The organism is Microbacterium sp. AG157, assembly GCF_003385695.1.
In the GTDB taxonomy this organism is placed as follows: Bacteria; Actinomycetota; Actinomycetes; order Actinomycetales; family Microbacteriaceae; genus Microbacterium; species Microbacterium testaceum.
In genome coordinates, this window is sequence record NZ_QRDK01000004.1 from 283597 (window position 1) to 339719 (window position 56123).

General features: G+C 69.2%; 57 protein-coding genes and 2 tRNA genes (2 of these 59 only partly in view). 25 read left to right on the plus strand and 34 right to left on the minus strand.

Annotated elements, in window-relative coordinates; translation table 11 throughout:
- From DEU35_RS14115 to DEU35_RS14135, 5 genes are all read left to right on the plus strand, one after another.
- Positions 1-200 carry the 3' portion of an alternate-type signal peptide domain-containing protein gene (locus DEU35_RS14115; protein ID WP_103209079.1) on the plus strand. The gene continues 394 nt to the left of window position 1, outside the view, so the window shows 200 of its 594 coding nt (coding positions 395-594); its start codon lies off the left edge, out of view; its stop codon occupies positions 198-200.
- A gap of 10 nt (positions 201-210) precedes the next feature.
- Positions 211-732 carry a hypothetical protein gene (locus tag DEU35_RS14120; RefSeq protein ID WP_103209077.1) on the plus strand — a complete coding sequence of 174 codons (522 nt, stop codon included), beginning with the start codon at positions 211-213 and terminating at the stop codon, positions 730-732.
- Positions 729-1220 carry a hypothetical protein gene (locus tag DEU35_RS14125; protein ID WP_116239876.1) on the plus strand — a complete coding sequence of 164 codons (492 nt, stop codon included), beginning with the start codon at positions 729-731 and terminating at the stop codon, positions 1218-1220. The genes DEU35_RS14120 and DEU35_RS14125 overlap by 4 nt, the downstream gene beginning before the upstream one ends.
- Positions 1208-2428, plus strand: coding sequence for a signal peptidase I (locus tag DEU35_RS14130; protein ID WP_116239877.1), 1221 nt, complete (start codon positions 1208-1210; stop codon positions 2426-2428). The genes DEU35_RS14125 and DEU35_RS14130 overlap by 13 nt, the downstream gene beginning before the upstream one ends.
- 110 nt (positions 2429-2538) lie before the next feature.
- Positions 2539-3024 (plus strand): Dps family protein, encoded by a 486-nt coding sequence (locus DEU35_RS14135; protein WP_056231037.1) that lies wholly within the window; start codon positions 2539-2541, stop codon positions 3022-3024.
- Positions 3025-3224: 200 nt separating this feature from the next.
- On the opposite strand, the gene DEU35_RS14140 is transcribed toward DEU35_RS14135, so the two are convergent.
- From DEU35_RS14140 to DEU35_RS14160, 5 genes are all read right to left on the minus strand, one after another.
- Positions 3225-4718, minus strand: a complete 1494-nt coding sequence (locus DEU35_RS14140; RefSeq protein WP_116239878.1) for an amidohydrolase — start codon at positions 4716-4718, stop codon at positions 3225-3227.
- Positions 4715-5341 carry an FMN-binding negative transcriptional regulator gene (locus DEU35_RS14145; protein ID WP_180993456.1) on the minus strand — a complete coding sequence of 209 codons (627 nt, stop codon included), beginning with the start codon at positions 5339-5341 and terminating at the stop codon, positions 4715-4717. The genes DEU35_RS14140 and DEU35_RS14145 overlap by 4 nt, the downstream gene beginning before the upstream one ends.
- Before the next feature lie 143 nt (positions 5342-5484).
- Complete coding sequence (locus DEU35_RS14150; RefSeq protein ID WP_116239879.1) at positions 5485-6477, minus strand: Fpg/Nei family DNA glycosylase; 993 nt, start codon at positions 6475-6477, stop codon at positions 5485-5487.
- Positions 6477-7019 carry a ribose-5-phosphate isomerase gene (locus DEU35_RS14155; RefSeq protein WP_103209067.1) on the minus strand — a complete coding sequence of 181 codons (543 nt, stop codon included), beginning with the start codon at positions 7017-7019 and terminating at the stop codon, positions 6477-6479. The genes DEU35_RS14150 and DEU35_RS14155 overlap by 1 nt, the downstream gene beginning before the upstream one ends.
- A gap of 89 nt (positions 7020-7108) precedes the next feature.
- Entirely contained in the window at positions 7109-8296 is a 1188-nt protein-coding gene (locus tag DEU35_RS14160) for a ferrochelatase (protein WP_116239880.1), read from the minus strand.
- A 127-nt stretch (positions 8297-8423) separates the two neighbouring features.
- Here DEU35_RS14160 and pepN point away from each other — a divergent pair, with 127 nt between their 5' ends.
- From pepN to DEU35_RS14185, 5 genes are all read left to right on the plus strand, one after another.
- Complete coding sequence (pepN, locus tag DEU35_RS14165; protein WP_116239881.1) at positions 8424-10973, plus strand: aminopeptidase N; 2550 nt, start codon at positions 8424-8426, stop codon at positions 10971-10973.
- 132 nt (positions 10974-11105) lie between these two features.
- Entirely contained in the window at positions 11106-12017 is a 912-nt protein-coding gene (locus DEU35_RS14170) for an ABC transporter ATP-binding protein (RefSeq protein WP_103209060.1), read from the plus strand.
- On the plus strand, positions 12014-12814 hold the full coding sequence (locus DEU35_RS14175) for an ABC transporter permease subunit (protein WP_116239882.1): 801 nt from the start codon (positions 12014-12016) through the stop codon (positions 12812-12814). The genes DEU35_RS14170 and DEU35_RS14175 overlap by 4 nt, the downstream gene beginning before the upstream one ends.
- Positions 12815-12881: 67 nt before the next feature.
- A complete protein-coding gene (locus tag DEU35_RS14180; protein WP_116239883.1) occupies positions 12882-14120 on the plus strand; it encodes a mechanosensitive ion channel family protein in 1239 nt (412 codons plus the stop codon).
- On the plus strand, positions 14117-14566 hold the full coding sequence (locus tag DEU35_RS14185) for a globin (RefSeq protein ID WP_103209051.1): 450 nt from the start codon (positions 14117-14119) through the stop codon (positions 14564-14566). The genes DEU35_RS14180 and DEU35_RS14185 overlap by 4 nt, the downstream gene beginning before the upstream one ends.
- On the opposite strand, the gene DEU35_RS14190 is transcribed toward DEU35_RS14185, so the two are convergent.
- Both DEU35_RS14190 and DEU35_RS14195 read right to left on the minus strand, forming a co-directional pair.
- Positions 14567-15400: a cation-transporting ATPase gene (locus DEU35_RS14190; RefSeq protein WP_116239884.1), complete on the minus strand. Its 834-nt coding sequence runs from the start codon at positions 15398-15400 to the stop codon at positions 14567-14569.
- Positions 15401-15570: 170 nt separating this feature from the next.
- The gene (locus DEU35_RS14195; RefSeq protein ID WP_116239885.1) at positions 15571-16239 is read right to left on the minus strand and encodes a hypothetical protein; all 669 of its coding nucleotides are present in this window, start codon (positions 16237-16239) and stop codon (positions 15571-15573) included.
- Positions 16240-16292: 53 nt separating this feature from the next.
- Between DEU35_RS14195 and DEU35_RS14200 the strand changes: the two genes are divergently transcribed.
- Positions 16293-17162 carry an acyl-CoA thioesterase II gene (locus DEU35_RS14200; RefSeq protein WP_180993455.1) on the plus strand — a complete coding sequence of 290 codons (870 nt, stop codon included), beginning with the start codon at positions 16293-16295 and terminating at the stop codon, positions 17160-17162.
- A gap of 130 nt (positions 17163-17292) precedes the next feature.
- Here DEU35_RS14200 and DEU35_RS14205 read toward each other — a convergent pair whose 3' ends face one another.
- From DEU35_RS14205 to DEU35_RS14220, 4 genes are all read right to left on the minus strand, one after another.
- Positions 17293-17838 carry a thioesterase family protein gene (locus tag DEU35_RS14205; RefSeq protein ID WP_116239886.1) on the minus strand — a complete coding sequence of 182 codons (546 nt, stop codon included), beginning with the start codon at positions 17836-17838 and terminating at the stop codon, positions 17293-17295.
- Positions 17831-19510, minus strand: coding sequence for an energy-dependent translational throttle protein EttA (ettA, locus tag DEU35_RS14210; RefSeq protein ID WP_103209039.1), 1680 nt, complete (start codon positions 19508-19510; stop codon positions 17831-17833). The genes DEU35_RS14205 and ettA overlap by 8 nt, the downstream gene beginning before the upstream one ends.
- A gap of 56 nt (positions 19511-19566) precedes the next feature.
- Positions 19567-20064 carry a DUF6993 domain-containing protein gene (locus DEU35_RS17240; protein ID WP_181904658.1) on the minus strand — a complete coding sequence of 166 codons (498 nt, stop codon included), beginning with the start codon at positions 20062-20064 and terminating at the stop codon, positions 19567-19569.
- A 108-nt stretch (positions 20065-20172) separates the two neighbouring features.
- Positions 20173-20706, minus strand: a complete 534-nt coding sequence (locus tag DEU35_RS14220; RefSeq protein WP_141377750.1) for a single-stranded DNA-binding protein — start codon at positions 20704-20706, stop codon at positions 20173-20175.
- Positions 20707-20912: 206 nt separating this feature from the next.
- Here DEU35_RS14220 and DEU35_RS14225 point away from each other — a divergent pair, with 206 nt between their 5' ends.
- Positions 20913-21170 (plus strand): hypothetical protein, encoded by a 258-nt coding sequence (locus tag DEU35_RS14225; RefSeq protein ID WP_103209032.1) that lies wholly within the window; start codon positions 20913-20915, stop codon positions 21168-21170.
- Between the two features lie 52 nt (positions 21171-21222).
- Here the strand turns inward: DEU35_RS14225 and DEU35_RS14230 are convergent, their stop codons facing one another.
- On the minus strand, positions 21223-22641 hold the full coding sequence (locus DEU35_RS14230; protein WP_116239888.1) for a PLP-dependent aminotransferase family protein: 1419 nt from the start codon (positions 22639-22641) through the stop codon (positions 21223-21225).
- 61 nt (positions 22642-22702) lie between these two features.
- Here DEU35_RS14230 and DEU35_RS14235 point away from each other — a divergent pair, with 61 nt between their 5' ends.
- Complete coding sequence (locus tag DEU35_RS14235; protein WP_116239889.1) at positions 22703-23311, plus strand: YitT family protein; 609 nt, start codon at positions 22703-22705, stop codon at positions 23309-23311.
- A gap of 20 nt (positions 23312-23331) precedes the next feature.
- Here DEU35_RS14235 and DEU35_RS14240 read toward each other — a convergent pair whose 3' ends face one another.
- Positions 23332-23541: a methyltransferase gene (locus DEU35_RS14240; protein WP_103209024.1), complete on the minus strand. Its 210-nt coding sequence runs from the start codon at positions 23539-23541 to the stop codon at positions 23332-23334.
- A gap of 101 nt (positions 23542-23642) precedes the next feature.
- On the opposite strand from DEU35_RS14240, the gene DEU35_RS14245 reads away from it, so the two are divergent.
- The 6 genes from DEU35_RS14245 (at position 23643) to DEU35_RS14270 (ending at position 25792) form a co-directional block, all read left to right on the plus strand.
- A tRNA-Arg gene (locus DEU35_RS14245) sits at positions 23643-23718 on the plus strand.
- 35 nt (positions 23719-23753) lie between these two features.
- Entirely contained in the window at positions 23754-24380 is a 627-nt protein-coding gene (gene orn, locus DEU35_RS14250) for an oligoribonuclease (protein ID WP_116239890.1), read from the plus strand.
- 36 nt (positions 24381-24416) lie between these two features.
- Positions 24417-24492 (plus strand) — tRNA-His (locus DEU35_RS14255).
- Positions 24493-24672: 180 nt separating this feature from the next.
- Positions 24673-25014, plus strand: coding sequence for a metallopeptidase family protein (locus DEU35_RS14260; protein WP_103209934.1), 342 nt, complete (start codon positions 24673-24675; stop codon positions 25012-25014).
- Positions 25014-25313 (plus strand): ATP-dependent Clp protease adapter ClpS, encoded by a 300-nt coding sequence (gene clpS, locus DEU35_RS14265; RefSeq protein ID WP_371861623.1) that lies wholly within the window; start codon positions 25014-25016, stop codon positions 25311-25313. Before DEU35_RS14260 ends, clpS begins: the two co-directional genes overlap by 1 nt.
- Positions 25310-25792 carry a DUF2017 family protein gene (locus DEU35_RS14270; RefSeq protein WP_246078289.1) on the plus strand — a complete coding sequence of 161 codons (483 nt, stop codon included), beginning with the start codon at positions 25310-25312 and terminating at the stop codon, positions 25790-25792. The genes clpS and DEU35_RS14270 overlap by 4 nt, the downstream gene beginning before the upstream one ends.
- 493 nt (positions 25793-26285) lie before the next feature.
- Here DEU35_RS14270 and DEU35_RS14280 read toward each other — a convergent pair whose 3' ends face one another.
- The 6 genes from DEU35_RS14280 to gatC all read right to left on the minus strand — a co-directional run bounded on the left by DEU35_RS14280 (position 26286) and on the right by gatC (position 31977).
- Positions 26286-26879, minus strand: a complete 594-nt coding sequence (locus DEU35_RS14280; RefSeq protein WP_246078287.1) for a hypothetical protein — start codon at positions 26877-26879, stop codon at positions 26286-26288.
- Positions 26854-27174 (minus strand): hypothetical protein, encoded by a 321-nt coding sequence (locus DEU35_RS17480; protein WP_246078284.1) that lies wholly within the window; start codon positions 27172-27174, stop codon positions 26854-26856. The genes DEU35_RS14280 and DEU35_RS17480 overlap by 26 nt, the downstream gene beginning before the upstream one ends.
- Positions 27175-27271: 97 nt before the next feature.
- Entirely contained in the window at positions 27272-28528 is a 1257-nt protein-coding gene (locus DEU35_RS14285) for a DNA polymerase IV (RefSeq protein ID WP_116240070.1), read from the minus strand.
- Positions 28529-28646: 118 nt separating this feature from the next.
- Positions 28647-30161, minus strand: a complete 1515-nt coding sequence (gene gatB / locus DEU35_RS14290; protein ID WP_116239894.1) for an Asp-tRNA(Asn)/Glu-tRNA(Gln) amidotransferase subunit GatB — start codon at positions 30159-30161, stop codon at positions 28647-28649.
- Positions 30161-31681, minus strand: a complete 1521-nt coding sequence (gatA, locus tag DEU35_RS14295) for an Asp-tRNA(Asn)/Glu-tRNA(Gln) amidotransferase subunit GatA (RefSeq protein ID WP_116239895.1) — start codon at positions 31679-31681, stop codon at positions 30161-30163. Before gatA ends, gatB begins: the two co-directional genes overlap by 1 nt.
- On the minus strand, positions 31678-31977 hold the full coding sequence (gene gatC / locus DEU35_RS14300; protein WP_116239896.1) for an Asp-tRNA(Asn)/Glu-tRNA(Gln) amidotransferase subunit GatC: 300 nt from the start codon (positions 31975-31977) through the stop codon (positions 31678-31680). Before gatC ends, gatA begins: the two co-directional genes overlap by 4 nt.
- Positions 31978-32049: 72 nt before the next feature.
- On the opposite strand from gatC, the gene DEU35_RS14305 reads away from it, so the two are divergent.
- Both DEU35_RS14305 and DEU35_RS14310 read left to right on the plus strand, forming a co-directional pair.
- On the plus strand, positions 32050-33729 hold the full coding sequence (locus tag DEU35_RS14305; protein ID WP_116239897.1) for a long-chain-fatty-acid--CoA ligase: 1680 nt from the start codon (positions 32050-32052) through the stop codon (positions 33727-33729).
- A 130-nt stretch (positions 33730-33859) separates the two neighbouring features.
- Positions 33860-34357 (plus strand): hypothetical protein, encoded by a 498-nt coding sequence (locus tag DEU35_RS14310; protein ID WP_103209001.1) that lies wholly within the window; start codon positions 33860-33862, stop codon positions 34355-34357.
- A 59-nt stretch (positions 34358-34416) separates the two neighbouring features.
- Here DEU35_RS14310 and ligA read toward each other — a convergent pair whose 3' ends face one another.
- The 5 genes from ligA to DEU35_RS14335 form a co-directional block, all read right to left on the minus strand.
- A complete protein-coding gene (ligA, locus tag DEU35_RS14315; RefSeq protein ID WP_116239898.1) occupies positions 34417-36861 on the minus strand; it encodes an NAD-dependent DNA ligase LigA in 2445 nt (814 codons plus the stop codon).
- Positions 36858-37775, minus strand: a complete 918-nt coding sequence (locus DEU35_RS14320; RefSeq protein WP_258873569.1) for a sigma-70 family RNA polymerase sigma factor — start codon at positions 37773-37775, stop codon at positions 36858-36860. The genes ligA and DEU35_RS14320 overlap by 4 nt, the downstream gene beginning before the upstream one ends.
- Before the next feature lie 32 nt (positions 37776-37807).
- Complete coding sequence (locus DEU35_RS14325) at positions 37808-38266, minus strand: carboxymuconolactone decarboxylase family protein (RefSeq protein ID WP_103208994.1); 459 nt, start codon at positions 38264-38266, stop codon at positions 37808-37810.
- A 79-nt stretch (positions 38267-38345) separates the two neighbouring features.
- Positions 38346-39443: a tRNA 2-thiouridine(34) synthase MnmA gene (mnmA, locus tag DEU35_RS14330; protein WP_116239900.1), complete on the minus strand. Its 1098-nt coding sequence runs from the start codon at positions 39441-39443 to the stop codon at positions 38346-38348.
- Positions 39444-39452: 9 nt separating this feature from the next.
- A complete protein-coding gene (locus tag DEU35_RS14335) occupies positions 39453-40637 on the minus strand; it encodes a cysteine desulfurase family protein (protein WP_116239901.1) in 1185 nt (394 codons plus the stop codon).
- 46 nt (positions 40638-40683) lie between these two features.
- Between DEU35_RS14335 and glgX the strand changes: the two genes are divergently transcribed.
- From glgX to glgB, 3 genes are all read left to right on the plus strand, one after another.
- Positions 40684-42762, plus strand: a complete 2079-nt coding sequence (gene glgX, locus DEU35_RS14340) for a glycogen debranching protein GlgX (protein WP_116239902.1) — start codon at positions 40684-40686, stop codon at positions 42760-42762.
- A gap of 68 nt (positions 42763-42830) precedes the next feature.
- On the plus strand, positions 42831-44915 hold the full coding sequence (locus DEU35_RS14345; RefSeq protein ID WP_174799689.1) for a maltotransferase domain-containing protein: 2085 nt from the start codon (positions 42831-42833) through the stop codon (positions 44913-44915).
- A complete protein-coding gene (gene glgB / locus DEU35_RS14350) occupies positions 44912-47050 on the plus strand; it encodes a 1,4-alpha-glucan branching protein GlgB (RefSeq protein ID WP_116239903.1) in 2139 nt (712 codons plus the stop codon). The genes DEU35_RS14345 and glgB overlap by 4 nt, the downstream gene beginning before the upstream one ends.
- 133 nt (positions 47051-47183) lie before the next feature.
- On the opposite strand, the gene DEU35_RS14355 is transcribed toward glgB, so the two are convergent.
- Positions 47184-48134 (minus strand): tetratricopeptide repeat protein, encoded by a 951-nt coding sequence (locus DEU35_RS14355; protein WP_103208984.1) that lies wholly within the window; start codon positions 48132-48134, stop codon positions 47184-47186.
- On the minus strand, positions 48131-49942 hold the full coding sequence (locus tag DEU35_RS14360; protein ID WP_116239904.1) for a glycosyl transferase: 1812 nt from the start codon (positions 49940-49942) through the stop codon (positions 48131-48133). The genes DEU35_RS14355 and DEU35_RS14360 overlap by 4 nt, the downstream gene beginning before the upstream one ends.
- Positions 49943-50112: 170 nt before the next feature.
- On the opposite strand from DEU35_RS14360, the gene DEU35_RS14365 reads away from it, so the two are divergent.
- A complete protein-coding gene (locus tag DEU35_RS14365; RefSeq protein ID WP_103209927.1) occupies positions 50113-51189 on the plus strand; it encodes an AI-2E family transporter in 1077 nt (358 codons plus the stop codon).
- Positions 51190-51192: 3 nt separating this feature from the next.
- On the opposite strand, the gene DEU35_RS14370 is transcribed toward DEU35_RS14365, so the two are convergent.
- The 8 genes from DEU35_RS14370 to tsf form a co-directional block, all read right to left on the minus strand.
- A complete protein-coding gene (locus DEU35_RS14370; RefSeq protein WP_116239905.1) occupies positions 51193-51915 on the minus strand; it encodes an alpha/beta hydrolase in 723 nt (240 codons plus the stop codon).
- On the minus strand, positions 51915-52202 hold the full coding sequence (locus DEU35_RS17485) for a hypothetical protein (protein ID WP_103208976.1): 288 nt from the start codon (positions 52200-52202) through the stop codon (positions 51915-51917). The genes DEU35_RS14370 and DEU35_RS17485 overlap by 1 nt, the downstream gene beginning before the upstream one ends.
- A gap of 9 nt (positions 52203-52211) precedes the next feature.
- The gene (locus tag DEU35_RS14380) at positions 52212-52799 is read right to left on the minus strand and encodes a transglycosylase SLT domain-containing protein (protein ID WP_309545570.1); all 588 of its coding nucleotides are present in this window, start codon (positions 52797-52799) and stop codon (positions 52212-52214) included.
- Between the two features lie 175 nt (positions 52800-52974).
- On the minus strand, positions 52975-53550 hold the full coding sequence (locus DEU35_RS14385; protein WP_103208974.1) for a DivIVA domain-containing protein: 576 nt from the start codon (positions 53548-53550) through the stop codon (positions 52975-52977).
- Positions 53547-54599 carry a phosphatidate cytidylyltransferase gene (locus DEU35_RS14390; RefSeq protein ID WP_103208972.1) on the minus strand — a complete coding sequence of 351 codons (1053 nt, stop codon included), beginning with the start codon at positions 54597-54599 and terminating at the stop codon, positions 53547-53549. The genes DEU35_RS14385 and DEU35_RS14390 overlap by 4 nt, the downstream gene beginning before the upstream one ends.
- Before the next feature lie 6 nt (positions 54600-54605).
- Positions 54606-55160: a ribosome recycling factor gene (gene frr, locus DEU35_RS14395; protein WP_094736471.1), complete on the minus strand. Its 555-nt coding sequence runs from the start codon at positions 55158-55160 to the stop codon at positions 54606-54608.
- A 75-nt stretch (positions 55161-55235) separates the two neighbouring features.
- Positions 55236-55955 (minus strand): UMP kinase, encoded by a 720-nt coding sequence (gene pyrH, locus DEU35_RS14400; RefSeq protein WP_116239906.1) that lies wholly within the window; start codon positions 55953-55955, stop codon positions 55236-55238.
- Between the two features lie 144 nt (positions 55956-56099).
- Positions 56100-56123, minus strand: the end of a protein-coding gene (gene tsf, locus DEU35_RS14405) for a translation elongation factor Ts (RefSeq protein WP_103208967.1). The gene runs 804 nt beyond the window's last position; 24 of the gene's 828 nt are visible here — the last part of the coding sequence; its start codon lies beyond the right edge, outside the window; the stop codon is at positions 56100-56102.

Sequence of the window (56123 nt, forward strand, 5' to 3'; positions counted from 1 at the left end):
ACGTGAAGGTCGCTGTGAACATCACCGGCCTGGGCGCGCAGACGGGGACGAACACCTATCGCGTGACTCCCGCCACGGCCGGAACCCTGACGGCCACCGTCACGGTCACCTTCGATTCGACGACCCCCAACCTCGTGGGCGTGAACACCCCCGTGGACCTCAACCAGCTCGCGTTCTCGCTGACCCAGGCCTCCAGCTGAGGGACGACCCATGCACCGTCGCGACGATCGCGTTCCACGGCGCGTCCGGTGGACCGCGGTCCTCGTCGCGGCGCTCGTGCTGGGCCCCGGTACCGTGGCGGCACACGCCGTCTGGTCGGACCGCCGCCCGCTCACTGCCGGGGTGAGCTCGACGGGCTCGCTCGGAGCGACCGCGAGCTGGACGGGAAGCTGGAGTGCGTGGCAACCGCTCGTGCCGGGGCGCTCCAGCGACACCGCAGCCCTGCGCGTGAGTGCGACCGGCTCGGGCGACACGTTGCGCTGGCGAGTGAACGCCACGGCGTCCGTGTCGACCTCGCTCGCGCCGTACGTCTCGACGCAGGTGTTCGTCGGCGCCTGCGGGACCGGCACCCCCCTCCCCGCGGGTGGGTTCGCGCCAGCCGGCGGATATGCACTCGGAGCATCGGTGGACCTGTGCCTGCGCGTCACTCTCGACGCGAGCGCTCCGTCGACGACCCAGGCGACCGCTCTCACCCCGCAGATCACCGTCACCGTCGATCAGGCGACGTCATGAGCCGTCGCCTCGCGATCGTCGCCCTCGCCGCCGCCCTGGCCCTGGCGCTCACCGTGCCCACCGCCGCCGCGGCCGCCTGGCGTGCGACCACCTCCGCGCCGGCGTTCTCGCTCAGTACGTCCGCGCTCGCGGCGCCCGTCACGACGTGCACGTCGAAACCGGCGGTGCTCGGTGTGTCGTCGTACGCGCAGATCTCATGGTCCCCGGTCACCGATGCGACGTCGTACACCGTCACCGCCACGAACTCGGCGAACGGCGCCAACCAGGTGGTCGCCACGGGCGTGACCGCGACGACGATCGATGTGACCGGCTCGGTGCTGACATCGCTCCTGTCGTCGGTGGTGAGGGCGCTGCTCGACGATGGCAGTGTGGTGATCACCGTCACCGCCGTCACCCGAAATTGGACGTCACCGCCCAGTAACGGGCAGCCGATCGTCCTCTCCAGTGTGGTCGGCGGACTGCTCGGGGGCGTCAAGTGTCAGAGCTGATCGAGGATCCCCGCACTCCCGGCTCCACCGCTTCGCCGCCGGAGCGGCCGGGGTGGACTCGGGCGCGCGCCATCGTGGGCAGCATCGTTCTCGTCGCGGTGTCGCTCTTCGCCCTGATCACCGTGGTGATCCCTCTGCTCCTCGGCGCGCAGACGTACACCGTTCTGACCGCGAGCATGCAACCCGGCATGCCACCGGGGACGTTGATCGCGGTTCGCCCGTCGTCGATCGACGACGTCCGGGTCGGGGACGTCGTGACTTATCAGCTGCGCTCGGGTGAGCCCGCCGTGGTCACGCACCGCGTCGTGGGCACGACCAGCAGCACCGGTGGCGCGCGGCTGTTGATCACCCGAGGAGACGCCAACGACGCCGACGATCCACCGGTGCAGAGCGAGCAACTTCGCGGGACGGTGGTCTTCGCGGTGCCCTATCTCGGTTACCCGGGGGTCGTCTTCGGGGGCCAGGAGCGCGGGATCGTCATCGCGGCGGTCGGTGTCGCGGTCGTCGGCTACGGCCTGGTGCTGCTCATCTTCGATCTCGTCCGTTCGCATCGCCACCGCAGAGCGACCACGGCATTCACTCTGATCCTCGTGATGGCATCCGTCCCCTTGCTCATGCCGACTCCCGCGTCGGCGTCATCCACCCGGCTGCTCGTGAGCGACGATGGGGCGCGCTTCGTCTCCGACGGAGCGGTGCGTCTGTTCGACCAGCCGGACCGCATCGTTCCGGGCGGCACGCTCACCTCCACCCTCTGGATCCGAAACGCGAGTCCCGATCCGGCGCGGGCGGGGCTGCGCCTCGATACCGCCCCCGTCGACACGGACCCCGTCGACACGTCGTTCGCGCGCTCTCTCACCCTGATCGTGGCCTCGACCCCGGTGCCACAGGGGGACCAGTGGGTGAGCTCGGTGATCGCGCCGGGTGACACGCTCCGCGTCGACCTCGGAGTGAGAATGGATGCCGCATCCGGCAACATCTCGCGCAACGCTGACGCCGTCGTGACTCCCGTCGTCCAGCTCACGGACGCGACAGGGACCGACCCCGTGATCGGGGAGCCCGGTCCGACCCTCGCGGCCCCGTCCCGGACCGGAGGAGCGCTCGCGTGGACCGGCATCCGCTCCACACCCTGGGGCATGCTCGTCGCCGGGGCCGCCGCGGTGGTGACCCTCGGTCTCGCCCTGGGACTGAGACGCGACCAAGGAAGGTGAGGATTGCCTATTCACCAGGGATTTAGCCGAGCCTCATCTTGCTTGCGGAATGCTCCCACGTGAGTAGCGTTGCATTCAACGAGACTTCGAACGTCGCCTAAGGAGCACACATGAGCACCGTCCAGACCCCCGCCGCCACCACCGTCGACCCGACCATGGCCGCCGGCACGGCGCAGTTCCTCTCCCCCGTCGTCATCGGCCTCGAGGCGCTTGTCGTCAACGGCAAGCAGGCGCACTGGCACGTCCGCGGCGCCAACTTCATCGGTGTGCACGAGCTGCTCGACTCGGTGGTCGCGCACGCGCAGGAGTGGGCCGACCTGGCCGCCGAGCGCATCGTGGCCCTGGGTCTTCCCATCGACTCGCGCCTGTCGACGGTCGCCGCAAAGGCGAAGGCCACCGAGGTGCCGGCCGGTTTCGCACAGTCCGACGTGGTCATCCGTGCCGTGATCGCCGACATCGACGCGGTCCTCGTCGACATCGAAGCCGCCATCGAGGGTCTCGACGAGATCGACATGTCGAGCCAGGACGTGGCGATCGAGATCAAGCGCGGCCTCGACAAGGACCGCTGGTTCCTCTTCGCGCACCTCGCCGCGTAAGACATTCCTCGAAGGGGGCGGTGCTTCGGCACCGCCCCCTTCGTCCTTCTCGGGCGTGGATCGTCCTGTCCCGTCCGCCGCCTCGTGGGCCCTGCCGCCCGCCGCGCGCGTGAGGGGTCACTCTCTGTCGCCGAGCGCCGCTCCCTGTGACACATCCCGACCTCTCACGCGAAGCCGAGATGGTGTTTCCGCGCCGCGCGTCAGGCGCCGTGCGTCACACGACCGGCCAGGAGCGTCGCGCGGACGGGCATCGCGCGCAGTCCACGCTCGTCGGCGGTCAGCGGGTCGGCCCCCACGATGACGAGATCGGCGACGGCGCCCGGTGAAATCTCCGCGGGTGCGGTCGATCCACCCGCCGTCGAGGCGGTGATCGCGGTGTCGATGTCGATCCGCTGATGCGGGTGCCACGCGTCGCGTCCGTCGCGCGTGCGGAACACCGCCGAGGCCATCGCGGCCCAGGGATCGAGGGGCGCTACCGGCGCGTCGGAACCGAAGCGGAGGTTGGCGCCGCTGTCGGCCAAGGCCCGCAGCGGATAGGGCTGTGCGGATTGCTCGGCCCAGATGGCATCCGTCATGTCCCGATCGTCGAGCGCGTGCTCGGGCTGCACGCTCGCGGCGACCCCCAGACGGGCGAAGCGAGGAATGTCGGCGTGCGCCACGAGCTGCGCGTGCTCGATGGTGCCCACCGCGCCGGTGAGGGCGTACGCGTCGAGCGCGTGCGCGTTCGCCACGTCGCCGATGGCGTGGATCGCGCATTCCAATCCGGCCGCCGTCGCCCGCGTCATCATCTCGATGAGCTCCTCCGGCGGGACGGTCAGCAACCCGTGGTTGCCGGTGTCGCCCGGATAGTGGTGGGCGCACGCCGCCGTGCGGGTGCCCAGCGAGCCGTCGGTGATCACTTTGAGCGGCCCGACCCGCACGAGACCGTTCGACGAACCCCTCACGGAATCGCCGGTGCGCAGGCCCTCGGCGATGGCCCGGTCCAGATCTTGCGGGTACGTGCCGTACGAGATGCGCAGGGTGTCGAAACCGCGCGCCGCTCGCCGCTGCCAGGGCTCGTCGTTCCAGGTCATGTCGAGGTCGACGAGGCCCACGACCCCGCGTGCCGCGGCCGTGCGGGCCATGCGCTCCACCGCGGCATCGGCGACGGCGGCGTCGACGGCGTTCAAACGGCGCGAGATCTCGAACGCGTCCTCTTCGACGAGCATCCCGGATGCCACGGGCTCGAAACCCTCGCGCCGGAAGGCCGCCGTGTTCATCCACACGCTGTGCACGTCGGCGTTGATCAGGTAGGTCGGGACGCCCGCGGTGGTGGCATCCAGCAGCTCGAGGCTCGGCACGTCGGACCAGAGCCCGTCACGGAATCCGGAACCCACACGGCGGCCGTCGGACTCGGGGGCGAGCGCCATGATCGTTGCGGCGTCGTGGGCGCTCGCCACCTCGCCGAGGGGCACACGATCCGCCGCGAGGGCCCACTGGAGCACGTGCACGTGGTGGTCCCAGAGCCCGGGGAGGAGCCATCCGCCCTCCGCGTCGATCAGGGCACCGGTGGGTCGCAGGTTGCCGGTCGGCGCGATGTCGACGATCCGTCCGTCGGCGATGACGATGTCGACCGGTTCGGACGTCGGGAGGAATTCGCGTCCGGGCCCGGCGACACGCACCGCGCGGACGAACCCGACGTTCTCGCCGATCACGGGCGGACCCGCGCGTCGGCCGCGCGACGCATCTCGGCGGAGAGCTCGTGACGCCCCTCGGCGGTCAGACCCTCGATGATCGTGTCGACGACCTCCGCGGAGCGGTTCTGGCTGAGCTTGCGCTTCGCCGTCACGCGCGTCGGCGTGAGACGGAACCCCACGGTCCCGCGTTCGAGCCTCTCGACGAAGGCGGCGTCGTTGGGCAGGGCGTACAGCCCTCTCGCGTCGTCACCGTGACCCTCGAAATGCTCGACCAGGCGCTCGAGTACCCGCAGATTCTCCTCCGGAGAGAGCAGTTCCGGGATGCCGCTGAGGTGCGCCGCCACGAAATTCCATGTCGGCACGGCCGGGACGTCCCCGTACCATCGCGGCGTGATGTAGCCGTGCGGGCCCTGAACGACGACGAGCAGTTCCCGGTCGCCGAGACCGAGGATCGCGTCGTCGGGCCTGCCGACATGACCCACGATCGTGAGGTCGTCGCGGGTGTCATCGAGCATGACCGCGTAGTGCGACGCGATGAGGCCGTCGTCGGTCTGACTGATGAGGGTCACCCACGGGTTGAGGTCGATGAGACGGCGGATCTCACCGACGTCGGTCATCGCGAAGCTCGGATTCTGACGCACCGGATCAGCCTAGAACGCGCCGCCTCGCGGCTTCGACAGGCTCAGCCGCCTCCGGCCCCGGTCGCCGAGCCCGTCGACGGACCGGAGCCCCGCGCGAACCGCTCGGGTCTCAGACCCTGTCGAAGGGACCGGAACCCACGCACTCACGCCTGGCACTTCGGGCACCAGTACAGCTTGCGCCCGGCGGCCTCCTCCATCACGATCGCCGTTCCGCACACGCGGCAGGGCAGTCCTTCGCGGTGGTAGACCCAGTGCCGGTCGTCTCGATGGGCCATCGCCCGACGGTACGCCTCGGGATCGAGGTCGTCCATGGTCATCATCTGGCCGGTCTCGACGCCGATCGGGAGCAGTCGCGCCCAGTCGCGCCAGAGGCCGCGCACGACCTCTTCCGGCACCTCGCGGCCGGGCGTGTGCGGATTCTGCCGCGCCCGGAACAGCAGTTCGGCGCGGTAGACGTTGCCGATTCCGCTCACGACCGACTGGTCCATGAGCAGCAGGCCGATCGCGGTGGGCTTCTTGCGCACGGTCGCCGTGAACTGCTCCTCGCCCTCGGCGAGATCGTCGACCAACGGGTCGGGTCCGAGTTTGGCGATCGTCGCCGCCACCTCGTCGGGCGTCTGCAGCGCACAGGCCGTGGGTCCACGCAGATCGGCACACGTCGTCTCGGTCAGCAGGCGCAGTCGCACCGCACCGACGATTGGCGGGGGCCACTCGTTCTGCTCCTCGAGCCCCGTCGTCTGCTCCGACATGCGCACCCGAGCGCGCCGCGGGGCGCCGATCGATGTCAGGGAGTTCTCGCCCGCGGCATCCATGATCGGCCCGTCGTCGAGCACGGTGCCGCGCTGATTGGTCTGGCCCATGCGCCCGTTCGCCGAGGCGATCGTGGCGTCGACGACCACCTCGCCCGAGAAGTCCCACGCCCCGTACATGCCGAGGTGCACGCGCAGCCACACGTCGCCGTCGAATCGCAGGAACATCTGCTTCGCGACGGCTCGCACCTCGAGGGCCTCGCGGCCGTCGATCACCTGTGCGCCCTCGACGAAACGCCCCTGCGGACTGGATGCCGAGACTGTGCGGCCCACGATGTTGCGCTCGAACTGGCGCGCGATGCGGTGGACGGAATGCCCTTCGGGCATCAGCCTGCCTCGGGGTCGAACGAGTCGCTGGCGTCGCTCATCGTGTTGCGCGTGTGCCCGGCGCGGGGGTCGGGGAGCAGCACTCCGTCTTGCTCGTACGCGGCGAGCTGGCCGATACGGCGCGCATGGCGCTCTTCGCCCGAGAAGGGGGTGGCGATGAAACGGTCGATGAACGACGCGGCCTCACCGAAGGTGTGCTGGCGCGCACCGATCGAGATGACGTTCGCGTCGTTGTGCTCGCGGGCGAGCTCTGCGGTGGAGATGTTCCAGACGAGCGCGGCGCGCACCCCGAGCACCTTGTTCGCGGCGATCTGCTCGCCGTTGCCCGAACCGCCGAAGACGACACCGAGGGCCTCGACGCCCGCGGCCTGGTCGCGGACGACCGCCTGGGCGGCGCGGATGCAGAACGAGGGGTAGTCGTCGAGGGCGTCGTACTCGATCGGACCGTGGTCGACGACCTCGTGGCCCTGCTCGGCCAGGTGGTGCTGGATCTGGGTGGAGAACTCGAGACCGGCGTGATCGGTGCCGATGTGGATGCGCATGCGGCAAGTCTATTGAGACCGTCCGACATCGCGGGCGGACATGACGACGCCGCCCGCTCCTCGAAAGGAACGGGCGGCGTCGAGGATGGTCAGGGGCGCAGCCCCGCGGCGACGGGCTTGAAACCGGCACGGATGTTCTCGCAGCATCCGGGGCGGCAGACGTCGTACCAGGGACCGAGGTCGGTGAGGTGCGGGCGCTCCGACTTCGGCGTGCCCTTCAGACGCTCTTCCACGAGGTCGATCAGGCCCGAGACGTACGCCGGGTCGATACCCGGGGTCGGCGTGCGCACCGCGCGGATACCGGCCTCATCGGCGGCCTCCATGGCCTCGGTGTCGAGGTCCCAGAGCACCTCCATGTGGTCGCTGACGAACCCGAGCGGAACGATGACGACGGCCTCGGCGCCGCGGCCCGGCAGCTCCGCGATCACGTCGTTGACATCCGGCTCGAGCCAGGGCTGCGTCGGCGGACCCGAACGCGACTGGTAGACCAGCTCCCACTCCACATCGGCGACGGCCGCGGCGACCTCGGCCATGACGAACGCGGCGACGGCCTTGTGCTGCGCCTCGTACGCTCCGCCCTCGCCGAAGTCGACATCACGGGGGCCGGAGCGCTGCGCGTCCGCCGTGGGGATCGAGTGCGTCGAGAACAGCACACGGATCTTCTCGGGCGCGATCCCCTCGGCGACGTACGCCGAAACGGCATCCGTCACTCCACGCACGAACGTGGTGACGAAGCCGGGGTGGTCGAAGAACTGGCGGACCTTGTCGATGGTGACCGTCTCGCCGAGACCGGTGGCCTCGAGCACGCGCGCGTAGTCCTCGCGGTATTGGCGGCAGCTCGAGAACGAGCTGTAGGCGCTCGTGGCGATCGCCAGAAGAGTCGTGTCCCCCGCTGCTGCTGCCTCGGTCACGGCCTCTTCGAGATACGGCGACCAATTGCGGTTGCCCCAGTACACCGGGAGCCCCAGTCCGCGCTTGGCGATCTCGGCCTCCAGGGCCGCTTTGAGCTCGCGGTTGTGCTGATTGATTGGGCTCACCCCGCCGAAGTGGCGGTAGTGGTGCGCGACCTCTTCGAGGCGCTCGTCGGGGATGCCGCGACCGCGCGTGACGTTGCGCAGGAACGGGATGACGTCGTCCTGGCCCTCGGGCCCGCCGAAGCCGGCGAGGAGGATGCCGTCGTACGCCACCGGCGTCTCGACCCACTTGGGCCCGGACGCCGCGGCGGGCGACGCGTAGAGGACGGTCTCGGGGCTGATATCCGTGTCGGTCGTGCTCACGATGACATCCTCCCACCTGCCCGACGAGCCCGGACGCGAGATATCTCGCTACTAGGCTTATACGGTTGTCAGCGACGTCAACCGCGTCACCCGCGACAATTCCACCCAGATCCCCGGGAGTACGCCAGTGCCAGGAGAGAACCTCACCCGCCTCGAAGCGCAGGAGCGCCGCGCGATCGTCGACACGCACTCCTACGACGTGCAGCTCGACCTCACCCGCGGAGACGAGACCTTCTCCTCGCGGACCGTCGTGTCCTTCGCCTCCACCGAGGGGTCCTCGACCTTCATCGACCTCATCGCACGGACAGTGCACTCGGTGACGCTCAACGGTCGCTCGCTCGATCCCGCCGCGGTCTTCGCCGACTCGCGTATCGCGCTCGACGACCTGGCCGCGCAGAACGAGCTCGTCGTCGAGGCCGACTGCGAGTACACCAACACCGGTGAGGGCTTGCACCGCTTCGTCGACCCCGTCGACGGCGAGGTCTATCTCTACTCGCAGTTCGAGGTGCCCGACTCGCGCCGCATGTACACGGTGTTCGAGCAGCCCGATCTCAAGGCCGAATTCACCTTCTCGGTCACGGCGCCCGCTCGGTGGAAGGTCGTCTCCAACTCCCCCACCCCGGAGCCGGTTCCCGTGACCGACGACACCGCCCGCTGGGATTTCCCCGCGACCCCGCGCATCTCCTCGTACATCACGGCTCTCGTCGCCGGCCCCTACGAAGCCACCTACAGCGAGCTGACCAGCGCCGACGGCCGCGTCATCCCGCTCGGTGTGTTCGCTCGCAAGAGCCTCTGGCAGTACCTCGATGCCGACTACGTCTTCGAGAAGACCCGTCAGGGCTTCGCGTACTTCGAGGAGAAGTTCGGTTTCCCGTACCCCTTCGCCAAGTACGACCAGCTCTTCGTCCCCGAGTTCAACGCGGGCGCCATGGAGAACGCGGGTGCGGTGACCTTCACCGAGACGTACGTCTTCCGCAGCAAGGTGACCGACGCCGTCAAGGAACGCCGCGTCGTCACGATCCTGCACGAGCTGGCCCACATGTGGTTCGGCGACCTCGTCACGATGAAGTGGTGGAACGACCTCTGGCTGAACGAATCGTTCGCCGAGTGGGCGTCGACCATCGCGACCGCCGAAGCCACCGAGTGGGAGGCCGCCTGGACGACCTTCAACGCGATGGAGAAGACCTGGGCCTACCGTCAGGACCAGTTGCCCTCGACCCACCCGGTCGTCGCCGAGATCAACGATCTCGAAGACGTGCAGGTCAACTTCGACGGCATCACCTACGCCAAGGGCGGCTCGGTGCTCAAGCAGCTCGCCGCCTGGGTGGGCATCGAGCAGTTCTTCGCCGGTGTCGCGGCGTACTTCCAGAAGCACCAGTGGTCGAACACCGAGGTCGGCGACCTGCTCGTCGAGCTCGAGGCCACCAGCGGTCGCGACCTGGGCGACTGGGCCAAGAAGTGGCTCGAGACCGCCGGCGTCAACACCCTGACCCCGCTCATCGAAGAAGGCGCCGACGGAACGATCACGCGCTTCGCCATCGTGCAGACCGCTCCGGCCGACTACCCCACCATCCGACCGCACCGCCTGGGTGTCGGCTTCTACTCGCTGAACGATGCGGGCGCCCTCGAGCGCGTGCACCGCGTCGAGATCGACGTCGACGGCGACCGTACCGAGGTCGCTGAGCTCCGTGGCATCCGTCGTCCCGACCTCGTCCTGCTCAACGACGACGACCTCGCGTACGCGAAGATCCGCCTCGACGAGCGTTCGCTTGCCACGGCCATCGCGCACCTGAAGGACATCTCCGACCCCCTCGCGCGCTCGCTCGTCTGGGGTGCGGCGTGGGATCAGACGCGGGATGCCGAGGCCTCCGCGACCGATTACCTCGACCTCGTCCTGCAGAACATCGGCTCCGAGACCGAGTCGACCACCGTGCGCACGACCCTCGGTCAGCTGCAGCTCGCGGCGAACTCGTACGTCGCCCCGGCGAATCGCGAGGCCGCGCGCGAGCGCGTCGCCGACGGACTCTGGGCGCTCGCGCAGTCGGCGGAGGCCGGCAGCGACAGCCAGCTGCAGTTCGTCACGGCCTTCGCCTCGGCTGCCGCGACCCCGGCGCACGCAGAGACGGTCCGGGCCCTGCGCGACGGCGACGCGACGCTCGAGGGGCTCGAGATCGACACCGACCTGTCGTGGCAGCTGCTGGTCTCGCTCGCCTCCGCTGGTGTGGTCACCGCCGTGGACATCGACGAAGCCCGCGCGGCCGACAACACCGCCAAGGGCGGCGAGTTCGCGGCCATGGCCAAGGCGTCGCTGCCCTCGCACGCGGCGAAGCAGGAGGCATGGGACTCGCTCATCGAGCGCACCGACGCCCCCAACACGATCGTTCGCTCGACGGCCGCCGGCTTCACGAACCCGGCGACGGTCGATGTGCTCGCCGATTTCGTCGAGCCGTACTTCGCGATGCTGCTGCCCATCTGGGAGTCGCGCAGCTACCAGATCGCGAACTACCTGATCGTCGGGCTGTACCCGGCCGCGCTGGCGAACACGGCGCTGCGTGACGCGACACGCGCATGGCTGTCGCAGAACGCCGACGCCGCGCCCGCGCTGCGTCGCCTCGTCGGTGAGAACCTCGCCGGTGTCGAGCGCGCGCTGGCCGTGCAGGAGCGCGACGCAGCCTGAGCGTCCGCCCCGATCGAATGCCCTCTCCCTCCGGGGAGGGGGCATTCGTCGTTCTCGGGATCATCCTCGCGACGGCGCGAGTCATCCTTTCGAGGGACGCGGCGACTGAGGCGTGCTTCATAGCGTGGAGGCATGATCGTTGCAGAGAACCTCACCAAGCGTTACGGCGACAAGACCGCCGTCGACGGCGTCTCGTTCACGGTGGCCCCGGGACGGGTGACCGGCTTCCTCGGGCCGAACGGCGCGGGCAAGTCGACGACGATGCGCATGATCGTGGGCCTCGACCGACCCACGGCGGGACGCGTCACCGTCGGAGGCCAGGACTACCGCCGGCTTCGCTCGCCTCTCACCGAGGTCGGGGTGCTGCTGGATGCCAAAGCCATCCACACCGGCCGATCGGCGCGCAACCATCTCCGCGCCATGGCCGCCACACACGGAATCGGCGCGCAGCGGGTCGACGAGGTCATCGAACTCACCGGCATCGGTGCCGTCGCCGGAAAGCGTGCCGGTGGCTTCTCGCTCGGCATGGGCCAGCGGCTCGGGATCGCGGCGGCCCTGCTCGGCGACCCGCACACGCTCATCCTCGACGAGCCGGTCAACGGCCTCGACCCCGAGGGAGTGCGCTGGGTGCGCCAGTTCGTCCGGCACCTCGCCGGCGAAGGGCGCACCGTGCTGTTGTCGAGCCACCTGATGAGCGAGATGTCGCAGACCGCGGACCACGTGATCGTCCTCGGTCGGGGCCGCGTGCTCGCCGACGCCCCTCTTCCGGAGCTCGTGCGCACCTGGACCACGACCACGCTGCTGGTGCGCTCCCCCCGCCTCTCTGATCTCGTCACCGCCCTTGAGATCCCGGATGCCACCATCTCCGCCGTCGAGCCCGGAGCGGCCCAGATCACCGGGATCACCCCCGAGACCGTCGGCGACATCGCCGCAGCTCATGGCATCCCCCTCTACGAACTCAGCCCACGGGTGGGTTCCCTCGAGGACGCCTACCTCGCCCTGACCGACGACTCCGTCGAGTACAAGACCAAGGAGATCGCATGACCGCCCTCACCGCCGCGCCCCGCCGGGCGACGCACACCGATACCCACCGACTGAGCTTCGCGCACCTGCTGAAGAGCGAGACGATCAAGATCCTCACGCTCCGCTCGACCTGGTGGTCTCTCGGGGTCACCGCGGCGCTGTCGGTCGGGATCTCGCTCTTGATCGCTCTGGCGACCAGCGGTCACAACGCCGGCATGGCGCCCACGACCATCATCCTGGCGCCCACCCAGTTCACGATGCTCGTCGCCGGCATCCTGGGTGCGATCGTGGTGACCGGGGAGTACTCCACCGGCATGATCCGCTCCACGCTCACCGCCGAACCGCGCCGCGGCGCGGTGCTGCTCGCGAAGGCGATCGTGGTGGCGCTCACGATGATGGTGACCACGGTCGTCATCTACGCCGTCGCGATCGCAGCCACTGCTCCTCTGCTGGGCACGAGCGTCGATTGGTCGACGCCGGCCGACTCCGTCGTACCGCTGGCGCTCGGCGTGGTCTCGATGGCCTGCTTCACCCTGATGGGTGTCGGGTTCGGCTTCCTGCTGCGCAGCGGCGCCGGCGCGATCGCCGTGACGGTCGGCGTTCTCTTCGTTCTGCCGATCATGCTCAGCCTGTTCTCGATCGCCGGCCCGGAGTGGATGTGGGTCGTCGAGTCCGGCAGGTACCTTCCGGTCAGTGCGGCGGGGTCCCTGACACAGCCCGGAGTGGAAGACGTCCTCGAGCCCGCCGTGACGATGGCCGGGTGGGTCGTCGGTCCCCTCGTCCTGGGATGGGCGGCCCTGCGCTCGCGCGACGCGTGACACTTCTTCCTCACGGATGCCTCGACGCTCAGCCAGCGCCGAGGCATCCGTCGTTAGTCTGAATCCGATGTTCGTTCTCGCCGAAAATCCCTCCCCCTCGCCCTCGATCACGTCGCCGAGCGACCTCACCAACCCCGATACGTGGGGCTGGATCGGCGGACAGCTGCTGAGCCTCGGCGGCACACTGCTGCAGATCCTCGGAATCGTCGTGGGCGTCGCCGTCGCCGCGTGGATCCTTCGTGTGATCATCCGCCGCGTCGTCGACCGCATCGTCAACGGTGCGAAGAGCAAGGCCCGCGTCGACGACACCCAAGCGCTCGACCGTTCGCCGCTGAGCGCCGTGCGCCTCGTGCAGCGCACGCGCACCCTGGGGACGATCCTGCAGAACATCGTCAACGTCATCCTCGTGATCGTGGCGCTCGTGTGGGTCGCCAGCATCGTCGCCCCCGATGCCCTCGCCTCCCTGACTCTCCTCACGGCGGCGATCGGCGCGGGTCTCGGCTTCGGCGCGCAGAACATCGTCAAAGACGTGCTGAACGGTATCTTCATCGTCGCCGAAGACCAGATCGGCATCGGCGACGTCGTCGACCTGGGCCTCGCGACGGGCATCGTCGAGTTCGTCAGCGTCCGCATCACCCACGTCCGCGACGTCAACGGCACGCTCTGGTACGTCCGCAACGGCGAGATCACCCGCATCGGCAACATGTCGCAGGGCTGGTCTCGCGTCATCATCGACCTCGCCGTGCCCGTGGATGCCGACATCGACGATGTCGAGAAGGCCATGCTCACCGCGGCGAAGACGATGGCGAAAGAGACGAAGTGGCGCTCGCGCATCATCGAGCAACCCGAGATCTGGGGTCTCGAGTCGATCAGCGGCGACGCCCTCGTCATCCGGCTCGTCATGAAGACGCGCTCGAGCGCGAAAGACGACGTGGCCCGTGAGCTCCGAGCGCGACTGAAGAAGGCGATCGACGCGATGGGCATCGCTCTCCCGCAGCTGAACTCCATCGTGCTGACGGGCGCCGAGGGTGCGCAGAGCGTTCGCGGGGCGCACCCGCCCAAGACCAAGGAGACCCAGGTCGCCGTCGGTTCCGGCCGCCCGATCTGGCGGCCGCGGCGCAACAGGCTCGACGTGTCCGAGACGGTCGAGGACCACACCACCGACGCCCCCGCGCCGAAGGTCACCAAGAAGCCCGTCCGCGATGACACTCCCACCGCCGTCGTCGATCTTCCCGCGGCTCCGGGCGCCGCTCAGCCCAAGCCCACGCCCCCCGCTGTGCGCGCCGACGACAAGGACGACTCATGACCGAGCCCGTCAGCTTCTACGACCAGGTGGGCGGCATGGACACGTTCCGCCGGTTGGTCGACGCGTTCTACCGGGGGGTCGCCTCCGACGACGTGCTCAAGCCGATGTATCCCGAGGAAGACCTCGGCCCGGCCGCCGAGCGCCTGACGCTGTTCCTCGCGCAGTACTGGGGCGGCCCGACCACCTATGGCGAGACGCGCGGGCACCCGCGCCTGCGCATGCGCCACATGCCGTTCCACGTCGACCCCGATGCCCGCGATCGGTGGTTGCGCCACATGCGCGCAGCCGTCGACGAGATCGCGCTGCCGCCCGCCTTCGAGGCACCCCTGTGGGACTACCTCGAGCGGGCGGCCTACGCGATGGTCAATACGTTCGAAGCCCGCGGGATCGGACCGCAGCAGGGCGGACGCTCCGAGGACGGTCTCCCGATCCGCGCGAGCGACTGATCACCGACCGAGGAAGTCGCCGAATCCGGGGATGTCGAGGTTCGACAGTCCTTCACCGAACCCGCTGAGGTGCTCCCCCGCCCCCGATACGGCATCCTGGGCGCCTCCGGCCCACTCACCGATGCCCGTCCCCTCCGCGAGCGACGCGAGATCGACCCCGGATGCCATCGCCTCCAGGTCGACGCCCTCCGCGAGTCCCGCGAAGTCGACGCCCAGCTGTCCGGCTTGCGCGAGCAGGGGGCCGGCGACGGCGCTGACGATAGCGCCGCCCGCTACCGCGGCGAGCAGTCCCCCGGCGCCCACCACGCCGGCGCCGACGAGTCCGCCGCGTCCCGCCTTTGCCAACAACCCCGACATGCGACCGGGGCGTGCAGCCTCCGCGCGTGCAGCGGTGCGCGCGAGGTCATCCGCGGTGTCGGTACGAGGACGCTCGTGCGGGGCCAGGTCGGCATCCATCCGCTCCTTCACGTGCGCGCGTTGCGCCGGTGTGAGCCGGGCGAATGCCTCGCGGTGCATCTGCTCGACCCGGTCGGGGTCGGCGGTGCGCAGAAGGTAGTCGTAGCGGGCGATCGCGGCGCGATCGTCGGTCGTCAGTGACGATGACGCACCGGATGCCGCGGGCGGGACGTACCGACCGTTCGATGCGGGCGGCATGGAGCCGCGCGACGCGGCAGGCGGAGTCTCGACGCGGCGATCGCCCGTCACGGCGTCCGCGGCGGAGCGGACCATGTCGCGCCAGTCCTTGCCCCCGGACGGGTTCGAGGTCCGCTGAGACGACGCGGCCTTGCCGGCGGCTTTGGTGGCCAGATCGAACAGGCGGGAGAACGAGACCATGAAGGTACCTCTCGACGGGCGGCACGCGGCCGCGACGTCAAGGTCTCCTCCGCCCCTTCGGGCCGACGTACCCGGAGTCCAACCGTGGACTCGTGATGACGGATATGCCGCGTCGGGAGTACTCCCCTTGCTGCCTTCAGCGTAAAGAGGCCACCTGTGCGCTTGCTGGATCAGCTCCCGGTGGTGCGCACGGCGGTGAGCCCCGAGCGCACCGGCCCTCGGACGAGCACGTGGCCGCGCGCGAGGCTCACGCGTGTCCACGCGCCGCTCCTGCGCACAGGTGCAATCTCCGACCCGGCGATGAAGCCGAGGGCGAAAGCCGCGAAGGCGGTTCCGAGCGGCAGACCACCCAAGGCGTCGTCGGGCTGGCCCCACACCTGCGCGCGGACGAGCCGCACGACGTCCTCGCCCGCGTCGGTGGGAAGAGCGTCGGCGACCGCGGCGACCCCGTACTGGGCTCGAGAGGCCAGGACGGCCGCGTCGATGGCATCCGTCTGCTCCCATCCCCCGCGCGGGGGTGAGATGCCCGCCCAGGCGGGAGACGTCGCCGTGGCGGGGAGCGCGACAGCGGACGCGTCGTCGGGAGCGGGAAGGAGCGCAGAAGCATCGACGACCAGATCGCACTCGAGGTCGGGGTCGATCGCCGACACCCGCAGCCCCAGGACCGTCGGGGTCGCGTCGAGCAACCCGCGCGGAGCGAGCGGGGCCGCGGTCGCGACGAGCACTCCCCCGTCCGCGCGCAGTCGCACGGTGCCGTCGCCGAGGCGGATCGTTCGGGCGGCGAAAGTGAGCAGGTCGGCTGCCGCCTGCGGGTCGGGAAACAACAGGCGCGCGGACACCCGCCCTAAACTATCAAGCGGTGCGGGTTCGTCGTGCCGGAACGGGAGTCCGTGTGTCCGAAGCCATCGATCCCGTGGCGTCCCTGCTCTCCGTGCTCGATCTGCGCGACGCTGGAGCGCGCACGACCGAGGACATCTTCACGGGGGTGTCGCAGCCTATGCCGACCGGCCGCGTCTACGGCGGTCAGGTGCTTGCTCAGACCATCGTGGCAGCTTCGCGCACCCTCCCGCCCGAGCGCTCCGTGCACTCGATGCACGGGTACTTTCTGCGCCCCGGCGATCCGGCCGACGGCATCACCTTCTCGGTCGATCGCATCCACGACGGCCGGTCGTTCTCGACCCGCCGCACGCAAGCGTTCCAGTCCGGCGTGCCGATCTTCTCGATGATCGCGTCGTTCCAGGACGAGGACCCGGGTCTCGAGCACTTCGAACCGATGCCCGACGGCATCCCACAGCCCGAGGACGCCCCCGTGCTCGACGTCGAAGCGCTGCATCCGATCAGTCGGCGGATCTTCTCCGAGAGCCCGGTCGACGTCCGCCACGTGACCTCGCCCCTGTACGCCTCGGTCGAGGGTCCGCACGTTCCACGTCAGGCCGTGTGGATGCGGCTGCGTCGTCCGATCACCGACGACCCGGCGGTACACCGCGCCGCCCTCGCCTACCTCAGCGACCTCACGATCCAGGAGTCGATCATGCGCGCGCACGGCGTCGCCTGGAACGCCGCCGGGCTCAAGGTCGCCAGCCTCGACCACGCCATGTGGTGGCATCGTCCCGGCCGTGTCGACGACTGGCTCCTGTACGTGCAGGAGTCACCCAACGCGCGCGGCGGCCGCGGTCTCGCCACGGGCCGGATCTACGCGCGCGACGGCGCCCTCCTCGCCAGCGTCGCGCAGGAGGTCATGGTGCGCGTCCCTCGCGACTGATCCGGGATGCCGCGGTCCCGGCGCGTCTGCTCGAGGGTGCGGGCACGGTCCGGGGTCGACGATCGGTGGGACGGCACCGGGTCGTGTTGCGGGCGGTGTGCAGATCGCGGAGCGGAGCCGGCGCCCCGTGTCAGCCGCGCGACGAACGGCGGCGGTACTCGATCGGGTCGCCGATGTACGGGGCCCAGGCGGTGCGCTCCGCCTCGGTCCATCGCGTCGGCCGTCCGGTCGCCGTGTCGACGAGCACGGTGACCGCGGTCGCGCGCGCATACAGAACGGGCTCGGCGTCTCCGACGGGAGAGTAGACCTCGTAACAGATGTCGGCGCTGGATCCGCCCATGGCTCCGATCCACATCCGCACGTCGAGGGGACGCTGGGTGTAGGGAACCGGGCGCAGGTACTCGATCTCCTGCCGCGCGATGAGCGTGGCACGGTCGCCCCCGCTGTCGAGCACGTCCATGTCGAAGACTGCTGTCGGGAGCGGTTCTCCCTCGCCGTCGCTGAACCAGAACGCGCGCAGACGAGCCTCTTCGAGGAGCTTCAGCATCGACGTGTTGTTGACGTGCCCGAGTGCGTCGAGATCGCCCCACCGGAGGTGGATCGGCACGTGTACCCGCGAGGGACCGGCGGATGCCGGGCCCTCGCGGGGGGTGCTCGCGGCGGAGTTCTCAGTCACGCGTGAGCTTGCGGTAGGACGACCGCGACGGGTTGGCGGCATCGGCGCCGAGGCGCTCGATCTTATTCGCCTCGTACGCTTCGAAGTTGCCCTCGAACCAGTGCCACTGGTCGGGATGCTCGTCCGTGCCCTCGTAGGCGAGGATGTGCGTCGCGATGCGGTCGAGGAACCACCGGTCGTGAGTGATCACCACGGCGCAACCGGGGAACTCGAGCAGCGCGTTCTCGAGCGAGCTCAGCGTCTCGACGTCGAGGTCGTTCGTCGGCTCGTCGAGGAGCAGCAGGTTGCCGCCCTCTTTGAGCGTCAGGGCCAGGTTGAGGCGGTTGCGCTCACCGCCGGAGAGCACGCCCGCCTTCTTCTGCTGGTCGGGGCCCTTGAAACCGAACTTCGACACATACGCACGCGAGGGGATCTCGGTCTTGCCGACGGTGATGATGTCGAGACCGTCCGACACGACCTCCCACAGCGTCTTCTCGGGGTCGATGTTGGCGCGGGACTGGTCGACGTAGCTGATCTTGACGGTCTCGCCGATCTTGAGCGAACCACCGTCGAGCGGCTCGAGGCCGACGATGGTCTTGAAGAGCGTGGTCTTACCCACACCGTTGGGGCCGATGACCCCGACGATACCGTTGGGAGGCAGGTTGAAGCTCAGGTTGCTGATGAGCGAGCGGTCGCCGAAGCTCTTCTCGAGCTTCTTCGCGTCGATCACGATGCTGCCCAGGCGGGGGCCCGCGGGGATCTGGATCTCGTCGAAGTCCAACTTGCGCGTGCGCTCGGCCTCGGCGGCCATCTCTTCGTAGCGGGCGAGGCGCGCCTTCGACTTGACCTGGCGGCCCTTCGCGTTCGAACGGACCCACTCGAGCTCTTCCTTGAGGCGCTTGGCGAGCTTCGCGTCCTTCTTGCCCTGGACGTCGAGACGCTGGCCCTTCTTCTCGAGGTAGGTCGAGTAGTTGCCCTCGTAGGGATACAGGTGACCGCGGTCGACCTCGGCGATCCACTCCGCGACGTTGTCGAGGAAGTAGCGGTCGTGGGTGATCGCGATGACGGCGCCCTTATAGGCCTTCAGGTGCTGCTCGAGCCAGAGCACGCTCTCGGCGTCGAGGTGGTTGGTGGGCTCGTCGAGGAGCAGCAGATCGGGCTTCTGCAGCAGCAGCTTCGCCAGTGCGACGCGACGACGCTCACCGCCGGAGAGCGGGACGACCGAGGCGTCGGCGGGCGGGGTGCGCAGGGCGTCCATCGCCTGGGCGAGCTGCGAGTCGAGGTCCCAGCCGTCGGCCGCGTCGATCTCTTCCTGCAGCGTTCCCATCTCGGCCAGGAGCGCGTCGAAGTCGGCGTCAGGATCGGCCATCAGGGCGGAGATCTCGTTGAAGCGGTCGAGCTTGGGCTTGATCGCCACGCCGTCCTGGATGTTCTCCAGCACGGTCTTGGTGTCGTCGAGCTCGGGTTCCTGCATGAGGATGCCGACGGTGAAGCCCGGGCTCAGCCGCGCCTCACCGTTGGACGGGACGTCGAGCCCGGCCATGATCTTCAGGATCGTCGACTTACCCGCACCGTTCGGCCCGACCATGCCGATCTTGGCACCGGGCAGGAACGACATGGTGACGTCGTCGAGAATCAGCTTGTCGCCCACAGACTTTCGGGCGCGGACCATGGAGTAGATGTATTCCGCCATAACCCGTCCAGTCTAGGGGCGGTGGAGCGGTCCGCCGACGAGACGTCGGCGCGGGTTCACCAGTCGATCGCTCGGGTCTGACCGATCAGGCACCCTCCGGACGACAGACCCGGCAGCACCGCGGTGACGGGATTGCCGATGGAGGGACCGACCTGGCCGACGAGGCATTGATCGCCGATGCGGACGGAGAACTCGATGCTCTCCGCCGGATTGTCGACGGTGGTCTGATCGGCGGTCACCTGCATCGCGGCCTTGTCGAAGCCCGCCGCCGTCAGGGCGTCGATGTAGGCACGCCCGGCGACCTGGTTCGGTCCCGACCAGACTCCGTCGACGACCGTGGTGAAGAACGGCAGGTTCTCGGCGGCCGACCCTCCCGGGATCAGCGCCGGCGCCGCGGGGGTCGTCGGCGCCGACGACGGAGTGTCGGTCGCTGACGCTGACGGCTCCGTCGTCTCGACGGGCGCGGGGGTGGGCAACGGGCCGGTGCACCCGGCGAGGCCCAGCGCCGCGACGAGGGTCAGGGCGGCGAGGGGACGACCGAGGAGGCGAGACACGCGAACGAGTCTACGGACCCTCCCGCGTCGCCCCTGTCCGCCGCACGCGGACGCGCGCCGACTCGACCCCCACGCCGACTCGACCCCCGCGCCGCCTCGACGACCGCCTCAGAACGGACGGCTCTCCCCCGCGACCGACAGCGGGGCACCCCCGCCTGCGCCGGCTTCCGCGCCGACCGTCTCGGCGCCGCCCGCGCCCTCGTCGCCGCCGCCGGGGAGGGCCCACGCCTCGTCGGTGGGCTCGTCCGCGTCCTGGCCGTTCGCGGCGGCGGAGGAGTCCGATGACCTGGCCGCCTTCTCGAACCGCGTGGTGCCCCACCGCAGGTCGTGCCCGATGGCATCGGCCACGACATCGGCGCTGACCCCGCGCTTGGCCTCGTTCTCCCACTCGCGCAGGCGCAAGCGGCCGGCGAGGACGACCCGCTGTCCCTTTCGAAGCGAATGCAGGGCGTGAGCGCCGAGGTCGCCGAAGGCGGAGACGTTGTAGTAGTTGGTATGACCGTCCACCCACTCTCCGCGCTCGCGGTCGAGCCTGCGCTCGCCCACTGCGATGCGGAAGGCCGCGATGGGGCCTCCCCCGCGTGTCGAACGCTGTTCCAGCTCGCCGACGATGTTCCCCACCAGGGTGATGTGATCGCTCATGTCCGTGCTTCCTCTCGACGTGGTGTGCGCTCCGGCATCCGTGTGCCCGACGGATGCCGGAGCCACGCCCAGAATGACCTCTTCCACCCGCCCGAGAATCGTCGTATCCGCTCTTCTGGGGAGGGATTGCGACGTCGCCCGCCTGGGGAGGAGTCGACGGTTCACGACACCCGGTCGATGTCGGAGGTTGGTTCTACCGTCATCGCATGAGCACCGCACTGTGGAACGACCTCGCTCCGGCCCCGCGTCCGGCCGGGTGGGGAGCGGCGACGCACGTCGCCGCGGGCCTGTGGCGTATCGCCGACCCGCGCGGCATCGTGGTCGGTCACGTCCGCGCGATCGCCGCCGAAGGGGGCTGGCGTTACGCCGCCGAGCGCTTTCACACCGCCTCCGGCAGTTTCCGACGGCTCGGAGAGTTCTGGTCGTCCGCCGACGCCGTCGAGTGCCTGCGCTACCTGCGGTGAGTGGCCGACCGGTGGGGACGGCACCGCGGCGCGCACGGGGCTGCACCGGTCATCACACGACCGTCGCGAAGTCGGTCCGCGCAGGCACCGCGCTTCCTCCTCGCACGTCGTCCCACGCCCCACGAAGGATGCCGACCGCTCGGCGCAGTGTCGCCGGCGACGCCGTGAACGGCATCCGCAACCGGCGGTCGTGTCCGCCTTCGACCGCGAATCGCGAACCGGCCGACAGTGCCAATCCTCGCGCACGCGCCGCCATGACCAGAGGAGTGCTCAGCGGCTCGCCGATGCTCACCCACAGGGAGACACCTCCGTGAACCTCCGGGATGTCCCATTCGGGGAACACCCGGCGCAGCTCCTCCACGACACAGTCACGACCTTCGCGCAGGAGCGTTCCTCGCTGTGCGGCGATCTCGCCGAGACGAGGAATGAGCCGAGCGGCGATGGCCTGCTCGAGCTCAGGGGTGCCCAGGTCGTGCACCGGACGGCCGCTCGCCAATCTGCGGACGATGTCGGGCGCGGCCCGCACCCACCCGACGCGCAACCCGCCCCACACCGTCTTGCCCAGGGAGCCGACGCGGATGACACGCTCATCGTCGATGAAGGGCGCAGGCCCCGCTGCGCGGTCGATGTCCAGTTGGGCGGTGGTCTCATCGATCACCAGCAGAGTGCCGACCGATTGCGCGCCGAGGAGGAATGCCTCGGTCTCGGTGGTGTCCATGGTGCGGCCGGTCGGGTTGTGGAAGTCGGGCATGAGATACGCCAACGAGGGCAGTGTCCGCGCGAATGTCTGCTCCGCTCGTTCCAGGTCCCACCCGTGAGCGGAGTCGACCGGCACCCCCACCAGGCGAGCGCCCACGCGGCGGAAGGCGTCCGCGGCGTGCGGGTAGGTGGGCGTCTCGATCATGACCCGGTCGGCCCGGTTCAGGAGCACCGAGGCGATCAGGTGGATCGCGCTTTGGGCGCCCGTGGTGACGAGGATCTGGTCGGGAGAGGTTGCGAAGCCCCGGTCGCGATAGTGCTCGGCGATCGCCGTACGCAGCCCGAGGTCGCCGACGACGTCGTAGCCGATCCGCGCCACGAGGGCGGGAGCGTCTTGGACGACCTCGGCAATGACCCCCGGAAGGCCAGGCCACGCCGCCGGGCTCGCCTGCTGCAGGTCGATGGTCTCGGCGTCCAGCTCGTGACGACCGGGATCGGTGCGGCGCAGGGGCAATGTCACGCTGCCACTGCCGCGGAGGCTCTCGATGTGTCCGCTGTCTCGGAGGCTCCGGTACGCGGCCGCAACCGTCGTCCGGCTCACCCCGAGGGCTGCGGCGAGCTCACGCTCGGCGGGAAGCGCGGTGGCGGGAGCGAGCCGGTTGTCCAGACAGAGCAGGCGGACCGCATCTGCCAGAGCCTCATAGGCCGGGCCGTTTCCGCGCCAGCCGCCGAGAGACGAAGCAAGAGTGCGAGCGGATACGCGAGAGTCCATGCGGCCACAATAGTCAAATTGGCATCACTGCAGAAAGCCAATCGGATGATTGGATCGGTCCATGCCTTCTCGGATCGTGCGCCTCTTCGTCGGACTCGTGTTGTACGGCTTCGGCTGTGCCGTCACCGTCGCCGCCGGTCTCGGTGTCGACCCCTGGACCGTCTTCGCGCAGGGACTGTCGCGCGTCTCAGGAATCGGCATCGGCTGGATCACCAACATCGTCGGCCTGGGCGTCCTCCTCCTGTGGATCCCCTTGCGACAGAAGCCCGGTGTCGGAACTGTCGCCAACATCCTGCTCGTCGGCACGAGCCTGCAGCTCGCCCTCGGGTTCCTCCCTCACCCCGACGTGTTCTGGCTCCAGGCGGTCATGCTCGTCGTAGGCGTCGTGCTGGTGGCCGTGGCATCCGGTCTCTATATCGGAGCCCACTTCGGCCCCGGACCGCGCGACGGCCTCATGACGGGAATGAACGCGCGCTTCGGTTGGCCCATCTGGGCGTGCCGGCTCTCGGTCGAGGGGTCCGTCCTGGCCTTGGGATGGCTCCTCGGCGGAACCGTGGGAATCGGCACCGTGGTGTTCGCCGTCGGGATCGGACCCCTGGTCCACCTCGCTCTGCCGCTGTTGGCCGCGCCGAAGCCCGTTGGTCGTCGGCACGACGTGGTGAACGCCTGACCGCGGACGAGCGTCCGACCTCAGTGCTCGCGGAACTCCGGCCGCTCACTCCCGGGTTTCAGGTGCGAGTGCACCGCGTTCTTCGCGATCTCCATGGAGGGGTACACGCCCAGCGGCTCGTCCTTCCCCGCCATGTGGACGCGGTAGCCGTCGGCATCCTTCTGGATCTTCCCGACCACCCCATTGGGCCCGTACGCCACCCAGATGCGTCGTGTCACCGTCTCGGACATGAGTGCTCCTTTGCTCTCGTTGCGCGAAATGTACCGCCGCCCGGCCGGCCGCGCCAGGGGCTGGCTCGGCGGAAGGCGGTCGAGCGATATCCTGATGACGACCCCCAGTAGCTCAGTGGATAGAGCAGCGGCCTTCTAATCCGCCGGTCACACGTTCGAATCGTGTCTGGGGGACCAGAGCCGGCGTCGGGACCCCTCACTAGGATGTGGGGATGGTAAACGCCTCCGAGAACGACCGGCTCGTCTGGATCGACTGCGAGATGACGGGCCTCGACCTCGGCGTCGACGAGCTGGTCGAGATCGCTGTCGTCATCACCGATTTCGAGCTCAACGTGCTCGATCCCGGTTTTCAGATCGTCATCAAGCCCGACGATTCCGCTCTCGCCAACATGGGCGAGTTCGTGACCGACATGCACCGCTCGTCGGGACTGCTCGACGAGATCCCCAACGGCGTGAGTCTCGCGGATGCCGAGTTCCAGACGCTCGAATACATCCAGCGGTTCGCACCCGTCGAGGGCAAGGCACCCCTCGCCGGTAACACCATCGGCACCGACCGCATGTTCCTGGCCAAGTACATGCCGCGGGTCGACCGCTGGCTGCATTACCGCAACGTCGATGTCTCGAGCATCAAAGAACTTTCGCGCCGGTGGTATCCGCGTGCGTACTTCCAGGCGCCGGCCAAGAACGGCGGACATCGTGCCCTCGCAGACATCCGCGAGTCGATCCGCGAACTCGCCTACTACCGCGCCGCGGTGTTCGTGCCGCAGCCGGGCCCCACGAGCGAAGAGGCCAAGGCAGTCTCCGCGGCGGCCGTGTCGTCGTTCGCGCTCGACGTATGACATAATCGTTCAGTTGTCTGCTTCGGCAGACACATGGTGGCTATAGCTCAGTCGGTAGAGCACCGCGTTGTGGTCGCGGGGGTCGCGGGTTCAAGTCCCGTTAGCCACCCCACTACTCGAAGGCCCGGAAGAGCAACGCTCGCCGGGCCTTCGTCGTTCGAGACCGGCACTCCCCCGAGCCATAGAATCGACGAGGGGATGCCGGAGCAAGATGCCGGCCGCCCTCAGACGGCTCGAGACCCCCGGGAGGCCCGCCGTGAACGATGACGTCGACGCGCGCCCGGCGCTCGAGATGGACGCCACGACGTTCGAGAGGCTCGTGGTCGACGAGCTGGATCGGCTTCCCGACGATATGGTCGACGGGCTCGACAACGTGGTGTTCGTCGTCGAAGACCGCCCGGAGGACGGCTCGCTCGATCTGCTCGGCCTGTACGACGGCTGGGCTCTCACCGAGCGAGAGAGGTACGGGGTCGGCGAACTCCCCGACCGCATCATCCTGTATCGCGAACCGCACCTCGCCGCGTGCGACGACGAGACCGAGCTGAGGGACGAGATCCACACCACGCTGGTCCACGAGATCGCGCACTTCTACGGAATCGACGACGAGCGCCTGCACGAGCTGGGGTGGGCATGATGGCGGGCCTGGCCACTCCCGATCTCGACATCGAACGCGAAACGAACCTGTCCGCCGCACCCCCGTCGTCCTGGCAGACGGTCGTGTGGAACGACCCCGTCAACCTCATGAGCTACGTCACCCACATCTTCCGCACCTACTTCGGCTACGACGCCTCCACCGCGAACAGACTGATGCTCGCCGTACACCACGACGGTCACGCCGTCGTCGCCCGCGGGCCCCGAGAGGTCATGGAAGCGCACGTGCAGGCGATGCACGACTTCGGTTTGTGGGCCACCGTCCGGAAGGATCCCGCGTGAGCGAGCGGATCGTCGTCCTCGAGATCAGTGGACTCGAGGCCCTTCACCTCGCCGGCATCGTCGGACAGTTCCGCGATCTGCTTGCGGACTCGCACTCCGAGAACGACCCCGCCATCGAGCGTCTGCTCCCCGACGCGTACCCCGACGACGCTGCCGCGAGCCGCGAGTTCCGCCGCCTCACCGGTTCCGACATCCTCGAGCGCCGGTCTCAGGATGTCGCGACCGTGCTGCACACGCTGGGGCTCGACGGCGCCGATCTCGACCCCGACAGCGACCCCGACGCGACGATCGCCGTGGCCCTCGGCGAGACGGAGGCGCTCGCCTGGATGCGAACCCTGTCGGCGCTCCGGCTGGTCATGGCGACGCGTCTCGGCATCCGGAACGACGACGATCACGACCCCGAGGATCCTCGATACGGCGTGTACGACTGGATCGGATATCGCCTCGACGGCCTCATGGCCGCTCTCGACAGATCCTGACGCCCCTTCTCGTCAGTCGCCCCGACCCGTCGGCCATTCCGGTGCTTCCGGGGGACACTCGATGGGCTCACTCGTGACGCGAGAGGGCTGGACCACGTACCGCCGGCACGCCTGGCCCCAGTAGTCGCCTGTCCGCCAGAGGAGGCTCGCGTCTCGTTCTAAGCGGTAGGCGTCCGCCACGAAGACGTCGCCTTTTTGCGAAAGCAGCCGCAGGTCGAAGGGGAAGAGTGTCTCGCCGGGCGATGCGGGACGGCCGAAAAAGGCGGCGACGTCGCCAGGGGAAGCACCGGGGACGGCAGCCAGGCGTCGCAGCTGTTCAAGGACCTCCCCGTCTGCGTAGGCCGACGCGGCCCGATCTCCCTCGCGCTCGAGCGGAGCGGGTGCTTCTGCGACCGCCCGAGACGCGATCGATGCCACCACGACGGCAACGCCCAACGACGCAAGCCACACGCGCCTCGTTCTGGTCAGCCGGACCATGCCGTGTGACCGATCGTCACGGGATGGTGACGACGAGGTCGGCGAGGTGCGCGGGATCGTGGGCGGCGAGGTGGTGCTCCTCTTGCGCGGCCCACCGGTCCCAGTGAGGGCGGTAGGTCTCGCCGTCGCGACCGAGGGCACGCGTCTTCCGCGACGACAGCGGGGCATCCACCCACACCGACACGTCCGCGACCCGAGCGACCTCGGGAGTCAGAAGGCCGGCGCCCTCCACGAGCAGCGGCAGCGAGGGATCGACGGCATAGGCCTCCGCGCGCGAACCCGTCTCCCAATCCCATCTCTCCCAGACGCCGACGAGACCGCGCGCGTGAGGCGAGAGTATCGTCCGTCGGGCGTAGTCGACGCCGTCGGCCAGGCCATCCCACCCCGGGTAGACATCGTCGAGCGCAACGAGCTGCACGCGACTGCGGCCCGGCCACGTCGCGACGAGGCGCCGGGCCAGGGAGCTCTTCCCCGCGCCGCTGCGGCCGTCGAGGACGACGACGGGATTCGCGGCGCCCACCGCGACGACGCGTGCCGACACGGCAGCCACCGCCGCCGTGAGGGCGTCGTCGACCGGGTCTGCGCTACTTCTTGAGAGCGCGGATGACACGGCTGAGGGCTCGGCCGGCCACCCACACGAACGGGATGCCGACGGCGAGCAGCGAGACGAGATTCGGGTCGAACCGCAGGTCGTCGCCGCGACGGATGTAGGCGCCGAGCGGAAGCGTGTAACCGCCCCCGCCGCCACCGCCGTTCCCCTGCTCGTCGGATCCCCCGCCATAGCCGGCCCAGACGAGGGCGACGGGGACGATGCGCACGCCGTCGACGTCCTGCTGCTCGCCGTAGGCGGAGGTGACGCCGAAGCTCGTGGCCTGCTTGCCGAGTTCCAATGCGATGTTGGGCATGAGCCCACCGTAGCGGCCCGCCGGCGAGCAGCCCAGGGGCGTTGCGTCCGGTGTCCGCGCGTGCCATCGGCGGCGACGGACCTCGCCCGGTGTCGCCTCAGTGGTCGTAGGACGGTCGCGGGTTCGTCGGCAGGGCTCCCCCGCCGCGCGACGGGCCCAGGAGCGATCCTCTCGTCACCGCTCCGCGGCCGAAGCGCGCGGTGGCGCCGTCGAGAGCGCCCTCGACGCGGCGCCACTCGGCGTCGTCGTCCCACAGCGTCGCCGCCATCGCCGCGGGCTTCAACTTCTCGCCTCGCACACCGACCAGGCGCACGGCCTGTCGCCGGTCGAGGGAGTCGAAGAGCTCGATCGCGGCGTCGCCGATGCGTTGGCCGACAGAGGTCGGTTCGTTCAGCGTGCGCGACCGGCTCAGCGTCGTGAAGTCGGAGAAGCGGACCTTGATCGCGATCGTCGACGCCTCGTACTGCTGGCCGCGGAGGCGGGCTCCGACGCGGTCGGCCAGTCGTCGCAGCTCGACGTGCAGCAGGCGCGTGTCGGAGATGTCGGTGTGGAACGTCTCTTCGTGTCCGATGCTCTTCTCGGAACGCCCCGTGTGCACCTCGCGCGCGTCGATCCCGCGGGAGAGGTGCCAGATGCGCTCCCCCATCGCCGACCCGAGGACCTGGTCGAGCGCATGCCGCGGGGTGTCGAGGATGTCGGAGACGAGACGGATGCCGCGCGATTCGAGCGCCTCGGCGGCCTTCGGCCCCACGCCCCACAGCGCCCGCACCGATCGGGGGCGGAGGAAGGCCTCGGTGTCGGCGGCGGCCACGACGAGCAGACCGTCGGGCTTCGAGATCGTCGAGGCCATCTTGGCGACGTGCTTGGTGGCGGCGACACCGATGCTGCAGGTGAGACCCGTCTCGGCCTTCACTCGCGCGCGGAGGTCGCGCGCGATCGTGCCGGGACTCCCCCACAGCCGGCGTGCGCCGCGGACGTCGAGGAAGGCCTCATCGATCGACAGCGGTTCGACGAGCGGCGTGACGTCGTGGAAGATCGCCATGACCTGACGCGACATCTCGGTGTACCGGTGATACGGCGGGTTCACGACGATCGCCGTCGGGCAGAGGCGCAAGGCGATGGCGACCGGCATGGCCGATCTCACCCCGTAGCGGCGCGCCTCGTACGAGGCGCTCGAGACGACACCGCGCCCCTCGGACCCGCCGATGATCAAGGGCTTGCCCGCGAGCGAGGGGTCGTCGAGCACGGCGACCGACGCGAAGAACGCGTCCATGTCGACGTGCAGGATGCCGGTCCCCGTGTCGTCGGCGTCGGGGCGCGAGACGATGCGTCCCGATCCGTCGCCTCGTCCCATGGCATCCATTCTCCCTCGGACCTCCGACATCGGCCCCGGTGCGGGCGTCGAAGCCCGGAATGACGGATGCCACGACCCCGAGCCGTGCGAGACGGCCGAGGTCGTGGCATCCGGTGTCCTACTGAGCGGCGCGCTCGAGGACCAACTCACGCACGCGCGCGGCGTCGGCCTGGCCCTTCATCGCCTTCATGACCGCGCCGATGACGGCACCGGCGGCCTGCACCTTGCCGTCGCGGATCTTGGCGAGCACATCGGGCTGAGCCGCGAGCGCTTCGTCGATCGCGGCGATGAGCGCTCCATCGTCGGAGACGACGGCGAGACCGCGCGCGTCCACCACCTCTTGCGGGGTGCCCTCGCCGGCGATGACGCCCTCGAGCACCTGACGCGCGAGTTTGTCGGTGAGCGTTCCGGCGTCGATCAACTTCTGCAGCGCGGCGACGTTCTCGGGCGACACGAGGTCGGCTGCGTCTCGCTCCTGCGCGTTGGCGACGCGGGTGATCTCCCCCGTCCACCACTTGCGCGCCGACGCGGGCGCGGCGCCCGCGGAGATGGTGTCGGCCACCGCGTCGAGCAGACCACCGTTCGCGACGTCCTGGAACTCGAGGTCGGTGAAGCCCCACTCGCCCTTTAGACGGCGTCGGCGCGCGGCCGGCGGCTCGGGAAGAGCAGCGCGAAGCTCGTCGATCAGCTCGGGCGCGGGCACGACCGGCAGCAGGTCGGGCTCGGGGAAGTAGCGGTAGTCGTCCGCATCGGACTTCGGACGACCCGGGGACGTGCGGCCGGTGTCCTCGTGCCAGTGGCGGGTCTCCTGCGTGATCGTGCCGCCCTTGGCGAGGATGGCCGCCTGACGCTGGATCTCGTAGCGGACCGCGCGCTCGACGGATCGCATCGAGTTGACGTTCTTCGTCTCGGTGCGGGTACCGAGCTTCTCCTGGCCCCGGGGACGCAGGGACACGTTGGCGTCGCAGCGGAGGTTTCCGCGCTCGAGCTTGGCCTCGGAGATTCCGAGACCGCGCACGATGTCGCGGATCGTGGCGACGTACGCCTTCGCCAGGGCCGGGGCCGAGTGCTCGGCGCCGAAGATCGGCTTGGTGACGATCTCGACGAGCGGGACGCCGGCGCGGTTGTAGTCGACGAGCGAGTACTCGGCGCCCTGGATACGACCGGTCGAGCCACCCATGTGGGTGAGCTTGCCCGCGTCTTCTTCCATGTGCGCGCGCTCGATCGGCACGGTGACGATCGTGCCGTCTTCGAGCTCGACCTCGACCGAGCCCTCGAAGGCGATCGGCTCGTCGTACTGCGAGATCTGATAGTTCTTGCCGAGGTCGGGGTAGAAGTAGTTCTTCCGCGCGAACCGGCTCGACGGTGCGATGGAGCAGCCGAGGGCGAGGCCCAGGCTGATCGACGAACGGATCGCCTCGGCGTTCACCACCGGCAGGGCGCCGGGAAGACCCATGTCCACCGGCGCGACGAGGGTGTTCGGCTCGGCGCCGTGGTGGGCTTCGTTCGCCGGATTCGGCGCGGCCGAGAACATCTTGGTCGCCGTGTTCAGCTCGACGTGCACCTCGAAGCCGAGGACCGGCTCGAACAGCTCGAGCGCCTCGTCGAAGTCCATGAGTGCGTCTTTCGCCATCAGAGCGACGCTCCGTTCGTGAGGGAAGGGGCTTTGTCGAGAAGAGGTCCGCCCCACTGGTCGACCAGCAGCGCCTCGAGAGCCGCGCCGACGCGGTACAGACGCGCGTCTTCGCGAGCGGGAGCGAGGAACTGGATGCCGACGGGCAGGCCGTCCTCGGCCGCGAGACCGCTGGGAACCGAGATGCCGGGAACGCCCGCGAGGTTCGCGGGGATCGTCGTCACGTCGTTGAGGTACATCTGCAACGGGTCGTCGATCTTCTCGCCCAGGCGGAACGCCGTGGTCGGCGCCGAGGGGGTCGCGATCACGTCGACCTGCGCGAAGGCGGTGTCGAAATCCTGCTGGATGAGCGTGCGCACCTTCTGCGCGCTGCCGTAGTAGGCGTCGTAGTAACCCGCCGACAGGGCGTACGTGCCGAGGATGATGCGGCGCTTGACCTCGGGGCCGAAGCCGGCGTCACGCGTCGCGGCCATGACGTTCTCTACCGTGGCTGCTCCCTGCGGGGTCACCCGCATGCCGAAGCGCACGGAGTCGAACTTCGCCAGGTTGCTCGAGGCCTCGGCGGGCAGGATCAGGTAGTACGCGGCGACGCCGTACTCGAAGTGCGGGGCGCTGATCTCGACGATCTCGGCGCCCTGCGCCTCCATGGTCGCCAGCGACGCGCGGAACGAGTCCGACACGCCTTTCTGGAAGCCGCGGTCGTCGAGTTCGCGGATGACGCCGACCTTGAGGCCTGTGAGCACCTGACCGGTCGCTCCCTCGCGGGCGGCCGCGGCGAACGAGGGCCACGCGTCCGAGAGCGACGTCGAATCGTTCGCGTCGTGCCCTCCGATGACGTCGTGCAAGAGCCCCGCGTCGAGCACGGTGCGCGTGACCGGCCCGACCTGATCGAGGCTGGATGCCAGAGCGATCGCGCCGTACCGGCTGACCCCGCCGTACGTGGGCTTCACGCCCACCGTGCCGGTGACGTGCGCGGGCTGACGGATCGAGCCACCGGTGTCGGAGCCGAGGGCGAGGGGCGCCTCGAAGGCGGCGACGGCAGCGGCGGATCCTCCGCCGGACCCGCCGGGGATGCGATCGAGGTCCCAGGGGTTGTGCGTGGCGCCGTACGCCGAGAACTCGGTCGAGGAGCCCATGGCGAACTCGTCCATGTTGGTCTTGCCGAGCGGCACGAGACCCGCGGCGCGAGACCGCGCGACGACGGTGGCGTCGTAGGGCGACATGTAGCCCTCGAGGATCTTGGAACCACTCGTCGAGGGCATGTCGGTCGTGACGAGCACGTCCTTGATCGCCAGCGGGACACCCGCGAGCTCGTGGAGCTGCTCGCCGGCAGCGCGGCGGCGGTCGATATCGGCCGCGACCTCGAGAGCGTGGTCGCTCACGTGCAGGAACGCGTGCACGGCGCCGTCCACGGCGGCGATGCGATCCAGGTGAGCCTGCGTCGCCTCGACGCTCGAGACCTCGGACGACGACAGCTTGGCAGCGAGTTCGGCGGCGGACAGGCGGGTGAGATCGGTCACTGCTCTTCTCCCAGGATCGCGGTCACGCGGAATCGGCCGTCGGCCTGGTCCGGGGCATTCCGCAGCACCTGCTCGCGCGTCAGCTGCTGCTGCACGACGTCGGGGCGGAAGACGTTCTCGAGCGGGATCGGGTGGCTCGTCGCGACGACCTCGGGGGTCGCCACCTCGGACACCTTCGCAATGTTGTCGACGATGGCATCCAGCTGGCCGGTCAGGCTCTGGACCTCCTCGTCGCTCAACTGGATCCGGGCGAGCACACCGAGATGGCGCACGAGATCAGGAGTGATTTCAGACACTCAGTCAGTCTAGTTCGCGCACCGTGCCGCGCCCGCCTCGACCCCGTCGCGCGCTCACCCTAGGCTGGCCGCGTGACGAGTTTCGATCCGCCGCGCCCCTGGACCTCGAGCTACGCCGCGGGGGTGCCCGAAGATCTGGACCCTCAGAGCGGGTCTCTCGTCGACATCGTCGACGCCTCGGTACGGGATTATCCGGACGCCCCGGCCCTGCAGTTCTTCGGCCGCGAGACCACCTACGCCGAGATGTCAGCCCAGATCGCCCGCGTCGCGGCCGCTCTCGCCGAGCGGGGAGTCGTCGCAGGAGACCCGGTCGCCATCGTGCTGCCGAACTGCCCGCAGCACATCGTGGCGTTCTACGCCGTGCTGCGCCTCGGTGCGGTCGTCGTCGAGCACAACCCGCTCTACACGCCGCGCGAGCTGCGCAAGCAGTTCGAGGACCACGGCGCCAAGCACGCGATCGTGTGGAGCAAGGTCGTCGCCACCGTGCAGGACTTCCCCGCCGATCTACGAGTCGACACGCTCGTGTCCGTCGATGTGACCACGGCCATGCCGATGCGCACCCGCCTCGCCCTGCGCCTGCCGATCCCCCGGGCGCGCGAAGCCCGCGCCGCCCTGACGACGAAGACACGGGATGCCGACGACTGGGCGGACCTCCTCCGCCACGCCCCCCTTCCCGAGACGCACCCGCGGCCGGGCTCGACGGACCTGGCGATCATCCAGTACACGAGCGGCACGACCGGAACCCCCAAGGGGGCGATGCTCACCCACGCGAACCTCCTCGCCAACGCCGCTCAAGCGCGGGCATGGGTGCCGCAGATCGTGCGCGGTGAGGGCTGCGTCGTCTACGCGGTGCTCCCGATGTTCCACGCCTACGGGTTGACGCTGTGCCTGACCTTCGCGATGTCCATGGGCGCGCGTCTGGTGCTGTTCCCGAAGTTCGACCCCGACCTCGTCCTGGAGGTGACGAAGAAGCACCCCGCGACCTTCCTGCCGCTGGTCCCTCCGATCGCAGAGCGGCTGCTCGCTGCGGCGGACGAGAAGGGGGTGTCCCTCACCGGAACCGACGTCGCCATCTCGGGGGCCATGGCGCTCCCGCACTCCCTCGTCGTACCGTTCGAACAGGCGACGGGTGGGTTCCTCGTCGAGGGGTACGGGCTGAGCGAGTGCTCCCCCGTGCTCATGGCCAACCCCGTCGCGGCCAACCGGGTTGCGGGCACCGTCGGTCTGCCTCTCCCCGGTACCGAATGCCGGGTCGTCGACCCCGACGACCCGCGCATCGACGTCGAGCGCGGCGAGCTGCTCGTGCGCGGCCCCCAGGTGTTCTCGGGCTATTACGGCAAACCAGAAGAGACCGAGGCGGTCTTCGTCGACGGGTGGTTTCGCACCGGCGACATCGTCACGATCGACGATGGCGGATTCGTCCGCATCGTCGACCGCATCAAGGAGCTCATCATCACGGGCGGGTTCAACGTCGCCCCGACCGAGGTCGAGAACGTGCTGCGCCAGCATCCCTCGGTCGCAGATGTCGCGGTCATCGGAATGCCGAGCGAGCACTCCGGCGAGGAGGTCGTCGCAGCCGTGGTGCCGTCGACGCCGGACGACTTCGACGCCGAAGCGGTGCGAGCGTTCGCACGCGGCATCCTGACGCCGTACAAGGTGCCCAAGCGCATCGTGGTGGTCGATGAGCTCCCCCGCTCGCTGATCGGCAAGGTGCTGCGCCGCCAGGTACGCGACCGACTTCTCGAGGGCTGACGATTCCCCTGCTACATCCGGGCCCCGCGCGCAAGGGCAGGGGTGAATTGGCGTGCGCGCGCCCCGGATCGATACCGTCGGAGTAATCCGGGCCATGTGACGCCCGGACGTGACCTTTGGGGGGACTCACATGATCATCAAGCGCGCTCCATTCGCTCTCGTCGCAGCCTCGGCGCTGCTCCTTCTCGCTGGCTGCTCGGGCGGCTCAGGAACTGCCGAGTCGAGTGACGACAGCATGGCCGACGGCGGCACCACGACGACACAGGAGACGACGGCACCCGCGACGCCGTCGGCGCCCGCCGGTGACCAGACCAAGGCAGAGGCCTGCGACATCGTGCGCGAACAGTTCCAGGCCGTCAGCGGTGCGGGCAGCACGGTCAACAGCTCCGACCCGCAGGCGACGTTGACGGCGTTCAAGCAGCTCGCTTCCGACGTGGGCACGCAGTTCTCGTCGATCACGAACGAAGAGATCGCGCCCTCTGCCCAGAAGGCGAGCGGCGCACTGAACGACTACGCCGCGTACCTCGAGACCGTCGTGGCCGACCCGTCCAAGGCCAGCGGCCTCAGCGACCAGATCAGCACGCTGCAGGCGAGCTTCACCGAGGCGGCTACGGCCTGCGCCGGTTGACGCGACGCACGACGGAACGACAGGAGGGCGGGGGCTTCAGCTCCCGCCCTCCTCGTCTCTCAGCCCTCGGAAGCGGCCGGCCCGTCCTCGGCGTCGAGCCCATCCGTGGATGCCCGGCCCGTTGCAGCGTCGAGAGCCGCAGGGCCCTGCTCCACGAGGATGCGGAACTGCGCAGCATCCAAGATCCGCAGACCCAGTTCTTCCGCCTTGGCGAGCTTCGACCCCGCGCCCGGACCTGCGGCGACGAAGTCGGTCTTCTTCGAAACGCTCGACGCTGCCTTGCCACCCGCCGAGAGGATCGCCTCTTGCGCACCCTCACGGGTGTATCCCTCCAGCGAGCCGGTGGCCACGACCGTCAGACCCGCCAGCACCCCGCCCGCGGCCGCCGCCGCCCCCGGCCCGGGATGACCGGGGATCGAGAAGCGCACCCCGGCGGCCTCCCACCGCTCGACGATCTCGCGATGCCAGTCGACCTCGAACCAATCGATCACGGCATCGGCGATGATCGCCCCCACGCCCTCGACGGCGGCGAGCTCTTCCCGCGAAGCCGCGCGAATGGCATCCAGCGATCCGAACCACTGCGCGAGAGCGCGGGCCGCAACGGGACCGACGTGTCGGATGTTCAGCGAGACGAGCAGCCGCCACAGATCTTTCGTCTTGGCCTTCTCGAGTTCGACGATGAGCTTCGTCGCCTGCTCCGAGGGGCGGACCTCGCGATAGTCCTTGCGGATGCCGCGCCGACGGCGCTCCGCGGGATCGAGGTCTTCGGAGCCCGGAGGGTACGTCGCGGGCGAGAGCTTCTGGAAGGGCAGACGCCGCACGAGCTCGCCGGAGTCGGGGTCGACTTTTCGCTCGCCCGTCTCGGAGTCGCGCACGACGACCTCGATCGGCACGAGTTCCTCGACGGTCAGGTCGAACAGTCCCGCCTCGGTGTCGAGCGGAGGCTCATCGGGTACCTCGGGCTGCGTCAACGCTGCTGCCGTGACCTCGCCCAGCGCTTCGATGTCGAGCGCGCCGCGCGAGCCGATGTGCTCGACACGTCCGCGCACCTGCGCGGGGCAGGAGCGCGCATTCGGGCAACGCAGGTCGATATCGCCCTCTTTCGCCGGGCGCAGAGGAGTGCCGCACTCAGGGCAGTCCGCGGGCATGACGAACGCACGCTCGCTGCCGTCGCGCAGCTCGACCACGGGCCCGAGAACCTCGGGGATGACGTCGCCCGCCTTTCGCAGCACGACCGTGTCGCCGATCAGCACGCCCTTGACCTTCACGACGTCCTGGTTGTGCAGGGTGGCCTGGCGGACGACGCTGCCGGCGACCTTGGCGGGCTCCATCACAGCGAAGGGGGTCGCGCGACCCGTGCGTCCGACCGACACCACGATGTCGAGCAGCTTGGTGTTCACCTGCTCGGGCGGATACTTGAAGGCGATCGCCCAGCGCGGAGCCCGGCTGGTCGCCCCGAGCTCGTCGTGGAGCGCGAGCTCGTCGACCTTGACGACGACGCCGTCGATCTCGTGCTCGACGTCGTGGCGATGCTCTCCGTGGTGCGCGACGAAGCCCAGGACGCCGTCGATCGTCGACTCGACGCGGGAGTACGGCGAGGTGGGCAGTCCCCAGGAAGCCAGCAGATCGTAGATCTCGCTCTGGGCGGCCACGGGAGGGTTCTGCCAGGCCCCGACGCCGTGCACGTAGAGCTTGAGGGAGGCGATGCGCGCGAGACCGGCCTCGAGTTCGAGGCCCGTCTTCTTCTCGATCTGCTGGCGCAGTCCGCCGCTGGCCGCGTTGCGGGGGTTGGCGAACGCGGGGAAACGTCGGGCCGCGGCGATCTCGGCCTTCTCTTCGTCGAAGGCGCGCCCCCCTCGTCGGCCGGCGGCCCGCTCGCGCGCCTCGGCGAACGCCCGCCGGCGGAACTCGTCCTGCATTCGGTTGAGGTTCTCGAATGCGGCGACGGGGATGAAGACCTCGCCGCGCACCTCCACCATCGGCGGATGCCCTTCTCCCGCGAGCTCGCGCGGGATGTCGGCCAGACGCAGAGCGTTCTCGGTGACGATCTCTCCGACTCGCCCGTCGCCGCGGGTCGCGGCGGAGGTGAGCACGCCGTCTTCGTAACGCAGACTGATGGCGAGCCCGTCGATCTTGAGCTCGCTGAGCCAGTGCACGGCGCGCCCCGCGGCGGCCTCGGTCTTGACGGCCCAGTCGCGCAGCTCCTCGGGTGAGAAGACATTGTCGAGGCTGAGCATGCGTTCGGCGTGCTCGATCGTCGCGAGGTCGGTGGCCTCGGCCGCACCCACCGACAACGTCGGACTGTCTTGCCCCTGGAGCTCGGGGTGCAGACGCTCGAGGGCCTCGAGCCGGTGCATCCATCCGTCGTACGTCGCGTCGTCGACGACCTCGGCGTCTCGCCCGTAGTACGCGTCGCGCGCCCCGATGATCCGCTGAGTGAGGTCCGCGGCCTCGGCGCGCGCCTCGTCGAGGGTGATATCGGGAAGCTGATCGTGCTCGGTCACGCATCCAGCTTAGGGAGGGGTTCCGACATCGACCCCGAGCTGCCACCTGTCCACCACACCCTCGACAGCTTCTCGGGGTTCGATACGCGTCGGACCCCGGCGATCAGTCCACCCCTCATCTCGAGGGAGATGACGTCGGCCATCCCGCCCACCGAGAGCGAGAGCCCCCTCTCGCCGTTGACGTCGACGACCCCGACGGAGATCGCGGCGCCGGAAGCCGCCGCCTTGTCCAGGATGCCGACGAAGAAGCGGACGATCCTCTCGGCGCCGAAGATGGGATTGAGAGCGCTCTTGACCCGCCCGCCTCCGTCCGCCCAGAGGATCGCGTCGTCGGTGAGGATGCCCGCCACGCCCGCGACGTCTCCCGTCTCGATGGCGGTGACGAGAGCACGCACCGCCGCGACGTCAGCCCCTGACGCCGACGGCTCGTCGCGCAGCTGGAGCCTTTTCTCTCCGCGCGAGATCAGCTGTCGCACCGATGCGGGTGAGCGATCGAGGATTCGCGCGATCTCGACGGACGTCATTGCGAACGCCCGATGAAGCACCACCGCGGCACGTGCCGCGGGCTCCAGCTGCTCAGCGAGGTGCAGGACCGCCAGCGACAGCATCTCGCGGTCCGCGACCACGTCATCGGGCAGACGCTCGGTGGCGACCGGCTCCGGCAACCACGGCCCCGGATACTCCTCGCGAGCGGACTGCACCCGACGCAACTGGTCGATGGATCGTCTGACACACACCGTCGTCAGCCATGCCGCCCACGAGCGCACGTCGTCACCGCTGCTCTCCGCCCGCAGTGCCTCGAGGGCGACGTCCGAGACGATGTCCTCGGCAGCGCCGAAGTCGCCGAGCATTCGATAGGCGATTCCCACGAGTCGATTCCGCTCCGTGCTCCACGCGAGGCTGGCCGTGGTCACGTCGCCGAGGCTACCGGCACGGCTGACGAAGCTCATGCGACGGGGTGGGCGGCGTCGACCGGCGGCGTCATCCCCGTCGCCAGAGCGATGCGATTCCACACGTTGATCGTCGCGATGGCGACCACGAGGGAGCCCAGCTCCTTCTCGGAGAAGAAGACGGCCGCTCGTTCCCACACCTCATCGGTCACGCTCTCCGGCCCGACGAGCGTCACGGCATCGGTCAGCGCGAGGACCGCGCGTTGACGGTCGTCGAGAAGCTCACCGGCGTGCTGCCAGGCCGCGACCGCATGAAGCGTCCGCGCGGGTACGCCGTGCGTCGCGGCAGCGGTGGCGTGCATGTCGACACAGAAGCCGCATCCGTTGAGGATCGAGGCCCGCAGTTTGAGCAGCTCGTAGAGCGTCTTGTCGACGTGGGTGCGCGCGTACGCCTCGAGGGCGAGCACGGCGGCGTAGCCGCCGCGGTTGGTGCGGGACAGGTCGATACGGGTCATCGGGGACTCCTCGCGGTAACGGACGCGAACATCGCGTCTCTGAGAGGAGTCGGATGCCGACAGCGAAGTGTGACAGCCCTCAGGCCTCGACCGGGACCGCCGACACCGTCCGGTCGATCGTGAACTGTCCGAGCACGCGCGTGCCGTCGTAGAGCACCGCGGTCTGCCCGGGCGCGACGCCGTCGAACGGCGTCTCGGGGCGCACCGTGAGGACGCCGTCGGCGATCTCCGCCGTCGCGGGAACGGGATCGGCGTGCGCGCGGATCTGCGCGTGGCACGCGAACGAGCCCGACGAGGGCGCCCGCCCGGCCCAGGTGAAGCGCTCCCCCGCGATCTCGGAGCACGCGAGCGCCTCCTTGGGGCCGACGACGACGGTGTTGTTGATCGGACGCACTTCGAGGACGAAGCGGGGCTTGCCGTCCGCCGCCGGGACGCCCAGCTGCAAGCCGCGGCGCTGCCCGACGGTGAAGGCGTGCGCTCCCTCATGGGTGCCCACGACGGCGCCCGTGCGGTCGAGGATCTCACCTCGCTCGGCACCCACCTTGTCGGCGAGCCAGCCGCGCGTGTCGCCATCGGGGATGAAGCAGATGTCGTGACTGTCGGGCTTCTGCGCCACGGAGAGCCCGCGCTGCTCCGCCTCGGCGCGCACGAGCGCCTTCGAGGGGGTCGATCCGAGCGGGAAGTACGTATGGGCGAGCTGCTCCGCCGTGAGCACGCCGAGCACATAGGACTGGTCCTTGGCGTTGTCGGAGGCCCGGTGCAGCTCGCGCCCCTCGGGCGTGTCGACGAGCGTGGCGTAGTGCCCGGTGCACACCGCATCGAAGCCGAGTTCGAGCGCACGCTCGAGCAGCGCTGCGAACTTGATCTTCTCGTTGCACCGCATGCAGGGGTTCGGCGTGCGGCCCGCGCGGTACTCCGACACGAAATCGTCGATGACGTCGTCGCGGAACCGCTCCGAGAAGTCCCACACGTAGAACGGCATGCCGAGCTTGTCAGCCGCCCGCCGCGCGTCCATCGCATCTTCGATCGTGCAGCACCCACGGCTGCCGGCCCGCAGCGTGCCGCCGGCGCGAGAGAGCGCCAGGTGCACGCCGACCACGTCGTGACCCGCCTCCACCGCGCGGGCCGCAGCCACCGCGGAGTCGACTCCACCGCTCATCGCCGCCAGAACTCGCATCGTCCCAGTCTACGAACGTCGGTCTGAACGGGCGCCGGATGCCACGGCACGGGCGTACGCATCGGGAAGACGGGTGAGGACGGCGTCGACGTCGGCGTCAGTGGAGGTGCGGCCGAGGGTGAATCTCAGCACCGAACGGGCCGCGCGATCGTCGAGCCCGAGAGCGAGCACCACGTGCGACGGCTCCGCGACACCGGCCTGACACGCCGACCCCGTCGAGACGGCGATCTGCTCCATGTCGAGCAGGAACATCAGCGTCTCGCCGGCGGCATCCGGGAACAGCACGTGAGCGTTGCCGGGAAGGCGCTCGGTGGGGTGCCCGAGCAACCGGGCCGAGGGAATCGACGACAGGATGCCGGAGACGAGGCGATTCCGCAGCGCTTCGAGACGCACGGCCTCGTCGCTCCGCTCGCGCTCGGCCGCGGTGACCGCGGCGGCGAAGGCCGCGGCTCCGGCGACGTCCTGCGTACCGGCGCGCAGGGCACGCTGCTGCCCGCCGCCGTGGACGAGCGGGGTCAGCCGACCGTGACGCGACACGACGGCCGCGCCGACTCCGACCGGACCGCCGACCTTGTGCGCCGACACCGACATCGCGACGAGCCCGGACGAATCGCCGCCCGTCCCGCGCCACGCGGCGAAGTCGACCGGAATCTGGCCGAGCGCCGAGACGGCGTCGAGATGCAGAGGTACTCCGGCGTCACGTGCGCGGGCCGCGAGGTCGGCGGCATCCTGGATCGTGCCCACCTCGTTGCTCGCGGCGAGGGCCGTGGCGAGGGCCGCACCGGGAAGGGCGCTCGCGAAGGCATCGACGTCGATGCGTCCGAGCGGGTCGAGGGGCACCGCCCGCACCTGCGAGCCCTGCGTCGAGGAGAGCCATGCCACGGCGTCGAGCGTCGCGTGATGCTCACCGTCGGGCAGCACGATCACTCCCGCCCCGGCCGCACGCGACCACCACAGGCCCTTGAGAGCGAGGTTCGCGGCCTCGGTGCCGCCGGAGGTGAAGACCACCTCGATGGGCTGGCACCCGAGGACCGCCGCGACGGCCTCGCGCGCGTCTTCGAGCAGACGGCGGGCCTCCTGCCCCGCGGCATGGATCGAGGAGGGGTTGCCGAGCACGTCGTGCGCGGCGAGCCACGCCTCGCGCGCCTCGGGGCGCAGGGGGGTGGTCGCCGCGTGATCGAGGTAGATCCGCATCGTCGCCCTCCCGGTATCGCCAGCGCCTTTCACTACCCTAAGACGCATGGTCCGACCCGAGACTGTCCTGCCCGCCCGCCCCGCCCTGCTCCGTTCGTCGCTCGACGACCTGGGTGTGCGCCTCGACCCCGACGGCGGCACCCTGCGCGTCTGGTCGGGCTCCGCCGACGCGATGCAGCTGCTCGTCTTCGACGAGGTCGATCTCGACTGGGCGACCGAGACCATCGCCATGACCCCCGTCGGGGGCGGCGTCTTCGAAGCGCGCACTCCCCTGCTCCGGCCCGGTGCCCGCTACGCGATCCGCGTCGGCGGCCCGCACGGCCCGGGGCACACCTTCAATCCGCAGTCGCTGCTCATCGAGCCGTACTCGCGCGGGCTCGTTTCGGGCAGCTACGGCGATTGGCGCTCGGTGGTGGTGGAGGGCTCTTTCGACTGGGGCAGTTCGACGAAGCCTCGCGTACCGCTGGACCGCACGGTGATCTACGAGGGGCACGTGAAGGGGCTCACCAAGCGGCATCCGTTCATCCCGCCCGCCCTGCACGGTACCTACGCGGGACTCGCGCACCCCGCGATGATCGACCACCTGCTCGGGCTCGGCGTGACCAGCGTCGAGCTGTTGCCGGTGCATGCGTTCGCCACCGAACCGCGCCTTCTGCAGCTCGGCCTGTCGAATTACTGGGGGTACAACTCGCTGAACTTCTTCACGCCGCACGCCCCCTACGCCACGGCCGCGAGCCGCGCCGAGGGGCCCGAGGCGGTGCTGCGCGAGTTCAAGGGCATGGTGAAGCTCCTTCACGAGGCCGGCCTGGAGGTGCTCCTCGATGTCGTCTACAACCACACGGCGGAAGAGGGCATCGGCGGCCCCCGCACGAGCTTGCGCGGCATCGACAACAAGGCCTACTACCGCCAGACCGCCGACGGCGCGTACATCGACGAGACCGGCTGCGGCAACGCGCTGAACACCTCGACGGATGCCGCCGCGCGTCTGGTGCTCGATTCGTTGCGGTACTGGAGCGACGACGTGCAGATCGACGGCTTCCGCTTCGATCTGGCGGTCACGCTCGGTCGTGACGAGAACCACTCGTTCACGCCGGACCATGCCCTGCTGAAGGCGATCCGCGACGACGAACGCTTGGCGGGCACCAAGCTCATCGCCGAACCGTGGGACGTCGGCATGGGCGGTTGGCAGACCGGCAACTTCGGAGACGGCTGGTTGGAGTGGAACGACCGCTACCGCGACCGCGTACGCAACTTCTGGCTGAGCGACATCGACTACGCCCGCCGAGCCGACACCGCGCCGGTCGGGATCGGCGGCTTCGCCACACGCCTCGCGGGCTCGTCGAACACCTTCAGCGAGGAGCGCGGCCCCCTCGCGAGCGTCAACTTCGTCACCGCGCACGACGGCTTCACGCTGCGCGATCTCGTCTCGTACGACGTCAAGCACAACCTCGGAAACGGCGAGCAGAACCGCGACGGCGCCGACACGAACCGCTCGTTCAACCACGGCGCCGAAGGCCGGACCGAAGATGAGGGGGTGCTCGCCACGCGGCGCAAGGCGATGCGCAACCTCATGGGCACCCTGCTGCTGTCGGCGGGCGTGCCCATGATCACGGCGGGCGACGAGATGGGACGCACGCAGCGCGGCAACAACAACGCGTACTGCCACGACTCCGCTCTCACGTGGCTCTCGTGGGATCTCGCGGAATGGCAGCGCGACCTCTTCGCCCACACGCAACGGCTGACGCAGCTGCGCCGCGACAACCCCGCGCTCCGCCCCAGGCGGTTCGCCCGGCTCGGCGAGGTCATCCCCTCGGCATCCGTCATGGACTGGTTCGACGAACACGGCGAGACGATGTCGAGCGACCGCTGGAACGACCCCGCGCACCGGACCCTGCAGTACCTGGCCACCTCGACGCCCGAGGACGAAGAGCCCAATCGCGTCCTGCTCGTCGTGCACGGCACCGAGTCCGCCACCGAGATCGTGCTGCCCGGGATCGACGGGGCCGAATACGTCTCCCTCTGGTCGAGCGCTGACGAGAAGCCGTCCGACGACGTCGAGCGCTTCTCACCCGGAGACCTCGTCCCGATCGCGGGTGCCTCGATGCGTCTGTTCCGCGTCGACTGATCCGGACCCGCTGTCAAGGCCGAGCGAAACCGTACGGCGAGGTGGGCGGCCCGCGATAGGTTCGGACCGTGGCCACCACGACGACTCCCTCGCCCGAGCTGCCCTGGCGCAGCGCCGCCTCGATTCCCGTGCGTCCGGTCAAGCCGACGCCCACTTCGCGCAGCGTGGTCACCCCGCGCATCCCCCTGGCTCTCCCGCACCCGAGCGTGCCGGGCGGGCAGTTCCGCCCGTCCGCGTACGTCGGCGAGGCGGTGCCGTTCACCGTCACGGCTTTCCGCGAGGGGCACGACCGGATCGGCGTGCAGTTGCGCCTCTTCTCGCCGTCGGGCGACGAGTCGCTGCACCGCTTGAGCCCGCTGAACGACGGCTTCGACCGCTGGTCGACGCTCGTTGCGCCGCTCGAACAGGGCGTGTGGCGTTTCCGCTTCGAGTCGTTCGCCGACGATTTCGCCACGTGGAAGCACGCCGCCGAACTCAAGATCGCGGCGGGCGTCGACGTCGCTCTCATGCGCGAGATGGGTGCACAACTCTTCGACCGCGCGCGGGGCGAGAAGAAGCGTCCGGGCGTCGACAAAGACCGTCTGTACGACGCGGCCCGCGCGCTCCGCGATCCCGACGTGCACGACGACACGGCCCTTCAGATCGTCCGCGACCCCGAGATCGCCGCGCTGTTCGACGCCCGACCGCTGATGGGTCTGGTCTCGGTCGGACGGGATGCCGAGCTGCTGGTCGAACGCGAGCGCGCCGGCGTGGGCGCGTGGTACGAGTTCTTCCCCCGCTCCGAGGGTGCGCATCGCGCCGAGGACGGATCCGTCATCAGCGGGACTTTCCGCACCGCCGCGGAGCGTCTCCCGGCCGTGGCCGACATGGGCTTCGACGTGGTGTATCTCCCACCGATCCACCCGATCGGTCAGACGAACCGCAAGGGCCCGAACAACACCCTCGTCACCGAGCCGGGAGACCCCGGTTCGCCGTGGGCCATCGGTGCCGCCGCCGGCGGGCACGACACCGTGCACCCCGATCTCGGCACGCTCGACGACTTCCGCGCATTCGTCCAGACCGCTCGGGAGAACGCCATCGAGGTCGCGCTCGACCTGGCGTTGCAGGCCTCGCCCGACCACCCCTGGGTCACGGAGCACCCCGAGTGGTTCACGACCCTCCCCGACGGCTCGATCGCGTTCGCCGAGAACCCGCCGAAGAAGTACCAGGACATCTATCCGATCAACTTCGACAACGACCCCGAGGGCATCCGCGCCGAGGTCCTGCGGATCGTGCGGCACTGGATCGCGCAGGGCGTCACGATCTTTCGCGTCGACAACCCGCACACCAAGCCCCTGCAGTTCTGGGAGTGGCTCATCGCCACCGTCAGCGCCGAGGAGCCCGCAGCGGTGTTCCTCGCGGAAGCATTCACCCGCCCGGCGCCCCTGCAAGGCCTCGCGATGGCCGGATTCCAACAGAGCTACACGTACTTCACGTGGCGCAACACGAAGGAGGAGCTCGAGGAGTTCCTCGGCGGTCTCGCTCACGAGACCTCCGACTTCCTGAGGCCCAACCTGTTCGTCAACACCCCCGACATCCTCACCGAATACCTGCAGTTCGGAGGCCGACCGGCGTACAAGGTCCGCGCCGCGATCGCCGCCACCGCCGCGCCCACCTATGGGGTGTACGCCGGCTACGAACTCTTCGAGAACGTGGCGCGCCCCGGAGCCGAAGAGAACATCGACAACGAGAAGTTCGAATACAAGTTCCGCGACTGGGGCGCCGCCGAGGCCGCAGGAGACTCGCTCGCCCCCTACCTGCGAATGCTCAACGGGGCACGTCGTGCGCACCCGGCGCTGCGGCAGCTGCGGAACCTCGACATCCACTGGAGCGACGACGACTCGATCCTCGTCTACTCCAAGCACCTGGCCGCCGCCCTCTCCCCCACCGGCGAGAGCGACACCATCATCGTCGTCGCCAACGTCGATCCGCATTCCGCCCGCGAGACCACCGTGCACCTCGACACGACCGTGTTCGGCATCGAACCCGGTGCCTCGTACGAGGTCGAAGACCTGGTCACCGGCCAGGTCTGGAGCTGGGCCGACCACAACTTCGTCCGCCTCGACGCCTTCGTCGAGCCGGTGCACGTCCTGCACGTCAAGGAGAACCGATGACAGCTCTTCCCCCCGAGATCCTGGACGCCGTCGCTCACGGCGCCCATCACGACCCGCACAGCGTGCTGGGCGTGCACGAGACGGGCGCGGGGTGGGTCATCCGCTCGCGTCGCCCCCTCGCCCGCGAGGTGGTCGCCGAGCTCGCCGACGGTACGTCTGTCCCGCTCGCGCACGTGCGCGGAGGAATCTGGGAAGCACCCGTCGCGGCCTACCCCGGTGCCTACACCGTTCGCGCGTCCTACGACGGTTCCGAGCACGTGTCCGACGACGGGTACCGGCACGCACCCTCTGTGGGCGAGCTCGACCTGCACCTCATCACCGAGGGCCGTCACGAGGAGCTCTGGCGCGTTCTCGGCGCTCACGTGCGCGAGCTCGACGGTTCGACCGGCACGGCTTTCACCGTCTGGGCTCCCGACGCGCGCGCCCTTCGCGTGATCGGCGACTTCAACGGCTGGGACGGCTCCGGCCACGCCATGCGTTCGATGGGCGGGAGCGGCGTCTGGGAGGTCTTCATCCCCGGTATCGGCGCCGGCACCCGCTACAAGTTCGAGATCCTCACCCGCGCAGGGCAGTGGATCGAGAAGGCCGACCCCATGGCCCGCCTCGCCGAGGTGCCCCCCGCCACGGCATCCGTCGTCACCGACTCGGAGTACGTCTGGGCCGACAGCGACTGGATCGACGAGCGTTCGCGCACGGCGCCGATCGACCGACCGATGTCGATCTACGAACTCCACTTCGGCTCCTGGAAGCCGGGCCTGTCGTACCGCGAAGCGGCAGACGAGATCATCAGCTACGTCGGCGCCCAGGGCTTCACCCACGTCGAGTTCCTCCCCCTCGCCGAGCACCCCTTCGGCGGATCATGGGGCTATCAGGTGTCGGGCTACTACGCCCCGACCAGTCGCTTCGGCTCGCCCGACGACCTGCGTTACCTGATCGACCGCCTCCACCAGGCGGGCATCGGCGTGATCATGGACTGGGTCCCGGGCCACTTCCCCAAGGACGACTTCGCCCTCGCCCGCTTCGACGGCGAGGCACTGTACGAGCACCCCGATCCCCGCCGCGGCGAGCACAAGGACTGGGGAACGCTCATCTTCGACTACGGCCGCAACGAGGTGCGCAACTTCCTCGTCGCGAACGCGCTGTACTGGTTCGAGGAGTTCCACGTCGACGGCCTGCGAGTGGATGCCGTGGCATCCATGCTCTACCTCGATTACTCCCGCAACGACGGCGAGTGGGCGCCCAACCAGTTCGGCGGCCGTGAGAACCTCGAGGCCATCCGCTTCCTGCAGGAGGTCAACGCGACGTCCTACAAGCGTTATCCCGGCATCGCGCTGATCGCCGAGGAGTCGACCAGCTTCCCGGGCGTGACCGCCCCCACCTCGCACGCGGGCCTCGGCTTCGGGTTCAAGTGGAACATGGGGTGGATGAACGACTCGCTGCAGTACATCGGGCGCGACCCCATGTACCGTTCGCACCACGAGGGCGAGCTGTCGTTCTCGTTCGTCTACTCGTTCAGCGAGAATTTCGTCCTGCCGATCAGCCACGACGAGGTCGTGCACGGCAAGGGAAGCCTCTTCGGACGGATGCCGGGCGACCACTGGCAGAAGCTCGCCAACATGCGCGCGTTCCTGGCGTACATGTGGGGCCACCCCGGCAAGCAGCTGCTCTTCATGGGCCAGGAGTTCGGCCAGATGTCGGAGTGGTCGGAGTCACGCAGCATCGACTGGTGGATGCTCGATCAGCCCTCCCACAAGCAGCTGCACTCGTTCGTCGCCGAGCTCAACCGCGTCTATCGCGACCAGGCGGCGCTGTGGGCGCGCGACCACGACGGCGCCGCATTCTCGCGCCTCGGTGCTCCCGCGTGGAACACGAATGTGCTGGCGTTCGCCCGCCGCGACCACCACGGGAACACGATCGCGGTCGTCTGCAATTTCTCGGGTGTCCCGCTGACGGACTTCCCGCTCGATCTGCCCGAATCGGGCATGTGGACCGAGATCCTCAACAGCGACGCCGAGGCGTTCGGAGGTTCCGGTCAGGGTAACTTCGGCGCCGTCGAGACGGACGACCGCGGGAGCGCCACTCTGACCCTCCCGCCCCTCGGCGTGCTCTGGCTCCACCACCGCGCGGGGGGCTGACACCGGCACCACAGACCCCGGGTACGGGACCGCGAGCTGCGTCCCGGTACCCGGGGTGTCTCATGGAGGTACCTTCGCGAACGACGACGGCCCCGTCCTCCCGAGGGAGTCCGGGGCCGTCGTCGCCCGGGCGTCAGAAGAGCAGCGACGCCAGACGCGAGCGCGCACGGATGACCCGGGCGTCGTCGTCGCCGACAAGGCCGAACAGGTCGAGCAGACGCTCGCGGACCGGCGCGCGCTCCTCCGCAGGCAGTGCGGCGAATAGATCGAGCAGACGGCCGAAGGCGTCATCGACGTGACCGCCCACGACATCGAGGTCCGCGACGAGGAACTGCGCCTCCAGACCGGTCGGCGCAGCGGCCGCGGCAGCACGGGCCGCGTGAAGGTCGGCACCCTGAACACGATCGAGCAGGCGCACCTGTCCGAGACCTGCCCGTGCGTCGGCGTCGCGAGGGTTCTCCGCGAGAGCCTGCTCGTACGCGCTGATCGCGCGGGCGTAGTCGCCCTCTTCGATGGCGGCGAACGCCTCTGCGTGCAGCGGGGGAAGCTCGGGCTCTGCGGCAGGAGCATCGGCGGCGGGGGCCCCGCCGACCGGCACGGTTCCCGTCACGCCGTGCTGGGCAGCGAGCTGCAGGAGCTGTGCGAAGACGTCACGTACCTGCTGCTCGGGCACAGCGCCCGTGAACAGGGGGACCGGTTGGCCAGCGACGAGAGCGAGCACCATCGGGATCGACTGCGCGCGGAACCCCTGAGCGAGCTGCGGGTTCGCGTCGACGTCGACCTTCGCCAGAACGAGGCGTCCGGCGAGGTCGGTCACGACCTTCTCGAGGACGGGGCTGAGCTGCTTGCACGGTCCACACCACTCGGCCCACAGATCGATGACCACCGGTACCGTGCGCGAGAGCTCGAGCACCTCTCCGAACGTGTCATCCGTCGCGTCGAAGACGAGCGGCAGCGCGCCGGCAGGGCGGGCGGGGGCAGCGGGATCACCGGCCGCGGGAGCGGCGGGCGGCTGAGGGCGGTTGCGCAGGGACGAGAGGTCGACGGCGCCGCGCATCACGGAACCGGGGGCGGGAATACTCACGGGGACACCTTCGCTTCGAGGAGGCTGGATCGGTAGCCGAGCAGGCGGATCTGGTCGTCGGAGCCCTGACTGGGCACATAGAAGAAGACCTGATCGGAATAGGTCGTGGTGAAGCCTGTCGCAGACTGGTCGACACCGGTGAGGGCCTTGACCGCGGGGTTGTTGTCCAGCTTGATCACGGCGTCTTTGTTCGTCGGCTTGGCCGTATCGCTCTCATACACGTTGACGGCGACGATGGCCCCCGTGTCGAGCGTGGCCAGGGCGATCGGTGTCGCCGTTCCGGCCGAGGCGGAGAAGCTGATCTCGGCAGTTCCCGCACCGGTCTGGTTCAGCTCGTCGGTGCGCTTGGTCTTGTTGTCCTGGATCGCGGCCAGCAGGAGATCGTTGGCGGTGTCGAATTTCGCGAACGAGGCACTGTTCTGCCCGTTGTTGATGACGTCGGCGTAGGCCGCAGCGACCTTCTCGGGCGCCATGACGAGGAACGACGAGTCCGGCGGCACCTGCGTGGCGCCCACGTACGGCGCCGCCAGCTCGGGCAGGTTGGTGGAGGCCTCGAGGTTGCCGACGTAGGACGCTTTGTACTCCTCCCACGGCGTCTGCTGGGTCATCATCATGATCGTGGTGGTGGGGGTCGCGGCATCCGCCGACTCCACCACCGTCATCAGCGTGCGGGGCCACGTTCCCGTGGTCTGTGGCAGGACGATCTGAACGGGCTCCGCCGGGATCGCGGGCAGGGCCGGACGGTCCGCGATCGCGGCTCGCAGCTTGTAATTGGTCTGACGCTCGGCCAGGGCCGGGCCCGCGAGGCGCTCGGCGACGACGTTCGCGTCGAGGGAGGCGTCCGCCTGAGCAACGGTCGACGACACCTTCGACACGATGCGCTGAGCCTGCGCTTCGGTCACCGCGGGCGGGAACTGTCCCTCGGGAACGATCACGGTGGGCGTGGGGCTGGGAGACTCGGTCGCGGCGAGCTGCGGCCACGCATCTGCGGAGCATCCCGCGAGCAGGGCCACCGACACACCGAGGGCCGGCACGGCCACCAAGGCCCGACGACCGCCGAGGGCACCGCGGACCCGCGATCCTCCCCGACGAGCGGGGCTCTGGCTCACGACGCCCTTGCTCTCGGCATCCGCGCCGACCGTCGAGATGGGCTCGGTCACGGGCAGGGGAAGACCCTTGCGGCGCGGGCGACGCTGTCGCCGAACGTGACGGATGCCGAGCAGGTACAGAATCAGTCCGATCAACAGCACGATGCCGCCGCCGACGATCAGGGGCCCGGCCCACGGCGTGGAGTCGTCTATCGGCCAGGTGAGACTGATGTTCGCGGGCGCCGGAGCGGTGCCGTCGGAGGCGACGAGGACACTCATGTCGCGGGGAAGCTGGAGGGTGGTCGACAGCGACCCCGTCTGCTCGAACTCGTCGAGCCAGAGATCGGAGTCCACGGGCGAGCGACCCGTGGTCGCGGTGCCGGAGGCGGGGGTCACCGTCGGCTCGACCTCCGAGGTCTGCACCGTGCCCGCGTCGTCGAGCGTGACGGAGGTGTACGCGACGTCGGCGAGCCATGCTTTCACGTCGGCGGTGCGACCGTACGAGGCGAACACCGCACCGTCGCCCTGCACGCGCAGGGTCTGGGCGCCCGGCACGCTGTTGAGTACCGCGCCGTCGATCAGCGTGAACGCCGTCGACCCCTCGGTCTGCACGTTCGCCGAGGTCTCGGACGGTCCGTGGAAAACGGTTCGTTGAGCGATACCGGCACCGATCATGGCCGCAGCGATGACGAATGCCACCACGGCCCAGACGAATCTCACGCTTCACACCATCCCCACCGGTGGCTCGGGCGCCACCGAATCGACGTTTCAGACTATCCGAGGGTGCCTGAAAGTTCCCGACAAGGCCCGTCGCGCGCTCCGACGCGCCGACGGCTCAGTATCCTGACGACACGGGCGCACCTGCCCGGCTGATGCGGGAGTCGTTCGGCATGAAGATCCACAACCCCTTCCGGGTCGCTCTGCTCGCCACACTCGGCGTCGGGGTCGGCCTTCTGCTCATCGGCAGCGTGCAGAACCTGTCGACGATCCTGCTGTACGTCGGAACGGCACTGTTCCTCTCCCTCGGGCTCGATCCGGTGGTCTCGTTCCTCGAGCGACGAGGTCTCCCCCGATGGGCAGCCGTGCTCGTGACGATCCTGGCGGTGCTGGGCGTCTTCGCCGGCATCATCTTCATGGTCGTGCCGATCATCGTCAGTCAGATCGCGCAGCTCGTGACCCAGATCGAGCAGCTGCTCCAACCCGGCCGCTGGAACGAGATCGTCACCGACGTACAGACGTGGGTCTCGCAGACGCTCCCCTGGCTGAAGATCGACGAGGTCTGGGCCGGAATCCAACACTGGTTCTCGACGCTCGACGTCGGGAGCATCTCGACCATGATCGGCAACAGCCTGCTGACGATCGGCGGAGCGGTCGCGGCGGGCCTCGGCGGCGCGTTCATCGTGCTGATCCTCACGATCTACTTCACGGCATCCACCCCGTCGCTGAAGTCGGCCGTCTATCAACTCGTACCGGCGTCGAAGCGCGCGCGCTTCATCGAACTCGCCGAGAAGATCACGGATTCCGTGGGCTACTACGTGATGGGACAGGTGAGTCTCGGCGTCATCAACGGTGTCCTGAGCGCGATCTTCCTGTCGATCATCAACGCCCCCTTCCCCGCCGTCCTCGCCGTGATCGCGTTCTTCTTCTCGCTGATCCCGCTCGTGGGTACGCTCACCGGCTCGACGATCATCGTGCTCACCTGCCTCATCCCTGGTCTCGGAACGCCCACGTGGGCCATCCTGGCTGCGGCGATCTACTACCTCGTCTACATGCAGGTCGAGGCCTACGTGATCTCGCCGCGCATCATGAACCGCGCCGTGTCGGTTCCGGGATCGGTCGTCGTCATCTCCGCGCTGGCGGGCGGGGCGCTGCTGAACCTGCTCGGCGCGCTCATCGCGATTCCGGTGGCGGCGAGCATCCTCATCATCTACCGCGAGGTCATCATCCCCCGGCAGAACGAACGCTGAGTCTCAGCCCGCGAGCTCGCCGTCCCACTCGACGGGAAGCGGCAAGGCGTCGGGATTCACCGCGGCGACGATCTCGGTGAGCACACGGCGGGTCTGCGTCTCGCCGACCCACAGGTGCTTGCCGCCCTCGACCGCGATGAGGGTGGCATCCGGAACCGAGGCGAAACGCTCCCGAGCCTCGTCCGGACGCAGGTAGTCGTCGTGTTCGGGAACCAGCACGACCATTCGGCGCGGGTCTCCCGCCCAGGCGGCGACCTCGTCGGCGGTCGCCCGGTGCAGTGGAGGCGAGAGCAGGATGACGCCCTCGATGTCGTGGTCGCGTCCGTACTTCAGCGCGAGCTCGGTGCCGAACGACCATCCCACCAGCCACGGACGCGGAAGACCGCGCTCGCGCACGAAATCGACCGACGCGGCGACGTCGAAGCACTCTTTCGCACCCCCGTCGAAGGAACCCTCGCTCGTGCCCCGCGGGGACGTGGTGCCGCGCGTGTTGAACCGCAGGACCGCGAGGTCGGCCAGCGCCGGAAGGCGACCGGCGGCCTTGCGCAGGATGTGCGAGTCCATGAAGCCGCCCGCGGTGGGGAGGGGATGAAGCGTCACCAGGGTGGCCGCGGGTTCGCGGTCGGCGGGCAGAGCCAGCTCTCCGACGAGGGTCAGCCCGTCCACCGTGCGCAGCTCGACATCTTCGCGGCGGGCGGGGAGCAGAACGGGTCCGCGAATCTCCATCAGGCAATCCTCCAACAGTGCGTGTGCCAGTGGCGTCGGGCGGCGAGGTCCGCAGCGTCTCCGAGGACGCCGTCGGCGCGCCAGACGACCACGTGGGCATTTCCGGCGGCAACCGTGCGGCCGCAGCCCGGGCACACATAATCTTTGACGGCCTGAGGAGCCGAGATCGGCTGCACCGTCCACTCCCCGCCACGCCTGACCTCGGTGCGCTTCCACCCCGCGATCAGACGGTCGAGAGAGTCGTCGCCGCGCGATGAATCGGTGCGTCTCTTACGTGAGCGGGGCATGGATGCCGCTCACCACCAGTGGTTCGCGGTCCAGAAGGCGTAGGCGCCGGCCCAGCCGCCGTACCGGCCAGTGGCGTATCCGGTTCCCCAGCGCAGGTTGTCGACGGGGTCGTAGCCGTTGCCCGGTACCTTGCCGCACGGAAGAGCCTGGACCAGACCACACGCCCCCGACGAGCGATTCGTCGCATTGGGATTCCAACCGCTCTCGCGGCTGACGATGTAGTCGACGAAACCCATATCGGACTCGGAGATGCCCGCCGCGGCCATCCACTCGGCGGGGGCGCCACCGCCGGAGTACAGCACCGGACCGGAGCTCCCCGACGACGACTCCGAGCCCGTGTCCTTCGAGCGCGACGGAGCCGGAGTGGGCGTCGGGGTCGGCTTGGGCTTGACGTAGACGTTGTAGCTCGCACGATCGAGCTGGGGGGCCTGCTTCTCGCCCGACGTCGAGACGGCCTGCGTGTCGCCGAGCCCCTCGGCGTAGAGAGTGACGGTGTGCGGCTCCTCGGCCTGAGCGGGGAGCAGGGATGCCCCCATAGGGCCGACGTACGCTCCGACGAACAGCACCGCGGCGGCGGCGCCGAAGACCCCGACCACGCCGCGGCGGCGCGACCATCGCGGCCCGGAGCGACGAGGGAGCGTCGGCGGGACCACGTCGACCGATGCGCCCCGGCGGCCGACGGGGGAAGCGGATGCGCGCGAAAGTTCCGAACCTGAAGTCACAGTGCGCTCGATTCTACCGACGCTCGAGCAAGGATGCCACGCGCGGTGGTCATCCGACGGCGAGCATGACTTCGACGACCGCATCGAGCACCGCATCGACCTGCGTCTCGCGATACCCGCCGCGCTGCATGCGGAACGCGACGGAGCGGACCTGTTCCGGTGTGATCGGATCGCCCGCCGCCAGGTAACGTGCGATGCGATCCGCGACGACGTCGACCTCGTCCACGCGATAGCCGTACCGGAAGAACCCGACGCGGTCGAACCGCGACCCCCGCGGTCGACGGAGACGGTCGAGCACCACCTGCGCCGTATCGCGCGTCTCCGCGACCCAGGCGCGCGCACCGAGACGCGACAGGGCGTAGTCGCGTTCACGCGCGGCGAAGGCGTCTTCGACCCGTCCGAGGGCGGCGTCGACCGCGTCGACTCTGTAGCCTCCCCGGACGAGGGGAAACGCCGCGATGCGCACCTCGGACGAACGCAGCGCTCCGAGGTCGTCAGCCTCGAACGCCTCGCGCGCGCGGGCGAGGAACACGTCGACGGCGCGCTTCTCGTACCCCTTCGTGCGACCGGAGGTCGTCGGGAACGGTGTCGCTGCCACGGTGTCGTGGATCGGCGTCTCGGTCATGACACTCCCAACGGGGCGAGCAGATAGAACATCACCAGGGCGGCCGTCGCCGACGGCAGGATCGAGTCGAGGCGGTCGAGTACTCCCCCGTGGCCCGGGAGCCACGAGCTCATGTCCTTGATACCCAGGTCGCGCTTGAGCATCGACTCTCCGAGGTCGCCGACGGTGGCCGTCGCAAGCACGACCGCCCCGAAGATGAGCCCGGCCCACCACGGCACCTGCAGCATGAACGCGGCGAGCAAAGCGCCGGCGACCAGGGCGGCGAGGCATGCACCCGCGAAACCCTCCCACGTCTTCTTCGGGCTGATGCGAGGGGCCATCGGATGCCGCCCACCCCGTCCGAAGGTCAGGCCTGAGACGTAGGCACCGGTGTCGGCGGCCACCGCGAGGATGAGGAACGCGAGCACCCACCACTCGCCTCGAGGCTGGGCGAGGAGGATCATCGCCACGCTGGTGAGGAAGGGGACGTACAGCTGCACGAAGCTCGCGACCAGGACGTCGCCGATGACCTCGATGTGCGCGCGACCGTCGGACGCGAACATCTGCGCCGTCAACCGCCACACGACCACCACGACGACAGCGACGAGGGTCGCGATCCAGTGCACCCAGGGTCCGAGGAAGAACCCGCTGAGCAGCAGCAGGAAGCCCATGGCGAGCTGCGGCACGACGTCGACGCGACGGCCCGACACCTGCAGGGCGCGCGAGAACTCGAGCACGCCCAGCACCATGGCGGCCGCTGCGAACAACACGAACAGCCACTTGATGAAGATGAGCGAAGCGACGACGATCGCGCCGATGCCCACACCGATCAGGGTCGCGACGATGAGGTCGCGGCCGGTTCGCTGCTTGAGCCGCTCGTTCGCCTGGTCGAACTCCGCACGCGCGTGAGCGATGTGCTGCTCGGCATCCGATCGCATAGAGCGCAGCTGCGACTCGATGGCGGTCACGCCCTCGCCTGTGGTCGGCGAGCGGCGAGCCGAGTCGGCCCGGCGAGGCGAGGCGGTCGGATCGACCGGCTCGCCCTCGCCGATCTCAGGGGCTTCGGGCATGGGGGGTCAGACCTCGAGAAGCTCGGCCTCTTTGCGCTTGAGCGCCTCGTCGATCAAGTCGACGTGCGTGCGCGTCACGGTGTCGAGCTCCTTCTCGGCGCGGACGAGCTCGTCTTCACCGACATCGCTCTTCAGGGCGTCGAGGTCGTCCTTGGCCTTGCGTCGAAGGTTGCGCACCTGCACCTTGGCGTCCTCGCCCTTACCGCGCACGATCTTCACGTACTCTTTGCGGCGGTCCTGGGTGAGCTCGGGCATGGTGACTCGAACGATGGTGCCGTCGTTCGTCGGGTTGACCCCGAGGTTCGGCATGTCGCGGATCGCCTGCTCGATCGCCTTCAGCGCCGACTTGTCGTACGGGTTGATGACGAGGGTGCGGGCCTCGGGGTTGTTCAGCGAGGCGAGCTGAGCGAGAGGGGTGGGCGACCCGTAGTAGTCGACCAGCACCTTCTGGAACATCTGGGGGTTCGCGCGCCCGGTACGGACGGTCGCGAAGTCTTCCTTGGCGGCCTCCACGGCGCGATCCATGCGCGCTCCGGCATCGGCGAGGACATCGGAAATCACGGTGACTCCATTCGTTGGGACTGACTGTCGAGTCTAGTCGCGCGCGAGCCCGGCTTCCCGGGCTCGCGCGGCGCGTCATGCGGTGACGAGGGTACCGATCGTCTCACCGAGCAGGGCCCGGGTGACGTTTCCGGCCGGCTCCATACCGAAGACTCGCATGTCCATACCGTTGTCCATGCACAGGCTGAACGCGGTGGAGTCCACCACCTTCAACCCCTTCTGCAGGGCGTCGCCGTAGGTCACGTGGTCGAGCTTGGTCGCGCTCGGGTCCACGTTCGGATCGGCGGTGTAGACGCCGTCGACGCCGTTCTTGGCGACCAGAACCTCGGTCGCGCCGATCTCGAGAGCTCGCTGGGCGGCAACGGTGTCGGTAGAGAAGTATGGAAGACCCGCGCCCGCACCGAAGATGACGACGCGGCCCTTTTCGAGGTGACGCACAGCACGGCGCGGGATGTAGGGCTCGGCGACCTGCGTCATCGAGATGGCGGACTGCACGCGCGTGGCCGCCCCGGCCTGCTCGAGGAAGTCCTGCAGTGCGAGCGAGTTCATCACGGTGCCGAGCATGCCCATGTAGTCGGCGCGCCCGCGGTCCATGCCGCGTTGGCTGAGCTCGGCGCCACGGAAGAAGTTGCCGCCGCCGACGACGATGGCGACGTCGACGCGGTCGACCGCCTCGGCGATCTCGCGGGCGATCTGTCCCACGATGTCGGGATTCACGCCCAGTTGGCCCCCGCCGAACGCCTCCCCCGACAGCTTCAGCAGAACTCGGCGGCGCTTGGTGGCTTCATCGATCACGTGTGATGTCCTCTCGTCTTGAACAAACTATCCCCCGCCTCCCGCCACCGGAATGCCGGAGGCGACACGAGGCGCGGGCAGGGAAAAGGCCCGGAATGCCGTGGCATCCCGGGCCTCATGACGGGCCCTGAGCCTGTCGAAGGGTTACGCGCCGACCTTGAAGCGGGC

What these genes read in the sequence shown, in the direction of transcription:
- DEU35_RS14120 (WP_103209077.1), top strand. Translation starts at nt 211, where the DNA reads ATGCACCGTCGCGACGATCGCGTTCCACGGCGCGTCCGGTGGACCGCG.
- DEU35_RS14125 (WP_116239876.1), top strand. Translation starts at nt 729, where the DNA reads ATGAGCCGTCGCCTCGCGATCGTCGCCCTCGCCGCCGCCCTGGCCCTG.
- DEU35_RS14135 (WP_056231037.1), top strand. Translation starts at nt 2,539, where the DNA reads ATGAGCACCGTCCAGACCCCCGCCGCCACCACCGTCGACCCGACCATG.
- DEU35_RS14150 (WP_116239879.1), bottom strand. Translation starts at nt 6,477, where the DNA reads ATGCCCGAAGGGCATTCCGTCCACCGCATCGCGCGCCAGTTCGAGCGC.
- DEU35_RS14155 (WP_103209067.1), bottom strand. Translation starts at nt 7,019, where the DNA reads ATGCGCATCCACATCGGCACCGATCACGCCGGTCTCGAGTTCTCCACC.
- DEU35_RS14170 (WP_103209060.1), top strand. Translation starts at nt 11,106, where the DNA reads ATGATCGTTGCAGAGAACCTCACCAAGCGTTACGGCGACAAGACCGCC.
- DEU35_RS14175 (WP_116239882.1), top strand. Translation starts at nt 12,014, where the DNA reads ATGACCGCCCTCACCGCCGCGCCCCGCCGGGCGACGCACACCGATACC.
- DEU35_RS14180 (WP_116239883.1), top strand. Translation starts at nt 12,882, where the DNA reads ATGTTCGTTCTCGCCGAAAATCCCTCCCCCTCGCCCTCGATCACGTCG.
- DEU35_RS14185 (WP_103209051.1), top strand. Translation starts at nt 14,117, where the DNA reads ATGACCGAGCCCGTCAGCTTCTACGACCAGGTGGGCGGCATGGACACG.
- DEU35_RS14190 (WP_116239884.1), bottom strand. Translation starts at nt 15,400, where the DNA reads ATGGTCTCGTTCTCCCGCCTGTTCGATCTGGCCACCAAAGCCGCCGGC.
- ettA (WP_103209039.1), bottom strand. Translation starts at nt 19,510, where the DNA reads ATGGCGGAATACATCTACTCCATGGTCCGCGCCCGAAAGTCTGTGGGC.
- DEU35_RS14220 (WP_141377750.1), bottom strand. Translation starts at nt 20,706, where the DNA reads ATGAGCGATCACATCACCCTGGTGGGGAACATCGTCGGCGAGCTGGAA.
- DEU35_RS14225 (WP_103209032.1), top strand. Translation starts at nt 20,913, where the DNA reads ATGAGCACCGCACTGTGGAACGACCTCGCTCCGGCCCCGCGTCCGGCC.
- DEU35_RS14230 (WP_116239888.1), bottom strand. Translation starts at nt 22,641, where the DNA reads ATGGACTCTCGCGTATCCGCTCGCACTCTTGCTTCGTCTCTCGGCGGC.
- DEU35_RS14235 (WP_116239889.1), top strand. Translation starts at nt 22,703, where the DNA reads ATGCCTTCTCGGATCGTGCGCCTCTTCGTCGGACTCGTGTTGTACGGC.
- DEU35_RS14240 (WP_103209024.1), bottom strand. Translation starts at nt 23,541, where the DNA reads ATGTCCGAGACGGTGACACGACGCATCTGGGTGGCGTACGGGCCCAAT.
- orn (WP_116239890.1), top strand. Translation starts at nt 23,754, where the DNA reads ATGGTAAACGCCTCCGAGAACGACCGGCTCGTCTGGATCGACTGCGAG.
- DEU35_RS14260 (WP_103209934.1), top strand. Translation starts at nt 24,673, where the DNA reads ATGGACGCCACGACGTTCGAGAGGCTCGTGGTCGACGAGCTGGATCGG.
- clpS (WP_371861623.1), top strand. Translation starts at nt 25,014, where the DNA reads ATGGCGGGCCTGGCCACTCCCGATCTCGACATCGAACGCGAAACGAAC.
- DEU35_RS17480 (WP_246078284.1), bottom strand. Translation starts at nt 27,174, where the DNA reads ATGCCCAACATCGCATTGGAACTCGGCAAGCAGGCCACGAGCTTCGGC.
- DEU35_RS14285 (WP_116240070.1), bottom strand. Translation starts at nt 28,528, where the DNA reads ATGGGACGAGGCGACGGATCGGGACGCATCGTCTCGCGCCCCGACGCC.
- gatB (WP_116239894.1), bottom strand. Translation starts at nt 30,161, where the DNA reads ATGGCGAAAGACGCACTCATGGACTTCGACGAGGCGCTCGAGCTGTTC.
- DEU35_RS14310 (WP_103209001.1), top strand. Translation starts at nt 33,860, where the DNA reads ATGATCATCAAGCGCGCTCCATTCGCTCTCGTCGCAGCCTCGGCGCTG.
- DEU35_RS14325 (WP_103208994.1), bottom strand. Translation starts at nt 38,266, where the DNA reads ATGACCCGTATCGACCTGTCCCGCACCAACCGCGGCGGCTACGCCGCC.
- mnmA (WP_116239900.1), bottom strand. Translation starts at nt 39,443, where the DNA reads ATGCGAGTTCTGGCGGCGATGAGCGGTGGAGTCGACTCCGCGGTGGCT.
- DEU35_RS14335 (WP_116239901.1), bottom strand. Translation starts at nt 40,637, where the DNA reads ATGCGGATCTACCTCGATCACGCGGCGACCACCCCCCTGCGCCCCGAG.
- glgX (WP_116239902.1), top strand. Translation starts at nt 40,684, where the DNA reads ATGGTCCGACCCGAGACTGTCCTGCCCGCCCGCCCCGCCCTGCTCCGT.
- glgB (WP_116239903.1), top strand. Translation starts at nt 44,912, where the DNA reads ATGACAGCTCTTCCCCCCGAGATCCTGGACGCCGTCGCTCACGGCGCC.
- DEU35_RS14365 (WP_103209927.1), top strand. Translation starts at nt 50,113, where the DNA reads ATGAAGATCCACAACCCCTTCCGGGTCGCTCTGCTCGCCACACTCGGC.
- DEU35_RS14370 (WP_116239905.1), bottom strand. Translation starts at nt 51,915, where the DNA reads ATGGAGATTCGCGGACCCGTTCTGCTCCCCGCCCGCCGCGAAGATGTC.
- DEU35_RS17485 (WP_103208976.1), bottom strand. Translation starts at nt 52,202, where the DNA reads ATGCCCCGCTCACGTAAGAGACGCACCGATTCATCGCGCGGCGACGAC.
- DEU35_RS14385 (WP_103208974.1), bottom strand. Translation starts at nt 53,550, where the DNA reads ATGACCGAGACGCCGATCCACGACACCGTGGCAGCGACACCGTTCCCG.
- DEU35_RS14390 (WP_103208972.1), bottom strand. Translation starts at nt 54,599, where the DNA reads ATGCCCGAAGCCCCTGAGATCGGCGAGGGCGAGCCGGTCGATCCGACC.